The sequence below is a fragment of the Sorangium sp. So ce281 genome (assembly GCF_051527395.1).
Lineage (GTDB): Bacteria > Myxococcota_A > Polyangia > Polyangiales > Polyangiaceae > Sorangium > Sorangium cellulosum_B.
This window is the reverse complement of the sequence record NZ_CP150322.1, coordinates 5,767,025-5,824,695: the sequence shown is the minus strand read 5'-3', so window position 1 is coordinate 5,824,695 and position 57,671 is coordinate 5,767,025. Positions and strand designations below refer to the sequence as shown.

The 57,671-nt window shown below is 71.7% G+C and carries 43 protein-coding genes and 3 pseudogenes (2 of these 46 running past the window's edge); 22 read left to right on the top strand and 24 right to left on the bottom strand.

The genetic code is table 11. From position 1 onward, the window contains the following. On the bottom strand, positions 1-658 hold the 5' portion of the coding sequence (serC, locus tag WMF27_RS22070) for a 3-phosphoserine/phosphohydroxythreonine transaminase (protein ID WP_437766915.1). The gene continues 428 nt to the left of window position 1, outside the view; the window shows 658 of its 1,086 coding nt (coding positions 1-658); the start codon lies at positions 656-658; the stop codon falls past the left edge of the window. 201 nt (positions 659-859) lie between these two features. Here serC and WMF27_RS22065 point away from each other — a divergent pair, with 201 nt between their 5' ends. Continuing rightward, a complete protein-coding gene (locus WMF27_RS22065; protein ID WP_437766916.1) occupies positions 860-1,828 on the top strand; it encodes a ferritin-like domain-containing protein in 969 nt (322 codons plus the stop codon). 14 nt (positions 1,829-1,842) lie between these two features. After that, positions 1,843-3,009, top strand: a complete 1,167-nt coding sequence (locus WMF27_RS22060; protein WP_437766917.1) for a 1-aminocyclopropane-1-carboxylate deaminase/D-cysteine desulfhydrase — start codon at positions 1,843-1,845, stop codon at positions 3,007-3,009. A gap of 36 nt (positions 3,010-3,045) precedes the next feature. Here the strand turns inward: WMF27_RS22060 and WMF27_RS22055 are convergent, their stop codons facing one another. Continuing rightward, positions 3,046-3,678: a hypothetical protein gene (locus WMF27_RS22055; RefSeq protein WP_437766918.1), complete on the bottom strand. Its 633-nt coding sequence runs from the start codon at positions 3,676-3,678 to the stop codon at positions 3,046-3,048. Between the two features lie 158 nt (positions 3,679-3,836). Between WMF27_RS22055 and WMF27_RS22050 the strand changes: the two genes are divergently transcribed. Beyond that, positions 3,837-5,048 carry a hypothetical protein gene (locus tag WMF27_RS22050; RefSeq protein WP_437766919.1) on the top strand — a complete coding sequence of 404 codons (1,212 nt, stop codon included), beginning with the start codon at positions 3,837-3,839 and terminating at the stop codon, positions 5,046-5,048. A 63-nt stretch (positions 5,049-5,111) separates the two neighbouring features. On the opposite strand, the gene WMF27_RS22045 is transcribed toward WMF27_RS22050, so the two are convergent. Continuing rightward, complete coding sequence (locus WMF27_RS22045) at positions 5,112-6,164, bottom strand: rhomboid family intramembrane serine protease (RefSeq protein WP_437766920.1); 1,053 nt, start codon at positions 6,162-6,164, stop codon at positions 5,112-5,114. Positions 6,165-6,366: 202 nt separating this feature from the next. Here WMF27_RS22045 and apaG point away from each other — a divergent pair, with 202 nt between their 5' ends. Next, positions 6,367-6,750 (top strand): Co2+/Mg2+ efflux protein ApaG, encoded by a 384-nt coding sequence (gene apaG, locus WMF27_RS22040; protein ID WP_044965505.1) that lies wholly within the window; start codon positions 6,367-6,369, stop codon positions 6,748-6,750. Positions 6,751-7,001: 251 nt separating this feature from the next. Here apaG and clpA read toward each other — a convergent pair whose 3' ends face one another. The 4 genes from clpA to WMF27_RS22020 all read right to left on the bottom strand — a co-directional run bounded on the left by clpA (position 7,002) and on the right by WMF27_RS22020 (position 13,074). Further along, the gene (gene clpA / locus WMF27_RS22035; protein WP_437766921.1) at positions 7,002-9,317 is read right to left on the bottom strand and encodes an ATP-dependent Clp protease ATP-binding subunit ClpA; all 2,316 of its coding nucleotides are present in this window, start codon (positions 9,315-9,317) and stop codon (positions 7,002-7,004) included. Then, positions 9,314-9,637 (bottom strand): ATP-dependent Clp protease adapter ClpS, encoded by a 324-nt coding sequence (gene clpS / locus WMF27_RS22030; protein WP_272093285.1) that lies wholly within the window; start codon positions 9,635-9,637, stop codon positions 9,314-9,316. Before clpS ends, clpA begins: the two co-directional genes overlap by 4 nt. A 266-nt stretch (positions 9,638-9,903) precedes the next feature. Beyond that, the gene (locus tag WMF27_RS22025; RefSeq protein ID WP_437766922.1) at positions 9,904-12,480 is read right to left on the bottom strand and encodes a glycogen/starch/alpha-glucan phosphorylase; all 2,577 of its coding nucleotides are present in this window, start codon (positions 12,478-12,480) and stop codon (positions 9,904-9,906) included. A 282-nt stretch (positions 12,481-12,762) separates the two neighbouring features. After that, entirely contained in the window at positions 12,763-13,074 is a 312-nt protein-coding gene (locus WMF27_RS22020; RefSeq protein ID WP_437766923.1) for a hypothetical protein, read from the bottom strand. 125 nt (positions 13,075-13,199) lie between these two features. Here WMF27_RS22020 and WMF27_RS22015 point away from each other — a divergent pair, with 125 nt between their 5' ends. The 5 genes from WMF27_RS22015 (at position 13,200) to lspA (ending at position 18,361) form a co-directional block, all read left to right on the top strand. Further along, on the top strand, positions 13,200-13,553 hold the full coding sequence (locus tag WMF27_RS22015) for a hypothetical protein (protein WP_437766924.1): 354 nt from the start codon (positions 13,200-13,202) through the stop codon (positions 13,551-13,553). 25 nt (positions 13,554-13,578) lie between these two features. Then, positions 13,579-14,232, top strand: a complete 654-nt coding sequence (locus WMF27_RS22010; protein WP_437766925.1) for a Vgb family protein — start codon at positions 13,579-13,581, stop codon at positions 14,230-14,232. 452 nt (positions 14,233-14,684) lie between these two features. Next, positions 14,685-16,367 carry a DUF1588 domain-containing protein gene (locus WMF27_RS22005; protein WP_437766926.1) on the top strand — a complete coding sequence of 561 codons (1,683 nt, stop codon included), beginning with the start codon at positions 14,685-14,687 and terminating at the stop codon, positions 16,365-16,367. A gap of 22 nt (positions 16,368-16,389) precedes the next feature. Next, positions 16,390-17,775 (top strand): DUF1552 domain-containing protein, encoded by a 1,386-nt coding sequence (locus tag WMF27_RS22000; protein ID WP_437766927.1) that lies wholly within the window; start codon positions 16,390-16,392, stop codon positions 17,773-17,775. Positions 17,776-17,869: 94 nt separating this feature from the next. Then, the gene (lspA, locus tag WMF27_RS21995) at positions 17,870-18,361 is read left to right on the top strand and encodes a signal peptidase II (protein WP_437766928.1); all 492 of its coding nucleotides are present in this window, start codon (positions 17,870-17,872) and stop codon (positions 18,359-18,361) included. A gap of 159 nt (positions 18,362-18,520) precedes the next feature. Here the strand turns inward: lspA and WMF27_RS21990 are convergent, their stop codons facing one another. Then, on the bottom strand, positions 18,521-19,270 hold the full coding sequence (locus tag WMF27_RS21990) for a hypothetical protein (RefSeq protein WP_437766929.1): 750 nt from the start codon (positions 19,268-19,270) through the stop codon (positions 18,521-18,523). Positions 19,271-19,316: 46 nt separating this feature from the next. Continuing rightward, positions 19,317-19,781, bottom strand: a complete 465-nt coding sequence (locus WMF27_RS21985; RefSeq protein ID WP_437766930.1) for a DUF3565 domain-containing protein — start codon at positions 19,779-19,781, stop codon at positions 19,317-19,319. Positions 19,782-20,035: 254 nt separating this feature from the next. Between WMF27_RS21985 and WMF27_RS21980 the strand changes: the two genes are divergently transcribed. The 4 genes and pseudogenes from WMF27_RS21980 to WMF27_RS21965 form a co-directional block, all read left to right on the top strand. Continuing rightward, the gene (locus WMF27_RS21980) at positions 20,036-21,133 is read left to right on the top strand and encodes a Nif3-like dinuclear metal center hexameric protein (protein ID WP_437766931.1); all 1,098 of its coding nucleotides are present in this window, start codon (positions 20,036-20,038) and stop codon (positions 21,131-21,133) included. A 193-nt stretch (positions 21,134-21,326) separates the two neighbouring features. Next, entirely contained in the window at positions 21,327-23,879 is a 2,553-nt protein-coding gene (locus tag WMF27_RS21975; RefSeq protein WP_437766932.1) for a VWD domain-containing protein, read from the top strand. A 68-nt stretch (positions 23,880-23,947) separates the two neighbouring features. After that, positions 23,948-25,408: an MATE family efflux transporter gene (locus WMF27_RS21970; RefSeq protein ID WP_437766933.1), complete on the top strand. Its 1,461-nt coding sequence runs from the start codon at positions 23,948-23,950 to the stop codon at positions 25,406-25,408. 274 nt (positions 25,409-25,682) lie between these two features. After that, positions 25,683-26,042: pseudogene (locus WMF27_RS21965) on the top strand (type II toxin-antitoxin system VapC family toxin); the annotation flags it as partial. 86 nt (positions 26,043-26,128) lie between these two features. On the opposite strand, the gene nudC reads toward WMF27_RS21965, so the two are convergent. Further along, on the bottom strand, positions 26,129-26,974 hold the full coding sequence (nudC, locus tag WMF27_RS21960; protein ID WP_437766935.1) for an NAD(+) diphosphatase: 846 nt from the start codon (positions 26,972-26,974) through the stop codon (positions 26,129-26,131). A 166-nt stretch (positions 26,975-27,140) separates the two neighbouring features. Next, positions 27,141-29,882, bottom strand: coding sequence for an ATP-binding protein (locus WMF27_RS21955; RefSeq protein WP_437766936.1), 2,742 nt, complete (start codon positions 29,880-29,882; stop codon positions 27,141-27,143). 17 nt (positions 29,883-29,899) lie between these two features. Here WMF27_RS21955 and WMF27_RS21950 point away from each other — a divergent pair. After that, a pseudogene (locus WMF27_RS21950) lies at positions 29,900-31,135 on the top strand (serine/threonine-protein kinase); the annotation flags it as partial. On the opposite strand, the gene WMF27_RS21945 reads toward WMF27_RS21950, so the two are convergent. Then, positions 31,021-31,845 (bottom strand): hypothetical protein, encoded by an 825-nt coding sequence (locus tag WMF27_RS21945; protein WP_437944494.1) that lies wholly within the window; start codon positions 31,843-31,845, stop codon positions 31,021-31,023. The pseudogene WMF27_RS21950 and the gene WMF27_RS21945 sit on opposite strands and share 115 nt — an antisense overlap. 107 nt (positions 31,846-31,952) lie before the next feature. On the opposite strand from WMF27_RS21945, the gene WMF27_RS21940 reads away from it, so the two are divergent. Together WMF27_RS21940 and WMF27_RS21935 are read left to right on the top strand one after the other, a co-directional pair. Beyond that, positions 31,953-32,648 carry a hypothetical protein gene (locus WMF27_RS21940; RefSeq protein ID WP_437766938.1) on the top strand — a complete coding sequence of 232 codons (696 nt, stop codon included), beginning with the start codon at positions 31,953-31,955 and terminating at the stop codon, positions 32,646-32,648. Between the two features lie 64 nt (positions 32,649-32,712). Beyond that, the gene (locus WMF27_RS21935) at positions 32,713-33,036 is read left to right on the top strand and encodes a hypothetical protein (RefSeq protein WP_437766939.1); all 324 of its coding nucleotides are present in this window, start codon (positions 32,713-32,715) and stop codon (positions 33,034-33,036) included. A 16-nt stretch (positions 33,037-33,052) separates the two neighbouring features. On the opposite strand, the gene WMF27_RS21930 is transcribed toward WMF27_RS21935, so the two are convergent. Both WMF27_RS21930 and WMF27_RS21925 read right to left on the bottom strand, forming a co-directional pair. After that, positions 33,053-33,361 carry a rhodanese-like domain-containing protein gene (locus WMF27_RS21930; protein WP_437766940.1) on the bottom strand — a complete coding sequence of 103 codons (309 nt, stop codon included), beginning with the start codon at positions 33,359-33,361 and terminating at the stop codon, positions 33,053-33,055. 98 nt (positions 33,362-33,459) lie between these two features. Further along, positions 33,460-36,036 (bottom strand): hybrid sensor histidine kinase/response regulator, encoded by a 2,577-nt coding sequence (locus tag WMF27_RS21925; protein ID WP_437766941.1) that lies wholly within the window; start codon positions 36,034-36,036, stop codon positions 33,460-33,462. 321 nt (positions 36,037-36,357) lie between these two features. On the opposite strand from WMF27_RS21925, the gene WMF27_RS21920 reads away from it, so the two are divergent. The 3 genes from WMF27_RS21920 (at position 36,358) to WMF27_RS21910 (ending at position 42,177) form a co-directional block, all read left to right on the top strand. Continuing rightward, the gene (locus WMF27_RS21920; RefSeq protein WP_437766942.1) at positions 36,358-38,937 is read left to right on the top strand and encodes a DEAD/DEAH box helicase; all 2,580 of its coding nucleotides are present in this window, start codon (positions 36,358-36,360) and stop codon (positions 38,935-38,937) included. A 277-nt stretch (positions 38,938-39,214) separates the two neighbouring features. Next, on the top strand, positions 39,215-41,530 hold the full coding sequence (locus WMF27_RS21915; protein WP_437766943.1) for an alpha/beta fold hydrolase: 2,316 nt from the start codon (positions 39,215-39,217) through the stop codon (positions 41,528-41,530). Between the two features lie 98 nt (positions 41,531-41,628). Then, positions 41,629-42,177 (top strand): DUF892 family protein, encoded by a 549-nt coding sequence (locus tag WMF27_RS21910; RefSeq protein ID WP_437766944.1) that lies wholly within the window; start codon positions 41,629-41,631, stop codon positions 42,175-42,177. A 418-nt stretch (positions 42,178-42,595) separates the two neighbouring features. Here the strand turns inward: WMF27_RS21910 and WMF27_RS21905 are convergent. The 8 genes and pseudogenes from WMF27_RS21905 to WMF27_RS21870 form a co-directional block, all read right to left on the bottom strand. Continuing rightward, positions 42,596-43,243 (bottom strand): annotated as a pseudogene (locus WMF27_RS21905) (DNA alkylation repair protein); the annotation flags it as partial. Between the two features lie 9 nt (positions 43,244-43,252). After that, positions 43,253-43,450 carry a chemotaxis protein CheB gene (locus WMF27_RS21900; protein ID WP_437944539.1) on the bottom strand — a complete coding sequence of 66 codons (198 nt, stop codon included), beginning with the start codon at positions 43,448-43,450 and terminating at the stop codon, positions 43,253-43,255. 92 nt (positions 43,451-43,542) lie between these two features. Further along, positions 43,543-43,914, bottom strand: a complete 372-nt coding sequence (locus tag WMF27_RS21895; RefSeq protein ID WP_437766945.1) for a response regulator transcription factor — start codon at positions 43,912-43,914, stop codon at positions 43,543-43,545. 66 nt (positions 43,915-43,980) lie between these two features. Further along, positions 43,981-44,154: an ATP-binding protein gene (locus tag WMF27_RS21890; RefSeq protein ID WP_437944493.1), complete on the bottom strand. Its 174-nt coding sequence runs from the start codon at positions 44,152-44,154 to the stop codon at positions 43,981-43,983. 32 nt (positions 44,155-44,186) lie between these two features. Continuing rightward, entirely contained in the window at positions 44,187-44,996 is an 810-nt protein-coding gene (locus WMF27_RS21885; protein WP_437766946.1) for a lysophospholipid acyltransferase family protein, read from the bottom strand. After that, positions 44,993-48,823, bottom strand: coding sequence for a serine/threonine-protein kinase (locus WMF27_RS21880; protein ID WP_437766947.1), 3,831 nt, complete (start codon positions 48,821-48,823; stop codon positions 44,993-44,995). Before WMF27_RS21880 ends, WMF27_RS21885 begins: the two co-directional genes overlap by 4 nt. A 335-nt stretch (positions 48,824-49,158) precedes the next feature. Next, entirely contained in the window at positions 49,159-50,427 is a 1,269-nt protein-coding gene (locus WMF27_RS21875) for a hypothetical protein (protein WP_437766948.1), read from the bottom strand. 388 nt (positions 50,428-50,815) lie between these two features. After that, complete coding sequence (locus tag WMF27_RS21870; RefSeq protein WP_437766949.1) at positions 50,816-51,115, bottom strand: DUF433 domain-containing protein; 300 nt, start codon at positions 51,113-51,115, stop codon at positions 50,816-50,818. Between the two features lie 347 nt (positions 51,116-51,462). On the opposite strand from WMF27_RS21870, the gene zwf reads away from it, so the two are divergent. From zwf to pgl, 3 genes are read left to right on the top strand one after another with little or no spacing between them, the layout of a single operon-like run. Further along, entirely contained in the window at positions 51,463-53,052 is a 1,590-nt protein-coding gene (gene zwf, locus WMF27_RS21865; RefSeq protein WP_437766950.1) for a glucose-6-phosphate dehydrogenase, read from the top strand. Continuing rightward, positions 53,049-54,116 (top strand): glucose-6-phosphate dehydrogenase assembly protein OpcA, encoded by a 1,068-nt coding sequence (locus tag WMF27_RS21860; RefSeq protein ID WP_437766951.1) that lies wholly within the window; start codon positions 53,049-53,051, stop codon positions 54,114-54,116. Before zwf ends, WMF27_RS21860 begins: the two co-directional genes overlap by 4 nt. Before the next feature lie 23 nt (positions 54,117-54,139). Then, positions 54,140-54,865, top strand: a complete 726-nt coding sequence (gene pgl, locus WMF27_RS21855; protein ID WP_437766952.1) for a 6-phosphogluconolactonase — start codon at positions 54,140-54,142, stop codon at positions 54,863-54,865. A gap of 3 nt (positions 54,866-54,868) precedes the next feature. On the opposite strand, the gene thrS is transcribed toward pgl, so the two are convergent. Beyond that, positions 54,869-57,121: a threonine--tRNA ligase gene (gene thrS, locus WMF27_RS21850; protein ID WP_437766953.1), complete on the bottom strand. Its 2,253-nt coding sequence runs from the start codon at positions 57,119-57,121 to the stop codon at positions 54,869-54,871. Between the two features lie 339 nt (positions 57,122-57,460). Next, a protein-coding gene (locus WMF27_RS21845; protein ID WP_437766954.1) for a glucokinase crosses the window boundary here: on the bottom strand, positions 57,461-57,671 show its end. 833 nt of this gene lie beyond the right edge of the window; 211 of the gene's 1,044 nt are visible here — the last part of the coding sequence; its start codon lies off the right edge, out of view — the gene reads right to left on this strand; the stop codon is at positions 57,461-57,463.

The window sequence follows — 57,671 nt, the reverse complement described above, 5'->3', positions numbered from 1 at the left end:
CTTTTCGCGCGCTGTCAACGAGATCCTTGCGGGCGAGCACGACCGTGATCCCGCTCGGTCCGATGTTCTTCTGGGCGCCGGCGTAAACCAGGGCAAACCTGGAGATATCCATCTTCCGCCACAGGATGTCGGACGACATATCCGCGACGAGCGGCACGTCGCCCGTGTCGGGCAGCCAGTGCCACTGCGTGCCGAACAGCGTGTTGTTCGTCGTCATGTGGACGTAGGCGGCGTTCGGATCGAGCGAGAGCTCTCCCTGGTGGGGGATGCGGGTGTACCGCTTGTCGACGGCGGTGCTCCCGGCCACGCGCACCGTCCCGACGCGCTTCGCCTCCTCCAGGGCCTTCTCCGACCAGCCGCCGGTCAGGATGTAGTCGGCGCTCCTGCCGGGCGGCAGGAGGTTCATCGGCGCGACCGCGAACTGCATGGCCGCGCCGCCCTGCATGAACAGCACGTGATAGTCGTCCGACAGGCCGAGCAGCTGCCGGAGCAGCGAGATCGCCTCGTTGTGCACCGCCTCGAACGCCTTGCCGCGGTGGCTGTGCTCCATGATAGACATGCCCGTCCCCTCGAAATCGAGGAGCTCGCGCTGCGCGCGCTCGAGGGCGGGGAGGGGGAGCCCGGCAGGGCCGGCGTTGAAGTTGTGGACACGCGCCATGGTGCTTCTCCTGAGGTTCAAGTCGGCGGTTCCTGATGCCGCCGTGTCGGCCGTATACCACGGGGGGCGCCGCCTCCGCCGGACGGGCCGAACAGGAGCGCCGGCGCGGCGCGGATCGCGCCGCGCCGGGCCCTTCGCCTCGGACCTGCCGGCGGCCGCGATTTAAGCTAAATTCACTGCCCCGGAGGGCGAGTGATGCTGATGACCCGCGAAGAGATGGCGTTCGATTTCCAGGGCGCCAGGCTCGATCCCGTCAGGGACAAGGACGTGATCGTCTGGGCCGTGCAGCAGTTCCTCTACGGGGAGATCACCGGCGTCCAGATTGGGCACTGGCTCTACAACGCCCCCGACCTGGAGTCCGCGCGCTTCCTCGCGCGCCAGGCCGTCGAGGAGTTCCAGCACGTCGGCAACTTCCTCCGCATCCTCGAGATCCTGGGCGCGCCGCCGGACAAGGCCGCCTGGAGCGTGCGCTTCCTCGCGACCGGGCTGATGGGCGGGGACTGGGCCGAGCACGTCGCCCTCGAGATGGCCCTCGGCGAGGGCCTCGTCCTCCAGGCCTTCTACGCGATGATCGAGACCGTGGACGAGCCGGAGATCGTCGCCATCCTGAAGCGCGGCGTGCGGCAGGAAGAGCGGCACGTCGACTTCGGCGAGCAGCAGACGAGGAAGGCCATCGCGGGCAGGCCGGCGCTCCGGAGGCGGCTGCTCGGCCTCGCGCTGGTGTCGCTCTGGGGCGTGTCGCGGCTCGAGGCGTTCATGAAGAAGCGCCTGCCGATGGACCATCCGGCGCTCAAGCGCCTGCCCGATCTGGTGCGCCACACGGTGCGGATCGCGGAGCTCCGGCTCATGCGGATCGGCCTGACCGAGGCGCCGATCTCGTCGATGTCGGCCGGCCGCAAGCTCGCGCTGGTGGCGGAGGCGTACGGGGGCAAGCTCGCGCTCGGCCTCGCTTCGTGGGTGCTCTCGGTGCTGCTCTTCCCGCTCCGGCTGCTCGGCGTCGCAGGGCCGAAGCGGCTGACGGACACGTACCTGAGCGATCCCCTGGTCACGCGCGGCGGCCGCCTCGGCGCTGGCGCGGAAGCTGGCGCGGAAGACGACCCCGGCGACGCCGATCAGCAGACGGGCCCGGGCGGCACGCAGGCGGGGCACGGCGCGGCGGCGCGCGCCTGAACGCGAGGTGGAGCGTGGCTGACGGCGAGGACGAGGGGCGAGCCACCCGCGCCGGGGCGGCCGGCGCGGCGGGGCCTCCCGGGGCGCGCCCCGCCGCGTTGCCCGCGTTGCCCGCGTCGCGGGAGCTGCCGCTCTTCGCCGAGCTGCCCGAGCTCTCGGGGCAGGTCCCGTGGCGCCCCCTCGCGCACGCGCCGACGCCGGTCGTCCCGTGCGCCGCGATCGAGGGGTACCTCGGGCGCGGCGGCGTCTGGGTGAAGCGCGACGATCTGATCTCGCCGCTCTACGGCGGCAACAAGGTGCGTCGCTTCGAGTTCCTGCTCGCCGACGCGGAGCGGCGCGGCGCGAGGACGCTCGTCACCGTCGGCGGGCTGGCGTCGACGCAGGTCACCGCCACGGCCCTCTTCGGCCGCGCGCTCGGCTTCGCCGTCACCGCGGTCCTGTTCGATCAGCCGATCACCCGGTTCGGCCGCGGCGCGCTCCTCGCCGACGCGGCCAGCGGCGCCGAGCTCGTCCATGGCGGCGGGTACGCGACCACCGCGGTCCGGGCGATCCGGGCGCTGCGGCGGGCCGACCGGCCGTATTTCATCCTGCCAGGCGCCTCGTCCGCCCTCCCGTGCCTCGGCTACGTCGACGCGATGTTCGAGCTCGCGGAGCAGGTCCGGCGCGGCGAGGTCCCCCGGCCCGATCGCATCGTCGTCCCCTCGGGGACGGGCGGCACGCTGGCGGGGCTCACGCTGGGCGCCGCGGTGCTCGGCTGGCCGACCACGATCGTCGGTGTTCGCATCACCGAGCGCATCGCGTCGAACCGCGCCGTCGTCCGGTACGAGATCGGCAGCATGAAGCGCCTGCTCGCCCGGCGCGCGCCGCGCTTCACCCGGCGTCGGCTCCCGCCGGTCCGCTTCGAGATCGATCACCGCGCGATCGGCCCCGGCTACGGCATGCCGACCCCCGCGTCCGTCGCCGCGATCCCCGAGGTGGAGCGGCTGATCGGCGTGCCGGGGGAGGTCACGTACAGCGCCAAGGCGCTCGCCGCGCTGCGCGGGATCGCGCAGGAGCGCCCGCGGGAGACGATCCTCCTCTGGCAGACGCTCTCGAGCGCGCGACCGCCGCTCGCGGAGGGCGGCGCTGCGGCGCTCCCGCCGGCGTTCGCGCGGTTCTTCGACGGGGAGATCGCGTACTGAGGGCGCGGCGCGTGGTCGACGCGCCGCGCCGTGGCGTCACTTCACGCGCAGGCTGTTCACGAGCTTGTCGAAGTCGGCGCGCGCCCCGGTGACCGTCTTCTCGGGGCCGGTCATCTTGAAGAACCAGAGCCCGCCGGACGGCGTCTCGGCGATCGCGCCGAGGAGGGCATAGTTCGGCTTCGGATCCGAGGCGGGCATGCCGGGCATCCCGGAGCCGGCGAACGTCCCCTTCACCTCGACGATGGTGACCTTGAGATCGCCGGCCTTGAGGTCGGTGCGCTTGGGGGAATCCTCGCTCTTCTGGGAGAACTGGCCGGCCCAGCGCGTGATGTTCGCGTCCACGCTGCCGCCCGCCTGGCTCACGCTGAGCTCGGCGTCCTCGGTGTCACCGGCGGCGCGCTTGATCTTGTACGTGGCCTTGCGCATCGTGTTGGGGTTCGGCGCGCTCTCGAAGCTCGCCGGGGCGTCCCACGCGAGCTCGCCGCCGCCCGCCTGCTGGCCGCTGGCCGGCGCCGGCTTCGGAGCGGGCGCCGCCTCGGCAGGCGCGGCGGGCTTGCTGGTCGCGGGCGCCTCGGGCGCGGATGTGGCTGTCGGCTCGGGGGTCTTCGAGCACGCCGCGGCGAGCGCGGCGACGAGCGGCAAAACCATGGCGGAGCGGAGCTTGATCATCGTGGGAGGCCTCGGCGGGGTTCGCGGCGACTGTAGTCGCCGTGCCCGCGGCCTCAAGCCGGATCGGACCGCGGGGACCCCCGGCGCGCTCTTGCCGGAGGCGCCCGGCGGGCCGTTCAGCCGCGCGCGTTGCCGTGATACGACCAAAATACAAAACCATGGACCCCACCTTCCGGCGCGCGTTCAACGCTGCCTTCGGGCCGTCGACCTACGCGGACTACCTCGGCCGGCTCGAGCGGCGGCTCGGGTGCGCGATCCCGTTCCGCGTCGCCGAGACGCCGCTGTTCCTGCCCCACAGGCTGCGCGACGACCTCGAGCGCTCCGCGACGGAGATCGTGCGACAGATCTCGAGCCCCGCGCTCATCGCGCGGATGAAGCGCGCCATCCCTGCGCACCTCGACGTCCCGGGCATGGATCCGCTCCCCAACTGCGCGCAGGTCGACTTCGCGATCGTGCGCGGCCCGGACGGCGAGCTCACGGGCAAGGTGGTCGAGCTGCAGGCGTTCCCGTCGCTCTACGCGCTCATGCTCGTCCAGGTCGAGGTCATGGCCGAGGTGCTCGCCGGGATGCCGGGGCTCGACCGTCGCTGGTCGTGCTGCTTCGGGGGCCGGAGCTCCGCCGACGTCATCGCGCAGCTTCGCCGCGCGATCCTCGCGGGAGAGCCCGAAGAGTCGGTGGTCCTGCTCGACCTCGCGCCGGAGAAGCAGAAGACGTACCCCGACTTCGTGGCGACGAAGCTCCTCGTCGGCGTCGACGCCGTCTGCCCGACGGCGCTCGTCCGGGAGGGGGATCGGCTGTTCCGCCGCGTGGGCGGGCGGCTCGTCCAGGTCCGCCGGCTGTACAACCGCGTCGTGTTCGACGAGCTCGAGTCGAAGCGGGTCGAGCTCCCGTTCCGGTACGGCGAGCCGCTCGACGTCACGTGGTGCTCGCACCCGAACTGGTACTGGACCTGGTCGAAGTACACGCTGCCCTACATCGATCACCCCGCGCTCCCGCGAACGTGGACGCTGAGCGCGCTGGACGGCGCGCCGCTGGATCTCGAGCGCTGCGTGCTCAAGCCGCTGTTCTCCTTCGCGGGCTCCGGGGTGAAGGTGGATGTCACGCCCGAGGACATCGCCGCGATCCCGGAGGGGGAGCGATCGGGCTGGTTGCTCCAGGAGAAGGTCGCGTACGAGCCGGCGCTCGCGATGCCCGACGGGAACGGGGTGAAGGCCGAGGTGCGGATGATGTTCCTGCGCGCGCCGGACGAGCCCGAGCTCTCGCTCGTCCTCAACCTGGTGCGGCTCTCGCGCGGGAGGATGCTCGGCGTCGATCAGAACCGCGACCTGACCTGGGTCGGCGGCACCGTGGGGATCTGGCCTGTCGACTGAGGTCGCGCTCAGGCGATGAGCGCGCGCCGCGCGCCGAGGACGAGCGCCGCCGCGGTCGTGCGCTCAGGTGATGAGCGCGATCTGCCACGCGCCGAGGACGAGCGCCGCCGCGGTCGCGCCCAGCGCGACCTGGACGACGGGGCGCCGCGGCGCGGGCCGGTTGCGCAGCGAGAGGCCGGCGACGACCCCGATCGCGGCGCCGCTGAGCAACCCGAAGGCGTGCGCGCCGAGGTCGGAGCGTGGGCTCGCGCCGAGGGCGCCGAGGAGGGCGAGGCCTCCGACGAGCGGCGCGGCGAGGTGGAGGAGGTGGCGCTTCTCGCCGCTCTCCTTGTCGTGCGCGCGGTCGAGCATCAGCTGCGTGGCGGCGAGCAGCCCGATCGCGCCGAACACCGCGGTGGAGGCGCCGATCGAGGCGTGGTGCTGGCCCATGCTCTGGTGCCAGAGCGCGTTCGCGAAGTTCCCGATCGCGCCCGAGGCGACCACGGCGAGCGCGGCGCCGCCCGGCCCGAGGCGGCGCTGCACGGCGGACGCGAAGACCGTCCCGGAGATGACGTTGCCGAGCACGTGGGCCGAGTCGGCGTGCAGCGTGAGCGCGGTGATGGCGCGCCACGGCTCCGGTCCCACGACGAGGTTGGCGACGGAGGTGCCGCGCTGGAACCAGCGCCCGCCGCCGCTCGCGGGCCCGGTGACGAGGAAGAAGAAGAGGGCGAGCGCGGCGAACGCGACGCCCGCGACCATGGACGGAGGGTGGCGCAGCCGCTCGCGCGGGCGGATCGGGGGCCAGTTGCGGTTCTCCGCTTCGTACCGATCGATCGAACCCGCGGCGAGGGCGTAGTCCTCGTCGCGCACGAGGAGCACCCAGCCCGCCGGCGTGTACCGCACGGCGTGCCAAAGCTCGCTCGACTGGAGCACGAGCGCCCACTCGCGGATCTTGCGCTCCGGCATGACGGGGCCGATGGCTGTGAGCCCGAGGCCGTGATTTTCCGCCTCTCCGGACGTGGGTTCGCCGTTCTGGATCATCGCCGCCCTCTCGCCGCGCGCCGGCGGCAGGATCGCGATCGGGACGAACGGCTCGCCAGCTGCATCTCGAACACAGATACGGTTCTGTTCGCCCACGGCGGGTCCTCCACGGTTCGTCGACCCAAGGTTCATCGAAACGTGCGGATGAGCCCGGAAGCTGTCAACGCCGGGCCTCCGGGAGCCTGGCCGTCTTCGTCGTCACGCCGAGCCGCGGCGCTCCTTGCCGGTTGCCGGCTCTGTGCGCGCGCTGCGCGGCCGGGCCCTTGTGCGCGCGCCGCAGCGGTGGCAGTGCGTGGTTGTGTCGACGGCCATCACGCAGGGCATCCGGGTCACCGTCTCGACGGTCTACGTCCCCACGCAGTCATCCCCGACGGAGCACCGCTACGTCTTTGCTTACACCGTGCGGATCGCGAACGAAGGCACCGAGCCCGCCCAGCTGAGGACGCGGCACTGGATCATCACGCACGGCAGCGGGAAGGTGGAGGAGGTGCGCGGCCCTGGCGTCGTCGGCCAGCAGCCCTCGCTCAAGCCTGGCGAGCACTTCGAGTACACGAGCGGCTGTGTGCTCGAGACCCCGCGCGGCACGATGCGCGGCACCTACCAGATGCACCGCCCCGACGGCCGCGTCTTCGACGCCGAGATCGCGTCGTTCACCCTGGCGATGCCGCACTCCCTGAACTGACGCCGCCCCCCACCCCCGTTACCCCCTTACCCCCTTGGAACAGCCAGCGGGGAGGGGGGTGCCCGTGCGCGCGGGCGGCGGGGTAGGGCCCCACGAACCCGAGCGCCGGCCCGCATCGCAGCCTATCGCTCCCGACCCGCCACTCCCGCACCCACGGCAATCGCCTCCCAAAAGGCGCGAGTTCGTGGGAGGGGCCCCCGCCGCCCGCGCGCACGGGCACCCCCCTCCTCGCTGGCTCCGTCGCTGCCATCCTAGCCGACGGCCTCCGGCTCGAGCGCCGCCCCGTTCGCCTTCGCCTTCTCCGGCTCCCCCCCGCTCGCCGCCGAGAACGTGAACGTGAACTCCCCGCCTTCGAAGTCGACGGCGACGTTGCCCCCGTTCTCGAGGGCCCCGAAGAGCAGCTCGTCCCCGAGCCGCCGCTTGATGTCGTTCTCGATGACGCGCCCGAGCGGCCGCGCCCCGTTCGCCGGATCGTACCCTCGCGTCGCGAGCTCCGCCCGCGCCCGGTCCGTCACCTCGACCGTCACCGACCGATCCGCCAGCATCGCCGCGAGCTCGCCGACGAACTTGTCCACGATGCTGCCCATCACCGACGGATCCAGCGCCCGGAACATGATGCGCGCGTCCAGCCGGTTCCTGAACTCCGGGCTGAACGTGTTCTTGTAGGCCTTGTCGTCGTCGCCCGCCGTCCCTCGCTCGCCGAAGCCGACGCGCGCCTGCGCGAGCTCCCGCGCGCCCACGTTGCTCGTCATGATCAGCACCATGTGGCGGAAGTCGCTCTTCTTGCCGTTGTTGTCGGTCAGCGTGCCGTGGTCCATCACCTGGAGCAGGACCTGGAACACGTCCGGGTGCGCCTTCTCGATCTCGTCGAGCAGCAGCACCGCGTGCGGCGTCTTCGCCGCCGTCTCCGTGAGCAGGCCGCCGCGGTCGAAGCCGACGTAGCCGGGCGGCGCGCCGATGAGCCGGGAGACGGTGTGGCGCTCCTGGTACTCGCTCATGTCGAACCGCAGGAACCCGATGCCGAGCGCCTTGGCGAGCTGCTTCGCGAGCTCCGTCTTCCCGACGCCCGTCGGCCCCGAGAACAGGAACGAGCCGATCGGCTTCTCCGGCGCGCGCAGCCCCGCGCGCGACAGCTTGATCGCCGACGCGAGCTGCTTCACCGCCTCGTCCTGCCCGAAGATCACCGAGCGCAGCGACTGCTCGAGATCCTTGAGCTGCGCCTTGTCCGACGTCGACACCTGGCGCGGCGGGATCTGCGCCATCTTCGCGACGACGAGCTCGATGTCCGCCGCCTCGACCGTGTACCCGTCGCCGTGGCGGAGGCGCGCCGCCGCGCCTGCCTCGTCGAGCAGATCGATCGCCTTGTCGGGCAGCCGGCGATCTTGCAGGTACCGCGCCGCCAGCTTGGCCGCGGCCTCGATCGCCTCGGCCGTGTACGTGATCTTGTGGAACTCCTCGTAGCGCTTCTGCAGGCCCTTCAGGATCTGCGCCGTTTCGTCGACCGAGGGCTCCGGCACCTCGATGCGCTGGAACCGCCGCGCGAGCGCGCTGTCGCGCTCGAGGTGGCCGCGGTACTCCTGGAACGTCGTCGCGCCGATGCAGCGCAGGCGGCCCGAGGCCAGCGCGGGCTTGAGCAGGTTCGACGCGTCCATCGTCCCGCCGCTCGCGGCGCCGGCGCCGATGATCGTGTGGATCTCGTCGATGAAGAGGACCGAGCCCGCCTGCTTCTCGAGCGCGCGCAGCACCGCCTTGAGGCGGTTCTCGAAGTCGCCGCGGTACTTCGTGCCGGCGAGGAGCGCGCCCATGTCGAGCGCGTAGACGGTCGCGTCCTTGAGCGGCGCGGGCACGTCCTTCTTCTCGATCCGCTGCGCGAGCCCCTCCACGATCGCCGTCTTGCCGACCCCGGCGTCGCCGATGAGCAGGGGGTTGTTCTTGCGCCGCCGCGCGAGCACCTGGATCGTGCGGGCGACCTCGTTCTCGCGGCCGACCAGCGGGTCGATGCGGCCCTCGGCCGCCTCCTTGTTGAGGTTCGTCGTGAACGCCGCGAGCGGATCCTTGACCGGCTGCGCGGCGCCGGGCTCGCCGCCCTCCTCCGGCGGCTCCTCCCGGAGGCCGTCGTCCTGGCCCGTCTTCGAGATGCCGTGCGAGATGTAGTTCACGACGTCGAAGCGGCTGATGCCCTGCTCGCCGAGGAGCGTCACCGCCGGGCAGTCGCGCTCGGCGAACATCGCCACCAGCACGTTCGCCCCCTTGAGCTCCTTCTTGCCCGAGGACTGCACGTGCATCGCGGCGCGGCCGACCACGCGCTGGAACCCGAGCGAGAGCGTCGGGCTCGTGTCCGCGTCCTCCGGCAACACCTCGATCTCCTCGTCGAGGAAGCGCTCGAGCTTCTTCTTGAGCAGCGGGGTGTCGCCCCCCGCGTGCCGGAGGACCTCGGCCGTCTCCTCGTCGAAGAGCAGCGCGTAGAGCAGGTGCTCGATGGTCACGAACTCGTGCCGGCGGCGCGAGGCCTCCCGGGTGGCGAGCGAAAAGGCGATCTCAACTTCGGGGCTGATGCGCATGGTCATTCCGGCTCGGCGGTCAACCGAAGGGGCATCGCGTGCTCCTTGGCGAAGTCCTGGACTTGGGCGACCTTGGTCTCGGCGACATCCTTCGTGTACACGCCGGCGACCCCGTGGCCGCGATGGTGCACGCTCAGCATGATGTGCGTGGCCTCCGTCTCGGTGCGGTGGAAGAACTTCATGAGGACGAGCACGACGAACTCCATCGTCGTGTAGTCGTCGTTGTGGAACACGACCTTGTAGCGGCGGGCCTTCTCGACCTTCCGTTCGCGCTCGGTCGCGAGGTCGCCCTGCTTGTCTTCTCTTTCCTCAGGATCGTTCGGCATAAATCCGTCGGGAAGGATAGCAAGAGCCCCGCCCCGGCGAGCGGTCGACGAAGCTGGCTCGTGCCCCGGAAGCATGCTCCGCCGCGGCGCCCTTCGCCACGCGCGGGCCTGGATTTTCCGTCCGCCGTGGCGCTCGGCTCATGGAACCGGGCCGAGGGTGCTGCTGGGTTCGTTCGCGGGCGCCGGCCTGGTCCGGCTGCTGGCGGGCCCACGCCGCCCCGCCGCGGGCGCGCGAGCGGCCCGCGGCGGACGGCGCGCCGGCGTGATCACACGAGCGACATGGCCGCGGCGAGGTCGATCTCGACGGGCGTGAGGCCCCAGATGTCGCGCGCGTACTCGCGCACCGTGCGGTCCGAGGAGAACTCGCCCACGCGCGCGATGTTGAGCGCGGACTTGCGCAGCCAGCTCTGCCGGTCGGCGTAGGCCGCCTCCACCTCGCGCTGACAGGTGGAGTAGGCCTTGAAGTCGGCGAGCATCATGTACTCGTCCCGGCCGAGGAGCCGGTCGAGCAGGGGCTGGAAGAGCTCGCGGTACTCCGGGGAGAAGAAGCCCGACGAGATGAGCTCGATCACCTCGCGGAGCTCCGGGTCGGCGGCCACGGCGGTGCGCCCCTCGAAGTGCTCGCCGCGGCGGGCGATGACCTCGTCGGCGGTCAGCCCGAACAGGAAGAAGTTCTCCGGGCCCACCGCGTCGCGGATCTCGATGTTCGCGCCGTCGAGCGTGCCGACGGTGAGCGCGCCGTTCAGCGCGAGCTTCATGTTCCCGGTGCCCGACGCCTCCATGCCCGCGGTCGAGATCTGCTCGGAGACGTCGGCGGCGGGGATGATGCGCTCGGCCAGCGAGACGCGGTAGTTCGGCATGAACGCGACCCGGAGCCCGGTGTGGCGCCGGTCGCCGTTCACCACGTAGGCGACGGCGTGGATGAACTTGATGATGAGCTTCGCCTGCCGGTAACCGGGCGCCGCCTTGGCGCCGAAGATGAAGGTCCGCGGCACCACCGGCTCGCCGCGCTTCTGGCGCAGGTAGAGCGCGACGATGTGGAGCGCGTTGAGCAGCTGGCGCTTGTACTCGTGGAGGCGCTTGATCTGGACGTCGAAGATCGAGGAGGGGTCGACGTTGACGTCGAGCTCGTGCGCGATGACCTTCGCGAGCGCCACCTTGTTCGCGCGCTTCACCGCGGCGATCCGCTCGATGAACTCCGGGTCGTCGAGGTGGCGCTCGAGCTCGCGCAGCCGCTCGAACTCCGTCACCCACTTCGGGCCGACCTTCTCGGTGACGAGCGCGGCGAGCGCGGGGTTGCAGGCGAGCAGCCACCGCCTGAACGTGACGCCGTTCGTCTTGTTGTTGAACCGCTCGGGCCAGAGGTCGTAGAAGTCGCGGAGCAGGTCGCGCTTGACGAGCTCGGAGTGGAGCTTGGCCACGCCGTTCACCGAGTGCGAGCCGACGACCGCGAGGTGGGCCATGCGCACGTGGCGCTCGTGGCCTTCCTCGATGAGGGACATCCTCGCCACGCGGTCCTGGTCCTGCGGGTGGGCGTCCATGACCTCGCGCAAGAACCGCCGGTTGATCTCGTAGATGATCTCGAGGTGCCGCGGCAGGAGCCGCTCGAAGAGCGCGACGGGCCAGCGCTCGAGCGCCTCGGGCAGCAGGGTGTGGTTCGTGTACCCGAAGGCCCCGACCGTCTGCTTCCACGCGTCTTCCCAGGCGAGCAGGTGGTCGTCGATGAGGACGCGCATCAGCTCGGCGATCGCGATGGCGGGGTGGGTGTCGTTCAGCTGGATCGCGTTCTTCTCGGCGAAGCGCGAGAAGTCCGGGTGGACGCGGTTGTAGCGGTTCACGATGTCGGCGATGGAGCAGGCGACGAAGAAGTACTCCTGCCGGAGGCGCAGCTCCTTGCCCTTGTCGAAGTTGTCGTTCGGGTAGAGGACCTTGGAGATGACCTCCGACTGGTTCTTCTCGTGGACGGCGTGCACGTAGTCGCCGGCGTTGAAGAGCTCGAAGTCGAACTCCTCGCCCGCGCGGGCCGACCAGAGGCGGAGGGTGTTGACGGTGTTCGACTGGTAGCCCGCGATGGGCGTGTCGAACGGGACGCCGATGACCTGCTCGGACGGTCGCCAGACCACGCGGAAGCCGCCGCGCTTGTCGGGGACGCGCTCGGTGTAGCCGCCGAACGAGACCGGGACGGCGTGCTCGGGGCGCTCGACCTCCCAGGGGTTGCCGAAGCGGAGCCACTCGTCGGCGCGCTCGACCTGGTAGCCGTCGCGGATGACCTGCTCGAAGATGCCGAACTCGTACCGGATGCCGTACCCGTAGGTGGGCAGGCCGATCGTGGCCATGGAGTCGAGGAAGCAGGCGGCGAGCCGCCCGAGGCCGCCGTTGCCGAGCCCGGCGTCGGGCTCTTGCTCGACGAGCTCATCGAGGTCGAAGCCGAGCTCGCCGAGCACGGTCTTGTAGCTGTCGTAGATGTCGAGCGCCTGCAGGTTGGCGACGAGCGCCCGGCCGAGGAGGAACTCCGCGGAGAGGTAGTAGCCGCGCTTGACGTCCTGCTGGTAGTAGGTGTGCTGCGTCTTCGTCCACCGGTCGACGAGGCGGTCGCGCGCCGAGAGGGCGAGGGCGACGTACCGGTCGAACGACGTGGCGGACATGGACTCCCGGGCGCGCGAGTAGTGCAGGTGATCGGCGAAGGCGCGGCGCAACGCGATCGGGTGCATGCCGGTGCGGGCGTCCGGCGCCGGGTTGCCGCGGAAAAATGCGGCGGGGGTGTCGCGCTGCTGGGCGTTGCCGTCTCTCTGGGCGGGGGTTTCTCTCTGACGGTTGGGATCGGCGTCGATCGGGTTGGCCATGGCGGCGCACTTTAGACGGATCCGGCCCGCTCTGGTTGGCTGCGCGACGTGCTCGGATGAGGTTCCGTGTGGGCGGGGGTTGTCGAGGGTCCCCGGGTCAAATTATTGTAATAACGGAATCTAGCCCGGCGACCTGGTGCGGGGCGAGCGCCGTCAGCCGGCGCGGCGGGAGAGCGGCGGGATGGTCGACGGCGGGCGGGGCGCGGCGGCGGGCTCACGCTCGCTGACGCGGGCGGCCAGGTGCGTCGACCCGCTCCGGCGGTGAAGCCGGACGCGCTCGCCTCAGCGCGCGCAGCCGCCGAGCAGCGGCGCCCCGAGCAGATCGAGCTGCTCGACCGCCCGCTGCGGCCGGCGGCGCACACCCGCGCCAGCCCCCGGGGCGGCGCTCCAGGAGCTCGCCCGCAGGACGAGCTCCTCGCGGAGCGCCACGAGCTCCCGCGCCGGCAGGGTGCTCGTGTCCGTCACGAGCCGCGCCCCGTCACGGTAGCCGGTCCACACCGTGTAGCCGTCCCGCGTGACCTCGATCCCGAACCTGGGGCCATAGTCCATGATCTCGTAGCTGCGCCCCAGGGCCAGGAAGCTCCACTTCTTCATCGCGACCGTCTCGCCAGTGTCCGTCGACGCGGTCGGCTCGGCCAACAAACCGGGGCCGGGCTCCGCGCGCGGCGTTCGGCGTTCGCGCGGTCAACGAGTCCCACCGGCGGCGGCTGCGCGTCGAGGTGGGGCGCCTGCGCGCCGAGCTCGGCGGCGTCGGGGTCGTGCGCGCGCTCGGGAACGCGTACCGCTGGGAGCTCGGCGCGGGCGCGGAGGTGGTCGTTCTCGCGCCGCTCGAGCCGGGCGACGCGGGCGCCATCCGCGCGCTCCTCTCGGACGGCGCCGCGTGGAGCGCCTCGGCCATCGGCGCCGCGCTCGGCAAGAGCGCGCGCACGGTGCCGCGCGCGCTCGCGGAGCTCTCGCTCGCGCGCGCGGTCGAGGTCACCGGCAGCGGCCCCTCGCGGCGCTACGCGAGGCCCAGAGCGGCGCTGTCGATCGCGTCACAAATGTTGCTCCTCGGGCTCGCGCTCCCTGGTTGAGTGCGGGGCGAGGAAGGAGTGGCCCGTGAAAGCCCGGCAGGCCGAGATCATCGCGGAGCGCACGTTCGAAGGGGTGGAGTCGATTCACGGGGTCGCGTTCGACGGACAGGCGGTGTGGTTCGCGCACGGCGATCGCGGAGACCTCATGTCGGCCGAGCCCGAGAGCGGCCGCGTGCTGCGTCGCCTGAAGGCGCCCGCGAGCGCCGGGGTGGCGTTCGACGGGCGCCACCTGTGGGTCGTCGGGGGCGGCAGGATCCGGAAGATCGATCCCGCGAGCGGGGCCGCGGTCGGCGAGGTGCCGGGCTTCGACGCGACGCCCGTGAGCGGGCTCGCGTGGGCCGACGGCGCGCTCTATGCGGGCATCTACCGCGAGCGGAAGATCCTCAAGATCGATCCCGAGCGCGGGGCCGTCCTCCGCACGCTCGTCTCCGATCGGCTCGTCACCGGCGTCACGTGGACCGACGGCGATCTATGGCACGGCGTGATGTGCGAGGCGGAGGGCGCGCCGTCGGAGCTCCGCCGCGTCGATTCCCGGAGCGGCGAGGTCCTGGACCGGCTCGCGCTGCCGGAGAGCGTGCGCCTCTCCGGCGTCGAGGCGGACGCGAGCGACCGCCTGTGGTGCGGCGACCCGGCGACAGGCAGGCTCCGCGCGGTGAAGAAGCCGCGAAAAGCGGTCTGATTCACCCTGGGTTCGCCCTGCCGGCTGCGGTGGGCCAGGGGTTCGAGACAAACTTACAGCGTGAGTGGCACCGCGCCGATCGGAAACGGCAGGGCCGCTGCGCGCGGCGATGATCAAAACCGAAACCTTCGGGAATGTGAAGGCGCGCAAGGTGCGCGCGGATTTCTGCGTCGATACAATGCCCTCAGGAGAGGCGGTTCGAGAATGCGACGACATCGGGCGCCGCGAGTCGCCCGCCCGGGGCACGGCGGCCCCGCCGAGAGCAAAGTCAAAGAAGGCGCCGCGGGCGAGGGGAGCGAGGCCGCAGCGGGACCTTCGCCATCCACTGCAGCGCAACAATGACGCTGTATGGGCGGCTTCGGGCGGTTTGACGTACGGACAGCGTTTGGACTTCCAGCCTCCTCGACGGGAGCGGTCTCGATCGGCGCCGCGTACCCATGTGGAGATCCGATATGCATCTTCGATCGTTTGGCTGGATCTTCGTTCTGGGTTCTCTGGCGCCCGCGTGCACCGGGCAGCTCGGCGACCTGTCCTCGAGCGCGGCTGGCGGCGAGACCGGCAGCGACGTTCCCCCGCCTCAGGCCGACGGGAGCTTGCCGTACGCGGCGCCCACGCCCGCCTCCGCGGCGTTGCGCGCCCGCACATGGCTGCTCACGCCGGAGGAGTACGGCCGCTCCGTCCAGGGCTTGCTCGGCGTGTCGATCGACGTTTCGGACATGGATCCCGTGCCGGACAACGGCATCTATCCGAACATGTCCACCAGCGGGCTCGTCCGCGTGACCCTTGCCGAGCAGTATGCGGCCAAGGCCGAGGCCGCGGTGCTCGCGCTCAGCGATCGGCAGCTCAGCGCGCTGATTCCGTGCGGCAAGGTCGACGCGACGTGCAAGGCGGACTTCGTGCGCGCGGCGGTCAGCAAGGCGTTCCGGCGGCCCGCGACGGCGGAGGACCTGACCAATTATGGCGAAGTGTTCGATCTCGCCGCCGAGTCCGGGGATCCGGCGCTGCCGTTCCGCTGGGTGCTGAAGGGCGTGCTGAGCTCGCCCTATTTCTTGTACCGGACCGAGATCGGCGCGCCGAGCGACGAGGCGAAGGCCGCGTTCCGGCTGACTGACCACGAGATCGCGACCTTCCTTTCGTACAGCGTGCTCGGCGAGCCGCCCTCTGCGACGCTGGTCGCCGCCGCCGATCGCGGTGAGCTGGCCGATCCCGCGCTGCTTCCTGGTCACATCGACCAGCTGCTCTCGACGCCGGGCGCCGCCGACCAGCTCGGTCACTTCCTCGTCCAGTGGTTGCGGTTGCACACGTTCGAGGCCGAGGTGGAGAAGTTCGAGGACGTGTTCCCCGGCTTCGCCGATGTGAAGGGGGCGATGTTCGCCGAGACGCAGCGCTTCCTCCGCGCGAACGGGGGCATGGAGGGCTCGATCGCGAGCCTGCTCACGGCGCCTGTACCCGAGGCCGATCCAGCGCTCTCCGCGTTTTACCGCAGCGACGCCTCGGGCGCGACGGACACCGCGCGGAGCGGCCTGCTCTCCCTCGGCTCCGTGCTCTCCAAGACCGCCAAGCAATACCTCACGTCCCCGACGCTCCGCGGCCTGTTCATCCGCGATCAGCTGCTGTGCCAGCACATCACGTTGCCCGAGAGCTTCACGCCGCCGCCGATCGAGGAGAGCGAGCTGCGCATGACCCCGAAGACCACGCGCGAGCTGTACGAGACGCACAACGCGCAGGCGGTCTGCAAGAGCTGCCACGCGCTGATCGACAACGTCGGCTTCATGCTCGAGAATTTCGACGGCGCGGGCCGCCATCGGACGCTCGAGCAGTACAGGAGCCCGTCGCTCACCGCGCCCATGGCCGCGCCGCAGCCGATCAACGCGGTGGGGCGGCTGCTCAACACCGACGTCGACGGCGAGTACGACAGCGCCGCGGGGCTGGGAGAGGCGCTGTCGCGCAGCACCTGGGTCCGCGAGTGCGTGGCGCGGCAGGCGTTCCGCTTCTATTTCGGCCAGGTCGAGGCTGCGCGCGGTATTCCGCCGGTCGTGCAGGGCACGGCGGCGCTGGATCGCACTGGCCTCCTGCGCGACCTGCTCGTGGCGCTCCTGTCTTCGCCGAGCACGGTGGAGCGCGTGCGCGACTAGCTACGGCCATCGAGGATCGAACATGCCCAGGCGCTTCGACGTATCCAGACGAGACATCCTGAAGACGGCGGCCGGCGCGATCTTCCTCGGGCCGCTGCTGCGCCACCGCGAGGTCGAGGCGCAGACCGTCGTGCCCAAGCGGCTGGTGCTGATCTTCACGCCCGACTCGCATCCGCCCGAGTGGTGGCCGACCGGCAGCGGGTCGACGTTCCAGCTCCAGGAGCCGCTCGCCGATTTCCGCGGCCTCGAGAGCGACATGTTGTTCTTGCGCCGGCTCGACCATGCCTGGACGGTCGGGAATCACCACGAGGCCGGCATGGCGCAGCTGTTCACGGGCGCGCGCTTCATCGACGAGAGCTCACACCACGCGAACGGTCCGTCGCTCGATCAGATCCTGCTCAAGAGCTCCGACCTGCGCGGCGGCACGCCGCTCGCGAGCATCCACCTGTGCGTCGCCGATCGCGGCGGCGCCGACAAGCGCCATATCATCTCGTACAGCGGCCCCGGCCAGCCCATGACCCACACGGCCGACCCCGCGCGCGCGTTCAGCACGATCTTCAGCGGCGTCACCTTCGACGGCGCCGCGCCGGCGCCCACGCCCGGCGCCATGCCGGACGCGGTCGCGGCCGCGAAGCGCCGCGCCGACCAGCGGATCCTCCAGATCAACACGCGCGAGCTCAGGACCATCCAGGGCTTCCTCGGCCAGGCCGAGCGCCAGAAGCTCGAGCTCCACGTGGAAGCGCTGTTCGAGCTCGAGAAGCGCATCGCGGGCATGGGCGGCGGCACGTCGATCCCGGCCGGCGCGGCGTGCGAGCGCGCGGACACCTCCGGCTACAACGGCAGCACCAACAACGCGACGACGATCACGCGCTGGGCGCAGATCCAGGCCGACATCATCGTGAGCGCGTTCACGTGCGATCGCACGCGGGTCGCGGACTACCACTTCAGCTTCTCCGGCGGCCACCACGAAGGCCTCCTCGGCTTCGGCCAGAGCTGGCACGACGTGGTCGCGCACGTCAGCCGCACGAACGACAGCGTCAGCGTCGGTGGTCAGTCGATGACCACGCGCCAGGCCTTCATGCTGTTCGATCGTTTCTGGGCGAGCCACATCGCGTACCTGGCGAAGAGGCTCGCGGGCATCCGCGAGGGCAGCGGCACGATGCTGGACAACACGATCCTGCTCTGGGGCGTGGAGAGCGGCACGAACCACAGCCACAACCCGCGGGACATGCAGTACCTGGTCATCGGCGGGAAGAACCTGGGCGTGAACGTGGGCCAGTACATCAACAACACCACCGCGCAGAGCTCGAACAAGCTGCTCACGTCGGTGATGAACGCGCTCGGCCACGCCGCGACCGGCATCGGCATCGAGCCGAACTGCGGACCGCTGCCGGGCTTCCTCGCCTGACGCCTGATCGAGGCGGGGCGGCGCTGGCTCCGAACCGTCCTCTCTCGAGCGAGAGGCCGGGAACAAACCGCCAGGGCTCCCTGTTCGATCGCCCATGGCGCGACGTGTGATGGGCTGGGTCCTGATTCTGTTCACGCTGGCCCTGGTGGGGTGCGATCATGCGACCAAGGCGGTCGCGCAGGCCGCGCTCGAGCAGCGAGGTCCCCTGTCGATCGTGCCGGGGGTGCTCGATCTCCGCTACGCCGAGAACCGCGACATGGCCTTCAGCCTGCTCCGGGGCATTCAATCGCCGGCGAAGGTGGCGATCCTCCTGGTGTGCTCGATGATCGTCCTCGGCGTGGTGATCCTGGGCTGGTGGAGCAGCCGCCGCGCTTCGATCGCCGAGCAGGCCGGGTACGCGCTCATCGTCGCCGGCGCGGTCGGGAACGCGATCGATCGCGGCGTCCGCGGCTACGTCATCGACTTCATCCACCTTCATCGCTGGCCGGTGTTCAACGTCGCTGACATCGCCATCGTGGCGGGCGGGATCCTGCTCGGGATCGCGATGTTCCGGCGTGCGCGCCAGGAGCCGCGCGAGGTGTCCTGAGCTTCGCCTCGTGAGACCGTCTCGCCCGAGCATGCCGGCGCCACGAGCCGCTCGGCCAGCGGCGGCGAGACCTGGCGGAAGAGCATGCGTACCGCATGTCTTCCGGTCCGATGTCCGAGAGTTCTCGAGAAAATTGGCCGTCCGGTAGCCCCGCTGGGCTCAGGTACAGAGCAGCTTCTTGAGCTCATCCGCGGTCTTGGCCTTCGCGCCCGCCAGGGCGGCGGAGGCGATCTGCTGCGTCTCCTTTGCCCTGGAGCAATCGTCAGGCCGGTTGGGCGCCTGCTCCAGCAAGGGGCCGAGCTTCTCCGTGGGACCTTTCGCGTGCCTCTCGATGCAGAGCACGGGCTCGCCTTCGTGAAGATAGTACCGGCGCTGCGTGAGGCTGCTCGTCGTCGCCGGCTTGTCCGGCGTGCCCCTCGTCCCGTCGAAGGCCCAGGATCCATCGCCGTGCAGCGCGAAGACGAGCTTGCCCTGGTCGAAATAGAGCTGGTACGTCGACTCGCCGTGCCCCGCGTCGGCGGCCGCGATCTCCGCTTTCTGGATCGCGCCGTCCGCCTGGTACAGCCGCAGCTCGCCGCGTCCCTCGCCGCCGGCGCACTCGAAGCGGAGCTCGCTTCGCGTCAGGTCCTTGCGGGCCTGGATGTCCTGATACCGGGCCCTGATCTTCTGGATCCGCGGATCGTCGAGGCTCACCTTGGAGCCGCCGGCGGTGTCCGTGGCGGCCTGGGGGGCTGCCGCGGGCGCCGGGCTCTCTGCGGCGGAGGTGCCGGCCGGGGGCGTGGTCGCGCCGGGCGCCGGAGCTCGGCCTGGTTCTGCAGGGGCCGCGGAGACGCTCGCCGACGGGGTGGGAGAAGGCGAGCTACACCCGACGCCGACGGCGACCAGCAGGGCGATGGAGGACCGGCTCATGAGGACCCGGAACGCCTGGTGCGACCGTCCCATTCGGCGGGTCGGGTTACCCGCCCTTGTGTCGAAATTCCACGAAGAACCGCACCGGGCCGTCGGGGTCGACGTGGTGCAGCACCTCGGGGACGACGATCCCTGGGGTCTCCGGATCGAGAGAGAGCTCTCGACCGCCGAGCCCATCGATCCGGTAGCGGAGCCGCCCCGAGAGCACGTGGATCACCCCCCATACGCCGGACTTGGTGGAATGGTTCTTTCGCAGGCCGGAAGGGATCGTGACCTCGTCGAACTCGGCCGTCCGCTTGTACGCGACCAGCCCGTCGGGCATCTCGAGCCGATCGCAGCGCACGCAGTCGAGCTCGGTGCCGAGCATCGAGGCGCGGCCCTCGGACGTGACGACCCAGGGGCGCGAGAGGAACGGCGGCTTGTGCCGGACGTGCTGGCCATGCCCACAGCTCAGCTCGGCCACCCAATCGTTCGCATCGTCCTGGTGGTAGCCTGTGATCGATCGACGCATCGTCTCTATCTATTGACCGTTTTCTGGATGTTTTTCCACTCGATCGGCGTGCAGCGTGTCCGGAGCCAGCTGCGCCTGCGCATCGTCCACCTTCGTCGCCTGCGTCAGCGCCGCCACGTCCGGGTGCGCCGCGGGTCCCGGCGCGACGCGGCGTCTCCCGCTGCGCTCGGCGCCGCCGTCGCGCGGAGCTCGGCTCCGCAGTCGCCGCGTCGCCGCTGCGCCGAACCGCGGTCGCTGCTGGTATAGAGGCGCTCATGACCCTCCTCCGAGACGTCCTTTCAGCGCTCGAGTCGATCGCGCCGCTCCGGTTCGCGGAGTCCTGGGACAACGTCGGCTTGCTCGCGGGCGACCCGGCGCGGCCCTCGTCGGCGGCGCTCCTCGCCATCGACTACACCCCCGAGGTCGCCCGGGAGGCGCGCGATCTCGGCTGCGATCTCGTCGTCGCCTACCATCCGCCCCTCTTCGAGGCCGTGAAGCGCGTGGTCGCGCCGAGCCCGATCTTCGCGGCCATCCGCGACGGCATCGCGCTGTACTCGCCCCACACCGCGCTCGACGTCGCCGAGGGCGGCACCAACGATGTCCTCGCCGACGCGCTCGGGATCTCGGCGGACCGCGCGCCGCTCCGGCGGGCGCCAGCCAAGGCGTGGCAGCACAAGCTCGTCGTCTTCGTCCCCGAGGATCACGCCGACGCGGTAGCCGACGCCCTCGCCGAGGCGGGCGCGGGCCGGATCGGCCGGTATTCACGCTGCAGCTTCCGCACGCTGGGGACGGGCACGTTCTTCGGGGAGGAGGGCGCGAGCCCCACGGTCGGCGAGAAGGGCCGGCTCGAGCGCGTCGCCGAGGTGCGGCTGGAGATGGTCCTCCCCCGCGACCGGACCGCCGCGGTCGTGCAGGCGATGCGCGCAGCGCACCCCTACGAGGAGGTGGCGTTCGACCTCGTCGAGCTCGCCGCCGAGCCGCTCAGGGCCGGCATCGGGCGGATCGGGCCGCTCGCCGGCGCGGCGCCGGTCTCCGAGCTGCTCGGCCGCATCAAGGAGGGCCTCGGGGTCGACGCCTTGCTCGTGGCCGGCCCCGAGCAGCGCGCCGTCTCCCGCGCGGCCACGTGCGCCGGCGCGGGCGGCGCGCTCCTCGAAGACGCCATCGCACAGGGCGCCGAGCTCTACCTGACCGGTGAGCTGCGCCACCACGACGCCCTCCGCGCGGCGAGCGCGGGCGTCACCGTGGTGTGCGCGCTGCACTCGAACAGCGAGCGCGCCGCGCTGAAGCGCCTCGCCGAGCGCCTCCGCGCCGCGGTGCCGTCGCTGCGCATCGAGCTCAGCGCGCGCGACCGGGATCCGTTCTCGATCCGCTGACGCGCGGCTACCTTGACCTGGGTCGTATCGCCGCCCCACTGGGCGAAGAAGGCACATTCTGCATATGCGTACGGTGTTTGGACTCCTGCTTGTCGTTGCCGGGATCGCTACCGCTGCTTCTTGTGGATCGTCTCCCCCTGATCCGGGCCCATGCACGGATGCGCCTCTCATCGGGTTCGCCAACCAGGGAGCATTGTACCGGCACGATGAGTCTGTCAACGTCTTCACCGAGGGGGTGGAGCGTGCTCGCCAGCTCGGCGCGCGGGCAATTCACGTCTCGCTCCGTCCCGACAAGTCGACCCACGAAGGGACCGTCGACTCCGAAAGGTGGCTCTCGGTCAGCAGTCCCTTGGAGGCGGCGCAGCGGCCCTTCGTCACCCGCGCGCTCGGCGACCCCAGCCTCAGCCTCGTTGCGATGAGCGTCTCCGCCATGACCGGGCCGGGGAGGTACATCGAGAGCATGTACCACGGAGCCAGCACCGGTACGCCGGAGACGGTGCTGCAGCTCGAGAAGCGACAGCACTACGAGCTCGCTCGCTACCTCCTCGAAGAGTACAACGGAACGAAGAAGACGTTCATCATCAAGAACTGGGAGGGCGACTGGCTGTTTCTCCGCGCTCAGGCGAGCTGCTTACCCCAGCCGCCAGCGGCAGACGTGAAAAAGGCGATTGAGTGGTTTCGCGCGAAGCAGGAGGGGGTCGCGCAGGCTCGTGCCGCCGTGGCGTCGGACGTCAACGTCTACTTCGCGGTGGAGGTCAACCGCGTGCGCGAGGCGCTGGGACTCGAGTGCAACGGCGAGCAGCTGCGCCTGTCGCACCTCCTGCCGTTCATCGGGCCGGACATGGTGAGTTACTCGTCGTACGACTCCATGCTGCAGGGGGTGAACGACGCCCAGACGCAGATGGCCTTGACCCAGGCGCTCGACTTTCTCTATGCCGACGTGGCGCAACGTAACGCGTTCATTCGACTCGTGCCGGAGCTGGCCGATTTGCCGACCTTTCCGACGGATCCGATGGCTCTCGGCAACGGGCAGGTCATCATCTCCGAGTTCGGTCTGCCGGAGCTGGAATATCCAGAGGCCGAGGTGCGACGTCGCATCAACAATGTGCTGAACGTCGCACGGGGTGGGCGGCTGGCTGCAGCGTTCTACTGGCAGCTCTACGATAACGAAGGCCGGGGGTTCTATCTCTACAAGCCGGATGGGACGGAGTCGGTCGCGCTCGACGAGCTGAAGCGCAACGCGGGCTGGTGCCCTGGGGGAGATGGAAGTGGGGGCGGCGGGGCAGGGGGCGCCGGCGGCAACGATGCAGGCGGCAGCGGCGGGGCAGGGGGAGATGGCGGCGACGGTGCAGGCGGCAGCGGCGGAGCAGGTGCCGCCGGTGGGGCAGGGGGCGCCGGCGGCGACGGGGCAGGTGGCAGCGGTGCTGGCAGCAGCAGCGGGGCAGGTGGCGCCGGCAGCGGATCGGGCTCGGGCAGCGGGGCAGGAGGATCGAGCGGAGGGATGCCTGGCGCCTCCGATGTGGGTGACCCCCACATCGTCACGTTCGATGGATTGGCCTACGATTTTCAGGCGGTCGGCGAGTTCGTCGTCCTCGAATCCACCTCGGGAGCACCGCTCGCCGTTCAAGCCCGCCAGGGATCTCTGGGCACATCGCGTCGCGTCTCGGTCAACACGGCCGTGGCAACCGCGCTGGGCGCCGACCGCGTCGCGCTCTATGCGGGGAGATCGCCTCCGCTCTATTTGAATGGAACCGCGACAGCCCTCGCGGACGGCGCCGCCCTCACCCTGGCCGGTGGAGGCCAGGTGCTCCTGGAGAGCAGCAAGTACACGCTCAACTGGCCTTCGGCCGACGGCGAGCGAGCCGAGATCACGGTGGCCTCGGATCACCTCGATCTTCGGCTCCTGCTCCCTCCATCACGGCGAGGACAGGTTCGCGGGTTGTTCGGCAACTTCAACGACGATGGCTCCGACGACGTCGCCACGCGGACCGGCGCGGTCCTGATCTCGCCGACGTTCCAGGAGCTCTATGCCTCCTTCGCCGAGAGCTGGAGGGTCGCCCGGGAGGAGTCTCTGTTCGACTATGCCGAGGGAGAGAGCACCGACACCTTCACGGATCGGACGCTCCCCGAGCGGCCCGCTTTGCTCCGCGATGTGCCGGACGACCAGCGCGCGTCGGCGAGGCAGGTCTGCAGCGACCGGGGCGTCACGGACCCCACGCTCCTGGAGTGGTGCACCCTCGACGTCGCGCTGAGCGGTGATCCGAGCTATGCCGACAGCGTCGCGGCGGCCCAGCCTCCGAATTCGACCTTCGAGGTGCTCGTCAACCTCGCGGCCGCGAGGCCCGTCACGGCGGACGGAGCGCCGCGAGGAGATCTGCAGTTCGTCACCGATACGATGTTCGCGCCGGAAGGTCAGCCCTGGGATGATCCGATGTATTCCGTGGTCACCCCCGAGGGCACGTCGCTCGCGGTGGACCTGGGAGCGATCTACTCCCTCGCTCGCGTCGTGGTGCAGGCCGACAACAACGACGAGTACCTCGTCGAGTCGTCCACGGATGGGGTGACATGGGTCCCGCTGGCGGCTGTGCCCACGTTCGGGGGCGTCGGGACGCGCACGCGGCCGGCCTATGCGCTCCCGCGGAGGGTCGAGGCTCGCTACGCGAGGATCCGGGCGACCTCCGGAGACGCGTCGTACTCCGTCTCGGAACTCGAGCTCTATGGACCGGTGAATCCCGTCGGGCCGTGAGGTGACCCGCGCGCGGCCAGCGAAGCCGCTGGACGAAGCGGCCCGCAGCGATCAGCTTGCCGGCCCTCATGCGCGACCACGGCACGCCACCCGCCCCCGACCTGCGCGCGGACGCTCTTGCACCCTCGCCCGGCTCGCGCCGCGGCGCGGGCGTCTGGTCCACGCTCCGCGACGCGGTCCGCGGCGGCGAGCACGACTTCACCGCCGGCTCCATCGACCGGGCGATCGCCCTGCTCGCGATCCCGATGGTCATGGAGATGCTCATGGAGTCGCTCTTCGTCGTGGTCGACGTCTTCTGGGTCTCGCGCCTCGGGGCCGATGCCGTCGCCGCCGTCGGGCTCACGGAGTCGCTCCTCGCGCTCGTCTACGCCATCGCGATGGGCCTCGCGGTCGCCGCGTCCGCGACGGTCGCGCGGCGGGTCGGCGAGGGGCGCCACGAGGACGCGGCCGCCATGGCGGGGCAGGCGATCGTGCTCGGCCTGCTCATCTCGCTGCCCATCTCGGCGGTCGGCGCGCTGCTCGCCCCGCGGCTGCTCGCGGCGATGGGGGCGACGCCCGGGGTGATCGCGCTCGGCGCGCCGTTCGCCTCGATCATGCTGCTCGGCAACGCGACGATCCTGATGCTGTTCGTCATCAACGCGATCTTCCGCGGGGCGGGCGACGCGGCGCTGTCGATGCGGGTGCTCTGGCTCTCGAACGCGCTGAACATGGCGCTCGGCCCGTGCCTCATCTTCGGCCTCGGCCCGTTCCCGGAGCTCGGCGTGGCCGGCGCGGCGGTCGGGACGACCCTTGGCCGCGGGACCGGCGTCGCGCTGCAGGTCTTCTTCCTCACGCGCGGCAGCGGCCGGGTGAGGGTGCGAGCGCGGCACCTCGTCCCCGACCCGGGGGCGCTCGCGGCGCTGCTCCGGCTCTTCGCGAACGGCGCGCTGCAAAACGTCATCGGCATGGCGAGCTGGAGCGGCCTGGTGCGCCTCATCGCGCCCTTCGGGAGCGCGGCGCTCGCCGGGTACACGATCGGGATGCGCGTCATCGTGTTCGCCATCCTGCCGGCGCTCGGGCTCTCGAACGCCGCCGCGACCCTGGTCGGGCAGAACCTTGGCGCGGGGCGCCCCGACCGGGCCGAGGCCGCCGTGTACCGCGCGGGCATCTGGACCACCGTCATGCTCGGCGCGGTGGGCGTCGCCTTCGCGGTGGGCGCCCGCGCCATCGTCGGCGCGTTCACGGACGACGCCGAGGTGCTCCGGTTCGGCACGCAGACGCTGCGGATCCTCTCGTGCGGGTTCCTGTTCTACGGCTTCGGCCTGGTGTTCACGCAGGCGTTCAACGGCGCCGGCGACACCTGGACGCCCACGCTGCTGAACTTCGTCTGCTTCTGGCTCTGGGAGATCCCGCTCGCCTGGGGCCTCTCGGGCGCCGCGGGGCTCGGCCCGGCGGGCGTGTTCGTCGCGATCGCGGTGGCGTTCTCGACGTTTGCCGTGGCGGGCGGGCTCGTGTTCCGCCGCGGCGCGTGGAAGCTGCGGCGCGTCTGAGCCGCGCCGCGGCGAGCGGCCGCCGGGCCGAGCGGGGCGGCGCCAGGCTCGCCAGGCTATACTGAGCCATGGAAGCGCACCGCCTTGAGGCGACGGTTCGGTCGGATGGAACTCTGACGATCGAGGGGCTGCCGCTCGGCCCCGGGACGAGCGTGGAGGTGATCGTGCTCGTCAAGGAGCGCCCTCAGTCTTCGGCATACCCGCTGCAGGGAACGCCATACCGCTTTGACGATCCGTTCTCTCCGGCAGAGCCCGGAGGGTGGGAGGCGGAACGATGATCGTTCTGGATACCCACGTCTGGGTATGGTGGGTCCAGCGCGACGAGCGCCTCAGCTCTGCCTGGGCGGAGTTGATACGGCGGAGCGAAGCGAATGGCCTCGGGGTGAGCGCGATCTCCTGCTGGGAGGTGGCGAAGCTCGTCGAGCGTGGACGGCTCGCGCTCCCGTGCGACATCGACGCCTGGCTCAGAGCTGCGCTGGCGTATCCCGGCGTGCTGCTCCTACCGCTCGCGCCGAGCATCGCTGCTGAATCGACCCGGTTGCCCGGCGAGTTCCATAGCGATCCTGCGGACCAGAACATCGTGGCCACGGCTCGGATTCACGGCTGTCCTCTGCTCACCGCGGACGCGAAGATCCGGGCGTATCCGCATGTGAACCTCGCCGACGCATGCTATGCGTGCGTCGACATTGAATCGCACGTCGAAGCGGTCGCCCGGCGCCGTTACCGCGCTGGCCGCGCGAGCCAGGCCTCGATGAGCTTCCGGGCGATGCTGAGCGGCGGCGGCAGGAGCGGCAGCGCGTCGCGGTGGAACCAGCGCGCGTCCTCGAGCTCGCGCGTGTCGACGCGCAGCTCGCCGCCTGCGTAGCGCGCGGTGAAGCCGACCATGATCTGGTGGGGGAAGGGCCACGGCTGGCTGCCGAAATAGACGAGTTCGGCGACGTCGACGCCTGTCTCCTCGTGGACCTCGCGCGCGACGCACGTCTCCAGCGTCTCGCCCGGCTCGACGAACCCGGCGACGAGGCCGTACATGCCCGCAGGGAACCGCGCCTGGCGCGTCATCAGGACGCGCGGGCCGTCCTCGACGAGCACGATCGTCGCCGGCGTGATCCGGGGGAAGTAGTTGCTCGCGCAGCGGACGCAGCGCTTGACGCGCTCGTCCTGCCCGGTCTCGAGCGCAGTGCCGCACGCAGCGCAGTACTGGTGCGCCTTGTCCCAGTGCTGCACCTGGTACGCCGTGCCCGCGATCTCGAACAGCTCCGGATCGATGCGCCCGTGGAGGCGCCGCAGCGAGACGTAGGCATACCCCGCCGGCGCCGGCGCGCCCTGCGCGAGCTCGGCGGAGCGGCAGGCGCGCCCGTCGAGCTCGCCGAGCGGCTGCGCGCGCGTGACGATGACGCCGAGCTCGGCGAGATCGGCCGCGATCGGGATGTCGAAGCGATCGCCGCCGCCGTCTTCTGACGCTCGCGCGCGGACGAGGAGGTCGTCGCCGTGGAAGGCGAACCACGCGATCTCGGCGGGCGCCGCGCTCGGACGGCCGAGCCCGGCGCGGAAGCGGGAGGACGGCATGGCGTTACCGGGGGCAGAGCCGCGCGGGCTCCCCGTCGAGGCGTCGCTCAGGTGAGCCGATCGGCTGCATGCGGGGGAGCCTAGCGTCTCGATGGAGGCGGCGATACCGCGACGTCGCGGGAAGGAGGAGGTATGGGCGTCGCGTCGCGGCTCAAGCGCCGCGGGCTCACGCGGGGCCGGCGAGCGTCGCGGCCCAGGCGAGCGCGACGAACGCGACCTCGACGTCGTTCTTCCTGGGGACGAGGCGCTTCGTCTCGATGCCCTCGCCGGCGCGGAGGGGGAGCTGCTCCAGCGCCGCGAGCTCGGCGGCCTGCGCGGCGTGGAGGTCGCGGAGCGCGGCGTCCGCCTCGGTCCACTCCTGCCGCGCGCGCTCGAGCTTCGCGGCGGCCTTGTCGCGCTGGGTCCCGGCGCGCCGGGCGGTGTCCCGGCCGGCGACGAGCCCGAGGAGCGCGGCGCCCACCGCGCCGGGGAGCGCGGCCACCTCGGCCTCGGCCTGGCCGTACCGCGCCTTCGCGGCGGCGATGCGCTCGCCGAGGCGCGCGATCCTGGGCGCGAACCGGCCGACGACCTGCTGCTGCTCGGCGGCGGCGAGCCGGGCCGCGGCGGCGCGGCAGCGGGCGGCGAACGCCTCGAGGGGCTCGCCGTCGTCCTGCGCGAGCCCGAGCTCCTTGTGGACGGCCACGGCGGCGTCGGTCGTGCGGTAGGCGTGCTCCCGGAGCGCGCGCGCCGCGGCCTGCGCGGTGGCGCGCTTCGCGAGCGGGGCGGGCAGCTCGGCGAAGCGGGCGCCCGCGGCGGGCGATGTGGCGAGCAGCGAGGCGTCGAGCCGGGCGACGCGCGAGAGATCCGGCTTGCCGTCGGGCAGGAGCGGGGCGGCGAGGAGCTGGCTCCGGTTGAGGGCGACGCCGAGCTTCGCGTCGCGCAGGTGGGCGATCACGGAGGCAGCAACCCAGGGGATGTAACGGAAGCCCTCCGGCGCGGCGGCGGGGGCGTGCGCGTAGAGGCTCCGCCATCCATCGGGCGCCGGCGGGGGCGCCGTCGCTGCCCGGGGCGGCGGTGCGGGCGCGGGCGCGCCGGCGTCCGCACGAGCCGCCGCGCTGCGCCGCGCGGGCGGCGGGGCGGCGGGCGTGTGGCGCGGGTCGAGCACGACCGTCCCGCCCGGGCCCACGGGCGCGCGCGGGGCGGGGCTCGCCGGACCGGGCGAAGCGCACCTCGGATCAGGAGATGCAGGCCTGGGATCGAGAGAATCGACTCTGAGATCTGGATGTTTAGACCTTGAATCTAGAGAATAAGCTCTCGGATATGGATGTTTTGACCTTGAATCTAGAGAATCAACTCTTGGATTTGGATGTACAGACCTTGAATCGAGAGAATCGGCTCTGGGATCTGGATGTACAGACCCGGAATCGAGAGAATCGGCTCTGGGATCTGGATGTGCAGACCTGGAATCGAGAGAAGCGCGTGTCGGATCGGGCGCGGGCGGGGGAGGGGAGATGCTCCGGACGAGGCGGCCGACCTCGCGCCGGGTGACCGGGCCACGCAGCCACGACAGGCTGAAGCGCGTCTCGGCGAGGAACGACGGCGGCTGCATGTGGACGTCGCGCACGAAGAACGTGCGCGGGGGGAGCGCCTTCAGCGTGGCCGAGAGGGCCGCGGCCTCGACCCCGCCGGCGCCGCCGTCCGCGCCCGAGAGCCCCTCGACGACGCGCTCGCGGTCGGCGTCGGTCTGGAGCCGGCCCACGAACCACGCGCCGGCGTTCGAGAGCGCCTTGTAGTCGAGGTCCATCGGGTTCTGCGTGGCGAGGACGACGCCGACCCCGAAGGCGCGCGCCTGCTTCAGGAGCGCGAGCAGCGGCCGCTTCGTGGGCGGGTTCGCCGGGTGCGGGGGCAGGAAGCCGAAGACCTCGTCGAAGACCACCAGGGCGCGCAGGTCGCTCGTGCCCGGGAGGCCGCGCACCCACGAGAGCAGCTGATCGAACAGCAGCCCGAGGACGAGGAGCCGCTCGTCGTCGTCGAGGTGCGCGACGCTGACGATCACCGCCGGGGTCTTGCCGCCGCCGCTGCCCTCCTGCGGCGCGAGCCACGCCGCGACGTCGAGCGGCGCGCCCTTGCGCCAGGTGGCGAACGTGGGCGAGGCGAGCAGGGTGTTGAGCTCGCGGGCGAGCGCCTGGCGCTCCTTGGGGGCGAAGAACTCGTCGACGCCGAGGGCGCCCACGGCGGCGATCGGCGGATCGGCCAGGTCCGCGAGCAGCTCCTCGAGCCCAGCGGCCCGCCGCGCGCGCAGCCGCCGCTCGGCGAGGTGCGCGAGCAGCACGTGCTCGCGGCTCCGGGCCGGGTCCGGGTCGCGGCCGACGAGCCGGAGCAGGAGCGACAGCGAGGCCGAGAGCGCCTCGCGGGCGGCCTCCTCGTCCTCGTCCCAGAGCGAGGAGGGGGCCTCGAGCGACGACAGCACGTGGACCGGCTCGCCCGCCGTGGTGCCCGGCGTCAGCAGGCGCGGGGCCATGCGGGCGCGGAGCGCGGCGACGTCGCCCGGCCCGAGCCCCGACGAGGCGAGGCCGTCGCGCCAGCGCGCCGCGAGCCCCTCGGCGACGTCGGCCGTGGAGCGGCCGTCGCGCGCGGCCGCCGAGGGGTCGATCCACGGCTCGAACTCGGCCGCCGAGAGCTCCGGGAACGTGAAGAGCAGGTTGGGCAGGTCGCCCTTCACGTCGACCATGAGCACCGGCACGCCCGAGCGCAGCGCCTCCTCGACGAGGACCATGACGAGCCCTGTCTTGCCGCTGCCGGTCATGCCGACGACCACGCCGTGGGTCACGAGGTGGTGCGCCGGGAGCTCGAACGGGCGCGCGCCGGCGGCGCCGGGATCGCCCGAGAGCGGGCGGGAGCGGCCCAGGGTGAAGGGGCGGGTCGGCATGAGGGCGGGCTCGTGCCATGGCGAGAGGGCTGTCGCAATGCTGGAGGGGGGGACGCACGGCGAGCCTTGGCGAGCGTGCAGGGCGGGGAGCCTCCGGATCGACACGATCGATCCGGTGTTCCCATCGACCTGTCGATGGGGCGCGGCCATTCGAGGAAGACGCGGTTCGTCGCGCAGTTCCGACGGATCTGGGCGGTTTGCGCGCTCCGCTTCCAATGCCCGAGGATCTCGCGAGCGCGAGAGCGCGTGAGGACGTCTGCGCGTCCGCGAGCCGCGCGTGCCCGGCGGCGCCCATCATGGGAGTGATGGAAGGTGCGCGGCACGCCCACGCAGCCGCCCCGCCCACGCGGCCGCGGCGACCGCGTTCCGCTGCCCCCGCATTCGGTCGCCTCGGTCGCCCCCACCCCCGACGCCCCGCATCTTCGCGTCAAAAAAAGCGGGAGCGCGGCTATAGTGTGCGCATGGAGGTCGGGCCATCGGAACCGGATGCCCCCGCGTCGACGGCGGGCATCCCAGCGATAGGCGAGGTCTTCGCGCAGAAATACCGCCTCGAGCGCAGCCTCGGCCGGGGCGCCATGGGCGTCATCTTCGCCGCCGAGCATGTCTCGCTGCGCCAGCGCGTGGCCGTCAAGTTCCTCCTCCCCCGCGCGATGACGCTGCCCGGCGCGAGCGCCCGGTTCCTGCGCGAGGCGCGCGCCGCGGCGGCGATCCGCAGCGAGCACGTCGCCCGCGTCATCGACGTCGGCACGGCCGATCTCGGCGTCCCCTACCTCGTCATGGAGTACCTGCGCGGCCGCGATCTCCAGCGGGAGATCGAGGCGCGCGGCCCCTTGCCCGTGTCCGAGGCGGTCGATTACGTGATCCAGGGCTGCGAGGCCATCGCGGAGGCGCACGCGCGCGGCATCGTCCACCGGGACCTCAAGCCGGGGAACCTCTTCCTCACGACCGGCGCGACCGGCGCGCCCATCGTCAAGGTGCTCGATTTCGGCCTCTCCAAGTCGGCCGCCGCCGAGGACGACGGCAAGCTCACGGCGTCGGAGGTGATGCTCGGCTCCCCCTGCTACATGTCGCCCGAGCAGGTGCGGTGCTCGAAAGACGTCGACGCGCGCACCGACATCTGGTCGCTCGGCGTCATCCTCTACCAGCTCCTGACGGCGCGGTTTCCCTTCGAGGTGTCGAGGATCTCGGCGCTCTTCGTCGCCATCGCCATGCACGCGCCCACGCCGCCGCGGGTGCACCGGATGGATCTGCCGGCCCGGATCGAGGACATCATCCTGCGCTGCCTCGAGAAAGAGCCCGAGCTGCGCGTCCAGACCGTGGCGGAGCTGGCGCGAGAGCTCGCGCCCTTCGGCTCGGAGCACTCCGCCCGCGCCCTGGCGCAGATCGAGGCGATCGCCCGGGGCAAGGCCTTTCCGTCGTCTCGGCCCCTCGGGCCCTCGGGCGACGGCGTCGCGAGCACGCTCCCCGCCGCGGCCAACGACGGCCCGGGCGCGTCGTCGACCCTGCCGGACGCCGACAAGCGGGCGGGAGCCGGGGCAGGTCCCTGCTCGACGGCGCTCTCGCCCGGCGGCGACCACGTGACCACCCTGCCCAGCCAGGGCGCCGCGGCGGCGACCTCGTCCAGCGAGCGTCGCACGCTCCCCCACGTGGCCGTCGCGGAGCGGCCCACGCTGGCGCTGGCGCGGAGCAGCGGCCCCACGACCCCGGCGCAGGACAGCAGGCCCACGCTGAAGATGGTGCGGAACGACCGGTCCTCGCACGGGGGGAGCTCCGAGGACGGCCCCACGCTGACGATGTCCCGGAGCGACGGCCTCGCGCTGAAGATGGCGCAAGGCGGCGGTTCCGTGCTGGCGACAGCGCAGGGCAGCGGCGCCGCGCTGAAGATGGCGCAGGACGTTGGCCCCGCGCCGGCGACAGCGCAGGACAGCGGCGCCGCGCTGAAGACGGCGCAGGACAGCGGCATCGCGCTGAAGTCGGCTCCCGAAGACGGCCCCACGCTGACGATGGCGCGCGAGGACGCTCCGACGCCGACGCCGACGATGGCGCGCGAGGAAGGCCCCACGCCTGACGATGGCGCGCGAGGAAGGCCCCACGCTGACGATGGCGCGCGAGGAAGGCCCCACGCTGACGATGGCGCGCGACGACTCCCCCACGCTGACGATGGCGCGCAAGCGGGGGGCGCCGCCGCGGCGGCTCGGCGCGGGCAAGCAGGCGGTGCCGCTGGCCCAGCCGGACGGGAAGGAGATCGCCTGGAGCCCGCGCGAAGGGACCGAACGCCGCCGCGATCGGTGGCGCTCCGGCGCGTTCCGCTGGCACCGCAGCGCGGGCACGTGGATCGCGGCCGCCGCAACTCTCCTCGCCGCGGTAGCGCTCGGCGCGGCGCGCTGGACAGCGAGATCGAGCGCGCCGGTGGCCGCCAGGTCGCCGGCGGGCCAGGACGCGCCGATGGCCGTCGCGAGCACGGCCGGCCCTGCGCCGTTCGGCACGCCCGCGCCCTCCGGCGTCGCGCCGGCCCCGGAAGCGCCCTCGCAATCCGCGGATCCGGCCGGGGCCGACTCGCCCTCCGCGGTCGACGCCGCCGCCACGACGCCCGACCCCGCAGCGGTCCCCGAGCGCCGCCGGCAGGGGGGCCGGCCTCCCAAGGTGCGGCGGCCCGGCACCCTCGCGCCCTCGCGCTCGGGCGCCGTCTCGCCAGAGCGCGACGTGAACGGCGGAGGCGCCGACGACGTGTACGAGGGCCTGGAGTCGATCCGCGACAGGCGGTAGACCCGGCCTCGCGCTCCCCGCGCGGGCGGCGTCCCCGCGCCGGCGGGCCGCAGGGACAGGCATCATGGCGAAGAAGAAGCTCTCGGCCCGCGCCGCCCGGCGCGAAAGCGATCGCTCATCGGCGAAGCTCACCCGCGACATCGAGCGGCTCGCGCTGCTCGAGCCGGGCCACACCCCCGGGCGCGCCATCGCCCTCGACGCCGCCTCGCAGGTCGAGGTGGCCGCCCGGTCGATCCCGTGCCCGCGCTGCCGCGGCGCCTTCCGCGTGGAAGACCACACGGCCGAGACGCTCGACGGCGTCCGCCTCCGCGTCGCGAAGGTCGCCTGCAGCGCGTGCGGCGCAGGCCGATCGCTCTACTTCCGGCTCGGCGCCGCCTCGCTCAACTGAGCTCGTCGATGGGGGATCAGTACCGCGGGACGCTCTCGTCGATGTGGATCGACCACGCGTCGATGCCGCCCTGGAGCGAGGCGACGCGCTCGTGGCCGAGCTTCTCGAGGAGGGCGGCGGCCGAGAGGCTCCGGACGCCATGGTGGCAGTAGGCGACGACCAGCGCGCCCTCGCCGGGGGCGATCTCGTCGGCCCGCTCGACGAGCTCGTTCAGCGGGATCAGCGCGCTGCCCGGCAGCGCGGCGATCTCGTGCTCGCCGGGCGTGCGCACGTCGAGGAGGTACACGGGCTCGCCCGCCTTCAGCTTCAGAAAGAGGTCTTTCACGGAAATCTGTTGGACCATGACCGTGCTCGCCATCCCGCCGTGGAGGCGGCGTAAAGGCTTCTACCTAATCCAAGGAGCTCCCCCGGAGCAACCGCCGCTCATTGGCCCGTCCGATCGGTCGGATCCGTCGGGTCCGTCTGGCTGGTTTGGTTCGTCTGGCTGGTCTGGTTCGTCTGGTTCGCCCGATCCTTGGCCAGCGCCGCGATCACCCCGACGAGCTCTGCCGGATCCAGGGGCTTGGCGACGTGCGCCTGGTACCCGGCGCCGAGCGCCCGCGCCTTGTCCTCGACACGAGCCAGCGCGCTGAGCGCGACGGCCGGCGTCGCCCCGCCGCGCGCCTCGCCGAGGCCCCGCACCCTGCGGATGAGCTGGAAGCCGTCCTCGCCCGGCATCCCGAGGTCGCTGACGAGGACGTCGGGCCGATCCTGCGAAAGGATGGCCAGCGCCTCGGCGGCGGATCCCGCGGTCGTGACCGTCGCCTTGCACTCCTCCAGCACGCGCTGGGCGACCTCGCGCGCGTCGGGCTGGTCGTCGACCACCAGCACCCGCATGCCGGCGAGCGACGCGCCCGGGTAGTCGGCCAGCGCCTCGACGCGCGCCTCGCTGGGGCGCTCCGCCGCGCCGGGCGCCTCCTGCGAGACGCCGGCGAGCGGCAGCGTCACGGTGAAGGTCGCGCCCAGATGCTCGCCCTGGCTCGCGACCTCCACGGCGCCGCCGTGCAGCTCGACCAGGTGCTTGACGATCGACAGCCCGATGCCGAGCCCGCCGTGCTTCCTCGTCGAGGACGCGTCCGCCTGCCGGAAGCGCTCGAACAGGTGGGGGAGGAACTGCGGGGCGATGCCCATCCCGGTGTCGGTCACCGACAGCGCGGCGTGCGCGCCCGCGCGCCGCAGCGCGACGTCGATCCGCCCGCCCGGGGGCGTGAACTTCACGGCGTTCGACAGGAGGTTCCAGACGACCTGGTGGATCCGCGCGGGGTCCCCCCTCAGCGAGCTCGCTGAGGGGTCGATGCTCGAGGCGACCGCGATCCCCTTCGTCTCGGCCGCGAGCTGGATCGCCTCGAGCGCGCTCCGGATGACCGACGCCAGGTCGACCGGCTGCACGTCGAGCCGCAGCTTCCCCGAGACGATCCGGCTCATGTCGAGCAGCTCGGACACCATGTCGGCCTGGAGCCGCGCGTTGCGCTCGATGACCTCGAGCCCCCGCGCGAGCGTCGGCGGCTCGGGCACCCGGCCACGCAGGATGCGCGCCCAGCCCAGGATGGCGTTGATGGGCGAGCGCAGCTCGTGCGAGAGCGTCGCGACGAAGTCGTCCTTGACCCGGCTCACCCGCTCCGCCTCGTCGCGCGCGGCGCGCTCGCTGTCGAGGAGCTTCTGGCGCTCTTCCTCGGCCAGCCGCTCCGCGGTGACGTCCTCGGTGATCCCCATGAACGAGTCCACGGCGCCGCCCGGCCCGAGCTCGGGGATGACCCGGGCGCGGAATCTCCGCTCGCCGATGCCGAACTCCAGCCGCAGCGGCTTGGAGGTCGCGAGCACCTCGCGGCACACGGCCTCGCTCCTCTCGACCACGTCGGGCGGGAGCCCGTTCTCGCGGGGCGTCTTGCCGAGGTAGTGCTCCGGCGGGAACCCCATCACCGTCGCCGAGGTGGGCGACATGAAGGTGCAGCGCAGGTCGCGATCCAGGCGGTAGATCACGTCGGGCGAGTTCGCCATCAGCGACGCGAGCTCCCGCTCGCGAGCGCGGAGCTCGTCCTCCAGGCGCTCGCGCTCGGTGAGGACCCGCTGCGCCTCGTCGAGCGCCGCGAGGAGGCGGCCCTGGCTCTCGCGCAGCGCCTCCTCCGTGCGCTTGAGCCGGCTGATGTCCAGACAGATGCCGACCCAGGCGGTGATCTTGCCTCGCTCGTCGCGGACCGGGACGCCCCGGTTGAGGACGGGGTGGACGACGCCGCCGGGGCCGAGGTACCGGAGCTCCTCCTCGAACGGCTCACCCGTCTGAACGCACCGCTGGAAGATTGCCACCTTGTGCCGATCCTCGGGGTGGAGCGTCTCGACCCACCCGTGCTCCGAGCACTGCTCTTGCATCATCCCGGCCATCCTGAGGAACGCGTTGCTGGCATAGACGTTCCGCCCGTCGGCGTCGCTGACCCAGATGCCATAATCGATGGATTCCCCGATGGCGTGGAAGAACTGTTCGCACCTCCGGACCGCCGCCTCCGCCAGCGCCTGCTCCGCGGCCAGCGCCCGCTCCTCCGCGTTCCTCGGCTCGGTGATGTCCTCGACGAGCATCACCGCGCGATACGGCCTTTGCCGGAGGTCACGGACGAAGACGCCTGTCACGTGGAGCCAGCGGACGCCGCCGTCCTTGCAGCGGCAGCGCATCTCGAACGTGAGGTCCTCCTCGTCCGCTTCGAGGAGCGAGCGCCACGCCGCGAGCGAGCCTGTGCGGTCTTCCGGCAGGGCGAGCTCCGACAGCTTCTTCTGGCGCAGCTCGTCCTCCGAGTAGCCCAGCAGCAGGCAGAGCGAGCTGCTGACGCGCACGATCCGCCCGCTCGACGCGTCGATCTGCGCGGTCCCCCTGCTGGGCGATCGCGTCGCCCAGGCTGGCTGTCCGGCCGTCTCCCCCATCCCCGCCCGCCCCGATCCTCCATGCACCCGCCCGATCGGCCGTGTGTGCATGGCGCTCCCTCCCGCTGTTCGTCCGGCCACGCTATCACGATCGCGCGACGCTGCGGGCGGCATGGCGACCCGATCGCCTCCGTCCTCTGCGCGTCCGGATCGCCTGGACGGAGCCTGCTGCGTCCGCTTCGCCTCTTCGGTCTGCTGTGTCGGTCGCGCCGGCGCGTCAGCGGTGTCGGTCCCGCTCGCTGCGTCGGTTCCGCCCCCATCGCGCGTCGCAGGCGATCCGACCTGGACATGGAGGAGTTTGCTTGCATTCTCGCTGAAACCAGGCTTCTGCATGGTGGGCGCGCGCCCATGGGCGCGCGCCCGACAGCCGCCATGGATCAAGCCGCCGCACCGCTCCTCGCTCGCCTCCCGCCGTCGCCGCACGACTTCACGGCCGACGATCTCCTGAACGGCTTCCTCGACTACGTCGCCGAGCGGGGGCTCGAGCTCTACCCGGCGCAGGAGGAGGCCATCCTCGAGATCTTCGGCGGCAAGAACGTGATCCTCAACACGCCGACCGGCTCGGGCAAGTCGCTCGTCGCGGCCGCGATGCACTTCAAGGCGCTCGCCGAGGGGATGAAGTCGTACTACACGTGCCCGATCAAGGCGCTCGTCAGCGAGAAGTTCTTCTCGCTCTGCAACGACTTCGGCCCCGAGAACGTGGGCATGTTGACGGGCGACGCGGCCGTGAACCGCGACGCGCCCATCATCTGCTGCACCGCGGAGATCCTCGCGAACATCGCGCTCCGCGAGGGCGAGAAGGCGCTCTGCGACTACGTGATCATGGACGAGTTCCACTACTACTCGGATCGCGATCGCGGCGCGGCCTGGCAGATCCCGCTGCTCACGCTGCCGCAGGCGAGGTTCTTGCTCATGAGCGCCACGCTCGGAGGCACCGAGTTCTTCCAGGAGGAGCTCACGCGCCTGACGGGCGAGCAGACGGCCGTTGTCAAGTCGACCGTGCGCCCGGTGCCGCTCGACTTCGAGTACCGCGAGACGCCGCTCCACGAGACTGTCGCGACGCTCGTGAAGAGCGGCAAGGCGCCGATCTACATCGTGAGCTTCACGCAGCGGGGCTGCGCCGAGGAGGCGCAGAACCTGATGAGCCAGGACTACTGCACCAAGGAGGAGAAGCGGGCGATCACCGCCGCCCTCGCGGGCGCGGGGCCGGGGTCCGCGTTCGGGGGTCCGTTCAAGTTCTCGAGCCCCTACGGCCGCGAGGTGCAGCGCTTCGTCAGGCACGGGATCGGGCTCCACCACGCGGGGCTCCTGCCGAAATACCGGCTGCTCGTCGAGAAGCTGGCCCAGCAGGGGCACCTCAAGATCATCTGCGGCACGGACACGCTCGGCGTCGGCGTCAACATCCCGATCCGCACGGTGCTGTTCACGAAGCTCTGCAAGTTCGACGGCGAGAAGACGGCCATCCTGAGCGTGCGTGACTTCCAGCAGATCAGCGGCCGGGCCGGCCGGAAGGGGTTCGACAACCAGGGGAGCGTCGTCGCCCAGGCGCCGGAGCACGTCATCGAGAACATGAAGCTCGAGGCGAAGGCGGGGAACGACCCGGCCAAGCGGCGGAAGATCGTCAGGAAGAAGCCGCCGGAGAAGGGCTATGTGCACTGGGACCGGCAGACGTTCGAGCGGCTGATCCAGTCGCCGCCCGAGCCGCTCGTGTCCCGGTTCCAGGTCACGCACGGCATGCTCGTCAACGTGCTCGGGCGCGAGGAGGGCGGCTGTCAGGCGCTGAAGCGGCTCATCCGCGGCACCCACGATCGGCCGGCGGTCCGGCGCCAGCACGGCAGGACGGCGATGCTCCTCTTCCGCTCGCTCGTGGAGGCGCGCATCATCGAGTTCGTCCCCAGGGAAGACGGGCCGGGCAAGCGCCTCCGCATCAACGCGGATCTCCAGGAAGACTTCTCGCTGAACCACGCCCTCTCGCTCTACGTCCTCGAGACGGTGGGCAAGCTGGATCCCGACAGCGGCACCTATCCGCTCGATCTCTTGACGCTCGTGGAGTCGATCCTCGAGAACCCCGATCTCATCCTGCAGAAGCAGCTCGATCGGCTGAAGACCGAGAAGCTCGCGGAGCTGAAGGCGGCGGGCGTGGAGTACGAGCAGCGGATGGAGGAGCTCGAGAAGCTCGATTATCCGAGGCCGAACCGCGAGTTCATCTACGGGACCTTCAACGACTTCGCGCGGCGGCACCCCTGGGTGGGGCAGGAGAACATCCGTCCGAAGGGCGTCGCGCGCGAGATGTACGAGCAATACCTGTCGTTCAGCGAGTACATCCGGGAGTACAACCTGGAGCGGGCGGAGGGGCTGCTCCTCAGGTACGTCTCCGAGGTGTACAAGGCGCTCGTCCAGACGGTGCCCGAGTACGCGAAGGACAGCGACACCATCGACATGATCGCCTATTTCCGGGCGCTCATCCGCGGCGTGGACTCGAGCCTTCTCGACGAGTGGGAGCGGCTGCGCGACCCGTCGTTCCAGCCGCGCGCGGCGGCCCCGGGCGGCGCCGGGGAGCCGGCCGCGTTCGACGTCACGCGGAACGTCAAGGAGTTCACCGTGCTCGTGAGGAATGAGCTCTTCTTCTTCCTGCGCGCGCTGTCCCGCCGCGACTACGAGGTCGCCGCCGAGATGGTGGAGGGGGAGGAGGCGCCCTGGACGGCGGAGCGGCTGGACGAGGCGCTCCGAGGCTATTACGCGGAGCACGCGGCGATCCGCACCGATCCGGCGGCCCGGAGCCCGAGCAACACGATCGTCCACCCCGCCGAGGACGGCGGCTCCTGGGTGGTCCAGCAGATCATCGCCGATCCGGAGGACCACAACGACTGGATGCTCGACTGCAAGGTGGATATCGATCGCTCGCGCGAGGCGGGGCGGCCGGTCATCGTGCTCCGGCGCATCGCGAGCTGATCGGCCTCCATGGCGTGCGATGGAGATCGAGTGCTGAGAACGCGAGACGTAGAAGGAGAATTTTAACGCAAAGACGCAAAGACGCAAAAAAGAAGAGATGCATGGCAGGGTCCCGCTCTCTGCCGCTCCGATGATCCATTTGTGTCTTGAGACGTCTTCTTTTTTTTTGCGTCTTTGCGTCTTTGCGTCTTTGCGTTTTTTCTCTCCTCTCACCCTCTGGCCTCGCCGCGGCAGCCGACGTTTGACATCTCCCGCCGCGTCGAGCGAAATCGCGGCCATGCGAACTCCGCCGCGCCCCGCAATCTGGGGGTTGCTCCCCCTCCTCCTGGCCGCCGCCTGCGCCCCGCCCACCGGCTCGTCCCCGCCGAGGGCCGCCCCGCCGAGGGCCGCCCCGGCCGGGGCCGCCGCGGCGGTGAAGCAGGCCGCCTCGCCGGACAGGGCGCGCATCGCCGGGCCGGAGGCGAGCCGGATCACGTTCGCCCACCTCGGTAGGCAACCGCCGCTCGGAGCGCGGCTGCCCAGGGCGATCCAGTACGCGCCCGGCGGCAAGCTGATCACCTACCTCCAGCGGCAGGCGGACCGGCCGGAGCAGTCTCTCTTCGCCTTCGACACCGCATCGCGGGAGACTCGGCAGCTCGTCGCGTCGGGCGACCTGCTGAAGGACGCGAAGCCGCTGTCCCGCGAGGAGGAGCTCCGCCGCGAGCGACAGCGCATGTTCTCCAGGGGGATCACGGCCTATTCGTGGGCGAAGCGGGCAGAGGTCCTGCTCATCCCCTTCGGCGGCGACCTCTTCGTGCGCGACCCGAAAGGGGCGATCGCGCGGCTCACCGACACGCCCGAGCCGGAGATCGATCCGAAGGTGTGCGACGGCGGCGAGCGCGTGGTGTTCGTCCGCGGGCGCGAGCTCTTCATGATCGACGTCGCCTCGCGCCGCGAGACGGCGCTGACCCGGGGGGCGCCCGAGGGGGTCTCGCGCGGCCTGAGCGACTTCAACGGTCAGGAGGAGTTCGATGAGCCGAGCGGCTTCTGGATCTCCCCCGGCTGCGACCGGGTGGCTTACCTGGAGGTCGACGAGCGAGAGGTCGAGAAGGTGCCAGTCCTCGGCTTCCGCGACGGCAAGGAAGATCTCATGATGGCGCGTTACCCGCGCGTCGGCGGCAAGAACCCCCGCGTCAGGGCGGGCATCCTCGATCTCGCCACCAGGAAGACGACATGGCTCACGTGGAAGGGCGGCGATGGCGAAGACGAGCGCTACCTCGGCCGGTTCGCCTGGGCGGAAGACGGCAAGGCGCTCTGGTTCCAGACGCTCTCGCGCGACCAGAAGCGCCTCTCGCTCCTCCGCGCGAGGCCGCGCTCGGGCGAGGCCGCCGAGGTCGTCGTCGAGAGCTCGCCGACCTGGGTGGACTTCGCGGACATGCGGCTCCTCGAGCGCTCGCCGAGGTTCCTCTGGTCGACCGCCGAGGGCGGCCACCGCCACCTCGCGCTGCGGGACACCGGCTCGGGCGCCGAGCTCGCGAGGCTCACCGCGGGCGACTGGGACATCACCTCGCTCCTTCCGCCGGACGAGGAGCGCGGCCTCGCGCGCTTCGTGGCGACGAAGGATGGCCCGATCGAGCGCCACCTCTACACCGTGCCGCTCGCGGGTGGCGAGGTGAAGCGGCTCACGTCCGACCCGGGGATGCACCAGATCACCGTGGATCCGGGGGGGCCGGGGTACGTCGAGCTCCACGCGGCCCTGGATCGCCCGTGGAGAGGGGCGGTGAGGGGCGCGGACAACGCGGAGGTCGGCGCGCTGCCGGCGCCCGTGGACCGCGAGCTCGCGGAGCTCGAGCTGCGCGCCCCCGAGATCGTCGAGGTGCGCGCCGCGAGCGGCGACACGCTCTACGGCGCGCTGCTCGCGCCGCGGAGGATCGAGCCCGGCCGCCGCTATCCGGTCGTGGTGAGCGTGTACGGGGGGCCCGGCGTCCAGACGGTCTTCAACTCGTGGTCGCCGTGGCTCCTGTGGAATCACCTCGCGGACCGCGGGGTGGTGGTGTTTCAGCTCGACAACCGCGGCTCGGCGAACCGCGGGCGCGCGTTCGAGTCCGCCATTTACGGGCGCCTCGGCGAGGTCGAGCTCGCCGACCAGCTCGCGGGCCTCGATTTCCTGAAGACGCTGCCTTACGTCGACGCGGGCCGCGTCGGGATCTACGGCCACAGCTACGGCGGCAGGATGGCGCTGGAGGCGCTCCTCATGGCGCCGGACCGCTTCCACGTGGGCGTCGCGGGCTCACCGGTGAGCGATGATCGGCTGTACGATACGGGCTACACGGAGCGGTACATGGGTCTCCTCGCCAAGGAGGCCGCGCGGTACGAGGCGACCGATCTCACGAAGCGCGCGGGCAACCTGCGCGGCAAGCTGCTCCTCATGCATGGGCTCATGGATGAGAACGTGCACTTTGCGCACACGGCGAAGATGATCGAGGCGCTCATGGTCGCGGACAAGCGGTTCGACACCCTCGTGTTCCCGGGCGAGCGGCACGGTTACCGGTCGCCTGCCGCGAGCCATTACGCGAACCGCGCCATCGTCGAGTACCTGACAGAGCACCTCTGATCGCCGCGCGCCGCGCCCGGCCGGCCGGCCCTCTGCCCGCCTCGCAGGCGCGGCGCGCGGCGGCCTGCGAATCGCATGCGCCCCGGTCGGAGGCATCCATGAAGAAGCTTGCACAGACGAACCGGGACAAGGCCATCGACCTGCTCAGCGAGCGGCTGACCTTCGAGCGCGCAGGCGTCAAGCTCTACGACTCCATCGTGGAGAAGATCGGCCGCGCGGCCGATCCCCTCCTGATGGCCCGGCTCGGCCAGCTCAAGGAGCACCGGGACCAGGAGAAGGAGCACGAGGAGTGGCTCGAGGCGCAGATCCGCGCGCTGGGCGGGGACGCGCACGCCGAGACGGACATGTCGCGGCTCGTCACGATCGAGTCGCAGGGCATCGAGCAGATCGTGCTCGACGGGGACATGAACCCGACCCACCTCTTCCACGCGCTGCTCACCGCGGAGCTCGTCGACAACGCCGGCTGGCAGCTGCTGCTCGAGCTCGCCGACGAGGCGGACGACAGCGAGGCAAGGCAGGCGTTCCGGCGCCGTCTGCACGAGGAAGAAGATCACCTGATCTTCACGCGCAAGGTCGTCGAGCGGCTCACGCGCAAGGAGCTGCTCGGGCCGCCAGGCGAGCTGTTCACGACGGCGCACCCGGCGTGATCCAGCGCCGGACGGCGCGTGCCTTGGATCGGCGGCGGCACGTGGCGGGGGCGGGGGCGGCCTCGCGCTGCCGCGCGCCGTGGCTCCGCGTGTCACACATGCCGCCAGGGACCTGTCTCGCGAGTGAAGAGGATTTTTAACGCAAAGACGCAAAGGCGCAAAGACGCAAAAATACATAAGAATCTGTTCTTTTTTGCGCCTTTGCGCCTTTGCGACTTTGCGTTGAAATCTCTCCCCGATCCCCTGGCGGGTGGAACTAGCGGGTCCGCTTCGCGGCAGCAGCCTTGGCGGGCTTCGCAGCAGCCTTGGCGGGCTTCGCAACGGCCTTGGCGGGCTTCGCAGCGGCCTTGGCGGGCTTCGCAGCGGCCCTGGCAGGCTTCGCGGCTGGCGCGGCGGCCGGCTTCCTGGACCAGATCGCTTCGATGTAGGCGGTCGCGTCGGGCGTCTTGCAGTTCGTCTCGCCGTGATCGATCTCGACCTTGCCGATGCGCCGCGCCGCCGTGAGCGCTTTGCCGCGCAGGGGCTCGTTCCTCCCGCCGATGCTGATGAGCGCGCTGTTCATCCCCTCGCGGGCGCGGTTCCTGGCCCGGTGGATCGACGCCTCGATCACCGAGAGCCGCTCCTCGAACACGCTGTCGGGCAGCGAAGGGTCCTCGGTCGCGAGCAGGCCGAGGAGCGTCCAGCCCGCGCGGCCGAGCCACTCGTCGTTCGACGCGGTCCAGCGCGCCATCGCGTCCCGGGCGAACGGCGTCTTCAGCGCGACGCGCATCATGAGGAGGTCGATGAGCAGCGGAGAGCGCAGGCCGTCGAGCCACGCCTCGAGCTTGTCCCAGGTGAAGCGCTCCGGATCGGCGATCGCCACCGCCAGCGTCCTCGCGTCGGCGTTGCCCGTCGCCCAGAGCGCCTCGGCGAGCTCGTGGTCGCGCTTGATCCGCTTCTCCAGCGCGTTCATGTGGGCGAAGCTCACGCCGAAGAGCGGATCGGTCATGCCGTGGCGCCGGTACACCTTGCGGTTCTGCTCGGTGCCGAGCCGCTCCAGCTCGCCCATCACCTTGGCGAAATCCATGGGCCACACCTAGCCCTTCTGGCCATCGTGCGCCATGGCGCGAGCGCGCCGCCGCGCCCTCGGTCCGCTCCGCGCCGTCGGCGGAAGGTGGCGGACCACGAACAGAGACGCTGACAGATCGGCAGGCAGCCCCCCGAGGAGCACGATCAGCGCCTCCACGCCTCCTGCCGACGCCCCCGATCGTGAAGATGTCCGGTTCCGGCACAGTGCGCCTCGCTGAGGAGAGGCGGAGAAGCGAATCAGGCGAGAAGACGAGAAGACGAGAAGACGAGCGACGCGGCCCCGCGCGCAGGCGCCGCCTACGAAGAAGGCGGGCGGACCACCCGCGCCATGGTGGAGAGGAGCACGCCCATGCTCGCCGGCTTCTGGATCACGGCCGCCGCCGAGAGCTGCTCGCCCGCTGCCCGGAGATCCTCGGGCGTCCGCGCCGAGAAGAGCACGATGGGCGGCCGATCCGACACGCCCCGGAGCCGCTGGATCAGCTCCTCTGTCGTCGCGCCGGACACGGTCAGATCGAGCAACGCGGCGTCGTAGCGCCGCTCCGTCAACGCGCCGATCGCCTCGTCGGCGGTCTCGGCCGACTCGACAGCATAGTCGGCCATCTCCAGCAGCTCCCGGAGCATGTCGCTCGAATCCAGGTCGTCTTCCACCACCAAGATCGTCCCCTTCATGGGCCTCGTCCCTCCCCGCAGCGCCGCCCGGCCGGCCGCGTGCGAGCGCAGGAGAGCGGCGTCGATTCAGCGCATCAAGTCGTGTGCTCGTCGGTCCTCGATCCGGGGCAGCCTGACCGTGAAGGTCGCCCCCTTGCCTTCCGTGTTGCGCACAAAGATCTGGCTGCCGTGCGCCCTGACGATCTCCCTGCAAATGAAGAGCCCGAGGCCCATGCCCTCGCCGGAAGGGGGGAAGCTCAATCCGGCGGCTTCGGACTGCCGTCGTGCCCGCCTCAGCGGCGCGGTTCGGAGCGCTCCGGGCGAGCGGCCGCCTCGCCCCCCTCCCGGAGCGCCTCCGGCAACGCCGACGCCACGGCGGACCTGCACGCCTCCATCGAGGCGTGCAGCGCCTCGAGCGACGTTCCCGGCGGGTCGAGCGGCGGGTGCACCACGACCCGCACGACGCCGGGCGCGGCGGCATAACGTCCCTTCGGCTGGAGCGCGCCCGCGCCGTCGATGGTCACCGGCAGGACGCGCGCGCCCGCGGCCGAGGCGGTCCGGAACGCGCCGAGCCGGAAGGGCAGGAGCCGGCCCGTCGCGCTCCGCGTGCCCTCGGGGAAGAACATCGTCGACCACCGCTGCATCACGTTGCGCTGCGCCTCCCCGAGATCCGCGAGCGCGCCGCGGGCGCGCCGCCGGTCGACAGGCGTGTGGCCGTACAGGCGCATGCCCCAGCCCAGCACCGGCACGCGGAACAGCGCGCGCTTCGCCAGGAAGCGCATCGGCGTGCGCCCCTGCAGCACCACCAGGAGCGCGAGGATGTCGAGCGTGCTCTGGTGGTTCGCCGCGATCACGTACCGCTCGCCCGGCCGCACGTGCTGGACGCCCTCGGCCTCGACCCGCACGCCGACGAGCCAGAGCGCCCCGCGCGCCCAGACGACCGAGAGCCGGTCGTGCATCCGCTGCCGGGGATCGAAGGGAAAACAGAGCAGCCCGATAGGGAGCAGCACGACGAGGAACAGCATCGCCCAGGTGTGGGCGAGCGCCGTGCGCACGACCTCGACAGTGCCGGCCGGCGCCGGCCGCGCAGCCTCCGCCGTCACTTGGCGACCGGCGGGGCCTCCGGCCCGTCGAAGCGGGGGACGAAGCCCTCCACCGAGGCCAGCGTCTCCAGCAGCGTGACGTGGCGGAGGCGCGGGATCGCCACGATCGTCGGCCCGCCGAGCTCCTCCTCCGGGACCGCGATCGTCGCCGCCGCCGCGAGCTCCGCCACCGTCGCGCCCACGACCTGCGTCGTGCCGACGCCGCCCGGGTTCGCCGTCCGGACCTCGCGCGGCAGAGCGGCCCAGTACGCCCGCGGATGGCCCTGGAACGCCGCCTCGGCCGGGACGCGCGGCCAGAACGTCGGATCCGTCAGGCCGAGCTCCTCGACGAGCGCCGCGCGCTCGGCGCGGACGCCGCGCGCAGCCCCCCCGTCGCCCAGCGCGTCGAGCGCCTCGGCGTGACGCTCGAGCGCCGTCACCAGCAGCGTCCGGTTGCCCGACGCGCGGATGAGATCGAGCGTCTCCCGGCCATACGCGGCGAGCTCGCCGGCCTGGCAGGCGTCGCTGGCGTCGCCGGCGAGCAGCGCCCGCGCGTGCATCCGGCCGACCCGGCCGAGGCACACGGCGTACGCGTCGCCCGTCCCCGCCGAGCCGATCTCGATCGCCCGCTCGTAGGCGGCGAGCGCCTCGCGGAGCAGGCCCTGCACGAAGTACACGTCGCCCAGGTACCCCTCCGCCCAGCCGCGCCCCATGCCGATGCCCAGCACGCCGCTCAGGTTGACGGCGTTCGCGAGCAGCACGCGGGCCCGCGTGAGCTGGCCCATGTGGAACTGGTGCCGGCCCGCGTACATCGTCCCCATGTACAGGTAGAGCCCGCTCAGGCCGTGCTCCTCGGCGTACGAGAGCAGCTGCGCTGTCGACCGGACCCCGAGATCCCAGTCGAACCGGCCCTCCGCGAGCACCGCGTGGTAGAACCACGTGCCGAGCAGCCGCACCGGGTCGCGCAGGCGCTCGGCGAGGCGCGCGGCGTCCGCGGCGCTCTGCTCGGCCTCGGCGTAGAAGCCGGACTGGCTCAGCGCGACGCAGAGGATGCCGCGCGAGTGGCAGAGCTCGACGTACTCGCCCGCCGCCTCCGCGAGCTCGCAGCCGCGGCGGAGCGGCTCGGTCGCCGGGCCCACCTTGCCGGCCGCGCACAGCGCGCGCCCGAGGATGTTCGCCGGCAGGCACTGGTACGGGCGCAGCTCCGGGCTCGCGCCGATCGCCTCGAGCGCCTTGCGGCTGTGCGCCACCGCGTCGGCGAACTCGCCCCGCACGTAGTGCACGCGCGACAGCGCGCTGGAGAGGGCCGCCGTGACGAGCGGCGTCTCCGGCAGCGCCCCCTGCGTGCGGCGGAGCAGATCGAGCGGCTCCGCCGTGCTGCCGAGCAGGCACGCGACGCGCGCGAGCTCGTGCGCGCAGCGGGCCCTGAGCTCGATCCGCGCCGGATCGAGCGGCAGCCGCTCGAGCAGCGCGAGCGCCTGCTTCAGCCGGCGGCTGGCGCCGTGCGGATCCTGGAGCCGATCGGCCTCGCCCGCCGCGAGCAGGTACGTCGACGCGGCGCGGTCGAGCTCGCCGGCGCGCTCGACGTGGTGCGCGAGCGTCCCCGGATCGCCGCCGCGCAGCTCGATGCGCCGCGCGATGCGCCCGTGGTAGTCGGAGCGCTCCTTGGGCGGCACGCGGGCGGCGAGCTGCTCGCGCGCCGCGTCGTGCGAGAACGACGCGAGGCCTCCGTCCTCGCCGAGGCAGACGTAGTGCGCCGCGGCGTGGCGCAGGGCGCTGTCGACCTCCGCCGGGTCGAAGAGCCCGAGCTCGACCAGATCGTCGCGCAGGAACTGGCGGCCGATGAGCGCGGCGACGCCGAGGACCTGGACCGTCGTGGGATCGAGCGCGTCGATGCTGCGCGAGAGGACGTCCGAGACCGACGCGGGCGCGAGGTAATGCGCGTCGGCGCGGGAGATCTCGAGCGCGCCGCTCCGGCTGCGCTGCAGGAAGCCCTCGGTCTCCATGTTGCGGACGACCTGGATGTTGAAGAGCGGGTTGCCCGCGGCGAGCAGCGGGACGCGGCGCACGAGCTCCTGGACGAGGTCGTCGCCCGCGCCGCGGCCGAGCGCGGAGAGGAGCGCCCGGTTCGCCTCGGGCCGGAGCGGGCCGAGGTCGATGCGCTCGACGTCCTTCCACGCGAGCCACCCCGCCGCGCGCGGCGTCATCGGCGACGAGCCCGGCGGGCCGCGCAGCGCCGACGAGCCGGGCGAAGGCAGCAACGAGCCGGGCGAAGGCAGCGACGAGCCGGGCGGAGGCATCGACGAGCCGCGAGCGAAGGGCGGCCGCGCCGTGCCGAGCAGCAGCACCGGCATCTCGCCGAGCTGATCCGAGAGGCGCAGCAGCACCTCCTGCGTCGCCTCGTCGGCCCAGTGCACGTCCTCGATCGCGAGGACGACCGGGATCTCCTCGGAGATCGCGCCGAGCAGCCGCAGGATCAGATCGGCGATCCAGCGCGTTCCGCCCGGGCCGATGGCGCCGCCCTCGTCGGCGAGCCCGACCGCGCGCGTCAGCTCCGGCACGAGCCCCCGGAGGAGGGCAGCGTCGTCGGCGATCACGAGGCTCACCAGCCGGCGGATGCGCGCCGCCCGGCTGTCGCCGTGCCGCTCCAGCCAGAGCGCAATCTGCGTCAGCGCCTCGCGGATCGCGGAGTAGGGCACGAGCCCGGAGAGCTCCCTGCACCGGCCGTACGCGACGATCGCCGTGCCCGCCTGCTCGGCGCTCCGGAGCAGCTCGGCGACGAGGCGGCTCTTGCCGACGCCCGTGTCGCCGACCACCACGGCCGGCCGCGGCTCGCCGCGCACCGCGCCCTGGACGAGCTCGATGAGCCGCCCGAGCTCCTGCTCGCGGCCGACGAAGGGCGCGTCGTGCGCGTCGTCGAAGGTCTCCGGCGCGGCGGCGTCGCGCTCGTGCGCGTCGTCCTCGGCCCCGGCCGGGGGCTGCGAGGTGCCGTGGAGCGTGACGTAGTAGAGCTCCTTGAGCCGAGCGCAGAGCCGGGCCGCGCTGGAGAAGCGCCGCGCCGGGTCGCGCTCCAGGAGCTCCTCGACGAGCGCGACGACGGGCGCCGGCGTCTCGGGCGCCGCGTGGGCGAGCGGCACGAGCGTGCCGTAGACCTTCTGGTTGATGACGCTGTTGACGGTGCCGTCCGAGAACGGGAGCCGGCCGGCGAGCAGCTCGTAGAGCATGACGCCGACCGCGTAGAGGTCCATCCGGGGGCTCGGGCGCCCGAGCGCGCCCCGCTTCAGGCACTCGGGCGCCAGGTACGCGATGGTGCCCGCGCTGACGCGGGCGTGCTCGGGCTGGAAGCTCACGGTGAGCGTCGCCAGGCCGAAATCGAGGATCTTGAGCCGGGGCTCGTACGGATCGGTGAGGACGATGTTGCTCGGCTTGAGGTCGAGGTGGAGGACGTTGAGCGCGTGGCAGTGCGCGAGCGCCTCGGCCACGCGGCGCGCGATGCGCAGGGCCTCGATCGTGTCGAGCGAGCCCATCCGTGCGAGGTACCGGTCGAGCGTCTCGCCCTGCACGAGCTCCATCGCGAGGTAGAGGCCCACGCCGTCGAGGACGCCGTACGAGGAGAGCTTGACCAGCGAGGGGTGGCGCAGGCGGAGCAGCGCCTCGATCTCGTTCTGCTGGGCGAAGAGCTGCCCGGCGTTCTGGGCGCTCACGTCCTTGAAGATCTTGATGGCGGCGTCGTTGCCGGCGCCGTCACGGCCGCGGAACACGGCGCCGAAGCCGCCCTCGCCGAGGCGATCGTCGATCGTGTACTCGCCGATCCTGGCGCCGCGCTCGATCAAGGGATCGCCGACCATCGCTCCTGCCCTTCCGAGTGCCCCGTCATCGTTCGCCGACGCACCATGATACTCCGGACGAGCGCCGCGACAGCGCGCAATGGCCCGGCAGCCTCCCGGAAGCACGCCGCTTTGACGGCTTGCCGCATCGCGGCTGTCTGGCCAAGAAACCTGCCCGCAACGTCGGGCGGCGCATCCGGCGCCGATCTCGACCCTCGCGCCCGCGCGCCGCGACAGGAAAGGTGAGCTCGCATCCAATATGCGCCGCGAGCCTGGATTCGGCGCCTGAAATGACGACGGCGGCAGCCCCCAGGAGGGGACCGCCGCCGCGTCCGCGCTCAGGCCGCGCCGGGGGATCAGGTCCCGCCGCTGGCCGAACCGCTCGCCGAGCCGCTGACGCTCGCGCTCGCCTTGATGTTGACGTCGATCGACGCCGACGCGCTGGCCGACGCGTCGACCGCGGCCGCGACGCAGGCGACCGCCTTGCCGCCGGCCTTGAGCGCCACGTCCTTCACCTCGACGCCCGCCTTGCCGACGCCGGACACCGCCGCCGCCAGCTTCTTGCCGGAGCCGAGCTGCACCTTCGCGATCGCCGGGAGCGACGTCCGGAGCGCGGCGACGAGCTTCTGCGCGTCCGCGTTCACCTTGCCGTTCGCCACGATGCGGACGTTCGGCGGATCGCACTTCGCCTCGCCGGCGGTCTTCGCCGTGCACTGCATCTGGCAGCTCGGGTCGACGCTCGGGGGCTTGAACTCGCCCGAGCACTTCGGCTCCTTGATCTCGGCGCTGCAGCCGCCGGAGCAGGACCCGGAGCACTTCGCCGCGGCCTTGACCTCGCAGGAGCCGGAGCAGCTGCCCTCGCAGGTGCCCGAGCAGGACCCCTCGGCCTTGGCGTCGCACTTGCCCTCGCAGGAGCCGGCGCACGCCGCGCCCTTCGACTCCTTGCCGTCGCACTTGCCGTCGCACTTGCCGCCGCAGGTGCCCTTGAAGCCGACGTCGCACTTGCCCGAGCAGCTCGCGTTGCAGGTGCCGGTGCACGCCGCGCCGGCCTCGACGCTGCACTTGCCCTTGCACTCGGCGTCGCACTTGCCGCTGATCTCGCCGCCCTCACAGCTCGCCTCGAGCTTGCCCGGCTGCACCGGCGACCCGCACTCGCCGAGGCACGTCTGCATGGCCGTGATGTCGGCGTAGCACTTCGGGGGATCGATCTGGACGGTGATCTTCGCCTCGGCGTTCGCCTTCACGGCGGCGTTCACCTTGGCCGAGACCGCGCCGCAGACCTTCTCGGCGCCCTTGCCGCCGCCTGCGTCGGCCTTGAGCTCCGCGTCGCTCATGCCGAGGTCCTTGCCGAGCTTGCCGCACGAGGCGATGAGGTCCGCCTCCATGGAGGCGGTGAGCTTGTCGAGCGACGCAGCCGCGTCGAGGAAGCCCTTGATCTTGCCCTCGACCTCGGCGCCGCCGTCGAACTTGAGGTTCGCGATGCCGCCGTTCTTGAGCTCGTCGCAGCCGCTCGCGGCCGACGCCAGGTCACCGGCGGGGCCAGGAAGGCTGTCCGCACCGGGGAACCCCTTACCGCCGCAGTTCACGAGGAGAGGCGAGGCCAGGCCCAGAAGGGCCACGGGCATCGCAAACAACTTCCATCGATTGACGCTCATCTCAGAAACCCTCCGGCACCTCGATCGGTACCCCATGGAGCGCGGACCCTACACCAGCAGCCGCGACCTTGAAAGCTGGGACAGCCGCGATCCTGCGCGACGGTCCCTCGCAACGCTGAGCAGCCCCCGCACTGCGGGCTCCAGCGACGGACGGCCCTCATTGCCCCAAGTCAGGGTGGCTGTAAAGAATCAAGCTGAGCTCATCGCGCGGGGACGGCGGTTTGCATCGCAGGTGAGGCGAGGCGTTTCACCTGGTTATCGCCCGAGGGGCTTCGCATGGCGCGCGCGGCACGTCGCCCGCGGCGCGCCGCGCTTCGCGCGCCCCGTCCCTCGCCCGCCGCGCCCTCGCGGGCGCCGCTCACTCGTCGTCCTCGTCGAAGGGGAGGTTCAGCTGAGCGAGCGGGCGCGCGCCGACCGTGGGCCCGCCCTGCTTCTTGAAGAGCAGCTGCTCGCGCGCGATGTCGGCCTCGATGAGGTCCTGGTTGTCGTAGGCGAACGCGAGCGCGTCGAGCACGCGCGCGGGCCCGAGGTTCGGGTACCGCTTGAGCAGCGTCTCCACCGACGCGCCGCCGCGGTGCCACGCCCAGAGCCGCCGGACCGGGACGCGCGACCCGAGGACGTGGGGGCTCCCGGCGAGCACCTGGCTATCGCATCGCACGTGGGGGTGGGGGACGCGGATTCGCGGGAGCACCGGCGCGGCCATCGCGCGGATGAGCCTAGTACCGGTCGCGATCGGATGGAAGGGCGCCGCGAGCCGGCGGGCACGCTCGGCGCGGGCGCCGGGCTGCGCGGGCGCTGAGCTGCGTGGGCGCGCGGGCGACCGCGCGGGCGTGCGGGCGGTGCGCGCCCGCGCGCTCGTCCCCGCGTGGCGCCCGCGTCGCGGGATCTCCGGCATCGTTCTCGCATCGTTCCGCCCGCGCCCACGCGTGCGATCCGGACTACCCTACGCCGCGGAGGCGCGCGAGCATCGTGCCCGTCGTCGTCACCGACCGGAGCTCACCCACCATGACCCAAGCCGAGAAGAACCCGCTTCGCGAAGGGATGCCAGAGGAGCGCACCGCCTCGCCGGCCGCGCTCGTCATCTTTGGCGCCTCGGGCGACCTGACGCGGCGCAAGCTGCTGCCCGCGGTCTACAACCTGACGCTCAGCCGGCTCCTCACCGGGGGCTTCGCCGTCGTCGGCGTGGCGCGGCGCCCGAAGCCGGACTTCGCGAAGGAGATGCGCGAGGCCGTCGGGAAGCACTCGCGGCGCCCGCTCGAGGAGGCCACCTGGAGCGAGCTCGAGAAGGGCATCAGCTACGTCCAGGGGTCGTTCGACGAGGAGGAGACGTACACCCGGCTCGCCGCGGAGCTCGAGCGCCTCGACGCCGAGCGCGGCACCCGCAAGAACCGGGTCTTCTACCTGGCCGTCGCCCCCGACCAGTTCGCGCCCATCGTGCGCGGCCTGCGCGCGGCGAACCTCGTCGCGCCGCCGTCGCACGAGAAGGACGCGCCGTTCCAGCACGTCGTCGTCGAGAAGCCGTTCGGCGAGGATCTGGAGAGCGCCCGCGCCCTCAACCGCGACCTGCTCGCCCACCTCGCGGAGTCGCAGATCTACCGGATCGACCACTACCTCGGGAAGGAGACCGTCCAGAACCTCCTCGTCCTGCGGTTCGGCAACACGATCTTCGAGCCGCTCTGGTCGCGCCAGCACGTCGATCACGTGCAGATCACCGTGGCCGAGGACATCGGCGTCGAGGGCCGCGGCAAGTTCTACGAGAAGGTCGGCATCACGCGGGACATCGTGCAGAACCACGCGCTCCAGCTGCTCACGCTGGTCGCGATGGAGCCGCCGTCGTCGTGGGACGCGGACGCGGTGCGCGACGAGAAGGTGAAGGTGCTCCGCTCGCTCCGGCCGATCGCGGGCCCGGAAGCGCTGTCGTCGACGGTGCGCGGGCAGTATGCGCCCGGCATGGTGCGCGGCGAGAAGGTGCCCGGCTACACGGAGGAGCCGGACGTCGCGAAGGACTCGACGACGGAGACCTACGTCGCGATGAAGCTCCACCTGGACAGCTGGCGCTGGGGCGGGGTGCCGTTCTACCTGCGCGCCGGCAAGCGGCTGGCGAAGCGGGTGGCCGAGGTGGTGCTGCACTTCAAGCCGCTCCCGCACGGCCTGTTCAAGGGCGCCCCCGGCGCCACCGAGGAGCCGAACGCGCTCGTGATGCGCCTCCAGCCCGACGAGGGCATCTCGCTCCGCTTCGCGGCGAAGATCCCGGGCGGCGGCATCGCGATCCGCGGCGTCACGATGGATTTCCGGTACGGCGCCGCGTTCGGCTCCAGCACGCCCGAGGCGTACGAGCGGCTCCTGCTCGACGCGTTGCGCGGCGACGCCACGCTGTTCACGCGCGCCGACGAGGTCGAGGCGCAGTGGGGCTTCGTCGATCCGATCTTCGAGGGGTGGCGGACGCAGAGCGCGCCGATCGCGCGCTACGCCGCGGGCAGCTGGGGCCCGCCGGAGGCCGACGCCCTCGTGGAGCCGTCGTCGGAGGACGTACGCGCGGTGTGCGGTGCGGGCGACGGGGGGAAGGCCCCGGAGCGGGCGTGGAGGCGGCCGTGAGCCGCGTCGCCGACGTCATCAAGCGGGTCGAGTCGGAGCTCGCCGAGTTCTGGTCGGCGCCCGACGAGTCGCGGGCGGAGCCGGCCCCGAAGACGCGCGCGTCGACCCTCAATTTCGTGGCGCTGGGGAGCCGCGCCGAGGTCGAGCGCCTGAAGGAGCAGGCCGAGGACCTCGCCGAGACGCACGCGGGCCGCACCCTGCTCATCACGCTCGACGACCGGCTCGACCCGCTGAGCGTCCAGGCCGACTGGTCGGCCACGTGCCGCCGCGCGGGCGAGGTGCCGATCTGCTACGACCGGGTGGAGATCACGTTCGGGGTGGCCGCGGCCGAGCGCGTCGCCTCGGTCGTGAGCGCGCTCACGATCTCGGACGTGGCCGTGATCGTCGAGCTCGCGCCTGGCGCGCCGAACGTGCTCGGCGACGCGCTCGCGCCGATCTGCGATCGGCTGGTGTTCGACTCGGCCGAGACGTGCATCGAGCGCATCGCGGAGGTCGCGCGCGAGACGAGGGCGCCGCTCGCGGACCGGGCGTTCGTGCGGACGTTCTCGTTCCGCGAGCTCGTGGCCCGGTTCTTCGACGACATGCCGGAGGCGTGCCGGGCGATCCGGCGGGTGGAGATCGCGCGCAGCGCGGGGGCGAAGCCGGATCCGGCGGCGCTGTTCCTCGGCTGGATGGGCTCGCGGCTCGGCTGGACGTTCGAGTCGCGGGGGCCCGCGCCGTCCAGCGGCGGCGTGGTCGGCCGCGCCCGCGGCGCGGACGGCGCGCCGATCGAGATCGCGCTGGTCGACGGGCCGCCGGCGGACGCGCAGGCGTGGCGGCGGCTCGACGGCGTGCGCCTGTGGACGTCGCTGCGCGGCGAGCCGCTGACGCTCGGCTGCGTGCGGCTCGACAAGGCGCCCGGCACGGTGCGGTGGACCATGGAGGGGGCGCGGTCGGCAGAGCACCTGCACCCGCTCGGCTACCGGGACGAGACGTGGGTGCTGGCGAAGACGATCGACTCGCTGGAGGGCGATCGGCTGCTGCGCGAGGCGGTGCTCGCCGCGGCGAAGTGGAGCGCCCTTTGACGAGGGCCGAGAGGAGGACCGAGATGAACGGTGGTGAGGAGACCCTCGTCGCGGCGGACGCGGCGGAGCTGTCGCGGCTCGGGGCGGAGCTCATCGCGCGCGCCATCGCGGCGGCGGTCGACGCGCGCGGCGTCGCGCGCATCGCGCTGTCGGGCGGGAGCACGCCGTCGGAGGCGTACCAGCGGCTCGCGGCGCTGTCGCTCCCGTGGGCGCAGACCGAGTGGTTCTGGGTGGACGAGCGCGCGGTCGCGCCCGATCACCCCCGCTCGAACTACGGCGCCGCGCGCCGGGATCTGGCGGCGGCCCCCATCCCGGAGGAGCGCTTCTTCCGCATGGAGGGCGAGTCGCCGGACCTCGCCGGGGCGGCAGCGGGGTACGAGCGGCTCCTGCGGGCGCGGTTCGGGGTCGCGTCGGCCGTCTCCTTCGACGTGATGACGCTCGGGATCGGCGACGACGCGCACACGGCCTCGCTGTTCCCCGGGACGGGGGCGGCGGGCATCGAGGACCGCCTGGTCGCCGCGATCCCGGCGCAGCCGGACAAGGGGCTGGAGCCGCGGCTCACGCTGACGGCGCCGGTGATCCAGGAGGCGCGGCTGAAGCTGCTCCTGGCCCGCGGGGCGGGAAAGCGCGGGGTCGTGGCGCAGGCGAAGCGGCCCGGCCCGGCCGACGAGGTGCCGGCGCGGGTCGTGCGCGGCGGGCCCGGGCGGCTCGTCTGGCTGCTCGACGCCGCCGCGGCGCAGGCCGGGTGAACGTCACGTCACGACGGGGATCGCGCACTGCGCGCGCAGGAACTCGGCGAGCGCCTCGGTCTTCATGAAGCCGCGGTCGCTCCCGTCACGCAGCCGGACGGTGGCGCCCTTCGCCTCCACCTCCTTGTCCCCGATGACCAGCATATGGGGGATCTTCTCGACCTGCGCTTCGCGGATCTTCGCGCCGAGCTTCTCCGAGCTCCGGACGAAGCTCGCCCGGATGCCGTGGGCGCGCAGCGCCTGGGTGACCTGCTCGGCGTGATCGTTGTGCTTGTCCGACACCGTGACGACGCGCGCCTGCTCCGGTGAGAGCCACGCCGGCAGGGCGCCCGCGTGGTGCTCCAGGAGCACGCCGATGAACCGCTCGATCGAGCCGAGGAGCGCCCGGTGGAGCATGATCGGCTGCTCGAGCTCTCCCTTGGCGTTCACGAAGCCGAGCGTGAAGCGCTCGGGGTTGTTGAAGTCGTACTGGAGCGTCGAGCACTGCCACCTGCGGTCGAGCGCATCGACCAGCTTGATGTCGATCTTCGGCCCGTAGAACGCGCCGCCGCCGGGGTCCACCTGGTACTCGAGGCCGAGGGCCTTTAGGGCCCCCGCGAGGGTGCTTTCGGCCTTGGCCCAGTCCTCCAGGCCGCCGACGTACTTCTCCGGCCGCGTCGAGAGGTTGATGTCGAACTGCTCGAACCCGAACGTGCGGAGCATCTTCAGGATGAAGCGAAGCACGCGGTGGATCTCCTGCTCGACCTGGTCCGCGCGGCAGAACAGGTGCGCGTCGTCCTGGGTGAACCCTCGCACGCGCATCAGGCCGTGCATGACGCCCGCGGCCTCGTACCGGTACACGGTCCCGAGCTCCGCGAGGCGCATCGGGAACTCGCGGTAGCTCCGCGTCCGGCTCTTGACCATGAGGATGTGAAACGGGCAATTCATCGGCTTGCAGCAGTAGTCTTGGCCGTCGACCGACATGGGGGAGAACATCCCCTCCCGGTAGAAGTCCCAGTGGCCCGAGGTCTTCCACAGGTCCGCCTTGGCGATGTGCGGCGAGTAGACGATGTCGTAGCCCTCCTCGAGGTGCATCTTGCGCCACTGGTCCTCGATGATGGTGCGCAGGAGCCCGCCCTTCGGGAGCCACATGACGAGGCCGGCCCCGATCTCCTCGACGTAGTGCGGCTCGAAGTGCACCTCGACGTCGGCGTCCTTCCGGGCGCTCACGGCGGCCCTGAAGGCGCTCTTCGACTCCTGCGCCGCCGCGCCGCGGAGCCGGACGTGCAGGCGCGGGCGCGCCTCGTCGTCACCCGCGGACGCCTTCGGCGCCTCGCCGAACTTCACCGTTCGCCGGAGGGTCCGCCCGGGGAACGCCGAGGCCGCGGCGCCGAGGGTGTGCTCCACGAGCGCGCGGTCGAGGGGCGCCTCCGCGTCCACGCCGACGTAGAGGTCGATCTCGTCCTTCTCGGAGTACGCGTGGGTGTCGTAGCGCTCGGAGACGAGGTAGAGCTCGAGATCCCGCCCGAGCGTCCTGTGGTCGCGCTTCTTCGCCTCCTCCAGGCGGCGCACGTACTTGTCGAGGTCGTCCTTGTTGGGGAAGGCCACGCCGCGCACGCGCTGGAGCGACTGCTTCGTGGCGTCGGCGCGCCAGTAGGCCGCCGAGGACGACGTGATCTTGAGCCCCTTGATGAACCCCGCGTGGGGCAGGTGCGGGCCGCGGCAGAAATCCACGAACTCGCCGCAGCGGTAGATCGACACGCTGTCCTCGGGGATCCAGGAGAGGATCTCCGTCTTGTATTCGTTCTTCTGCCCGAGCCCCTCGAAGACGCCCAGTGCGTCCTTCTTGGGGACGAGCTGCCACTCGAACTTGATCTTCTGCTCGATGAGCTTCTTCACCTCGGCCTCGATCATCTCGAGGTCGGAAGGGGTGAAGGTCCGGCCGGCAACGTCGAAGTCGTAATAGAACTCGTCACCATGGTTCTTCGGGCCCATCGTGACCTTGGCGCCCGGGAACAGCCGCAGCACGGCTGTCGCCAGGAGGTGCTCGGCCGAGTGGTTGATCGTGTCCCTGCCCTCGGGCGTATCGACCTTCAGCAACTCCAGCTTCGCGCCGTCCCGGAGGGGCACGCGGAGGTCCTGGATCTCCCCGTCGACGCGCGCGACGACGACGGCCTCGGCGAGCCTCGGCGAGATGGCCCGGGCGGCGTCGAACGCCGTGTTGCCATCCTCGAGCGCGAGGACCTTCCCATCAGGTAGAACGACCGAAGTTGCCATGACGTGACCTTCTTTTCTCTTTCCCCCGACTGTACGAGCGTCAGGTGTGTCGGTCTTAAAGCACCATGGCACCAACGTGTCAACGCCGCGAGGCCGCGCGCGGCCGCTCGATTCAAGCCTGAGGCCAAGCCAGAGGCCGAGCGTGAGGAGCTCGTCCGCTCCTGCTCGGAGCCTGCCTGCCACGACACGGGGCCGCGCGATACGGCCGCTTGTCACCTCTCGCCACCTCGGGGCGAACTGGCGCTCATCCGCCATGGACCGCCGGCGCCGACTCGATAGGAGGCATCGCGTCGCGCGCGCGACTCCAGCCCTCCGTCGTGGGCACGAGGACGCGGGGCGTCAGGACCTCCGGGCCGCCGCGCGGGCCCGGGGCTGCTCCGCGGCGGCGAGCTCTCTGGCGACGGCGAGCGCGCCCCGCACGCCGACCAGGGGATCGGTGATCACGGCGACGGGCACCCCCTCGAGGAGCGGCGTGAGGCGCCCCTTCTTCACGAAGGACTTCATGAACAGCTCGCGCCGCTGGGGGACGAGGTTCCTCGCGATGTTCCCG

Bases quoted from the DNA above. Each gene is read 5' to 3' on its own strand.
- WMF27_RS21985 (WP_437766930.1), bottom strand. From the start codon at position 19,781: ATGCGTCGATCGATCACAGGCTACCACCAGGACGATGCGAACGATTGG.
- WMF27_RS22050 (WP_437766919.1), top strand. From the start codon at position 3,837: ATGGACCCCACCTTCCGGCGCGCGTTCAACGCTGCCTTCGGGCCGTCG.
- WMF27_RS21910 (WP_437766944.1), top strand. From the start codon at position 41,629: ATGAAGAAGCTTGCACAGACGAACCGGGACAAGGCCATCGACCTGCTC.
- thrS (WP_437766953.1), bottom strand. From the start codon at position 57,121: ATGGCAACTTCGGTCGTTCTACCTGATGGGAAGGTCCTCGCGCTCGAG.
- WMF27_RS21875 (WP_437766948.1), bottom strand. From the start codon at position 50,427: ATGCCCGTGGCCCTTCTGGGCCTGGCCTCGCCTCTCCTCGTGAACTGC.
- WMF27_RS22000 (WP_437766927.1), top strand. From the start codon at position 16,390: ATGCCCAGGCGCTTCGACGTATCCAGACGAGACATCCTGAAGACGGCG.
- nudC (WP_437766935.1), bottom strand. From the start codon at position 26,974: ATGCCGTCCTCCCGCTTCCGCGCCGGGCTCGGCCGTCCGAGCGCGGCG.
- WMF27_RS22005 (WP_437766926.1), top strand. From the start codon at position 14,685: ATGCATCTTCGATCGTTTGGCTGGATCTTCGTTCTGGGTTCTCTGGCG.
- WMF27_RS21915 (WP_437766943.1), top strand. From the start codon at position 39,215: ATGCGAACTCCGCCGCGCCCCGCAATCTGGGGGTTGCTCCCCCTCCTC.
- lspA (WP_437766928.1), top strand. From the start codon at position 17,870: ATGGCGCGACGTGTGATGGGCTGGGTCCTGATTCTGTTCACGCTGGCC.
- clpS (WP_272093285.1), bottom strand. From the start codon at position 9,637: ATGCCGAACGATCCTGAGGAAAGAGAAGACAAGCAGGGCGACCTCGCG.
- WMF27_RS21980 (WP_437766931.1), top strand. From the start codon at position 20,036: ATGACCCTCCTCCGAGACGTCCTTTCAGCGCTCGAGTCGATCGCGCCG.
- WMF27_RS21940 (WP_437766938.1), top strand. From the start codon at position 31,953: ATGGCGCGCGAGGAAGGCCCCACGCTGACGATGGCGCGCGAGGAAGGC.
- WMF27_RS22025 (WP_437766922.1), bottom strand. From the start codon at position 12,480: ATGGCCAACCCGATCGACGCCGATCCCAACCGTCAGAGAGAAACCCCC.
- WMF27_RS21925 (WP_437766941.1), bottom strand. From the start codon at position 36,036: ATGCACACACGGCCGATCGGGCGGGTGCATGGAGGATCGGGGCGGGCG.
- clpA (WP_437766921.1), bottom strand. From the start codon at position 9,317: ATGACCATGCGCATCAGCCCCGAAGTTGAGATCGCCTTTTCGCTCGCC.
- zwf (WP_437766950.1), top strand. From the start codon at position 51,463: ATGACCCAAGCCGAGAAGAACCCGCTTCGCGAAGGGATGCCAGAGGAG.
- WMF27_RS21895 (WP_437766945.1), bottom strand. From the start codon at position 43,914: ATGAAGGGGACGATCTTGGTGGTGGAAGACGACCTGGATTCGAGCGAC.
- WMF27_RS22020 (WP_437766923.1), bottom strand. From the start codon at position 13,074: ATGAAGAAGTGGAGCTTCCTGGCCCTGGGGCGCAGCTACGAGATCATG.
- WMF27_RS21990 (WP_437766929.1), bottom strand. From the start codon at position 19,270: ATGAGCCGGTCCTCCATCGCCCTGCTGGTCGCCGTCGGCGTCGGGTGT.
- WMF27_RS21970 (WP_437766933.1), top strand. From the start codon at position 23,948: ATGCGCGACCACGGCACGCCACCCGCCCCCGACCTGCGCGCGGACGCT.
- WMF27_RS21945 (WP_437944494.1), bottom strand. From the start codon at position 31,845: ATGCCGCTGTCCTGCGCCGTCTTCAGCGCGGCGCCGCTGTCCTGCGCT.
- pgl (WP_437766952.1), top strand. From the start codon at position 54,140: ATGAACGGTGGTGAGGAGACCCTCGTCGCGGCGGACGCGGCGGAGCTG.
- WMF27_RS22055 (WP_437766918.1), bottom strand. From the start codon at position 3,678: ATGATCAAGCTCCGCTCCGCCATGGTTTTGCCGCTCGTCGCCGCGCTC.
- WMF27_RS22065 (WP_437766916.1), top strand. From the start codon at position 860: ATGACCCGCGAAGAGATGGCGTTCGATTTCCAGGGCGCCAGGCTCGAT.
- WMF27_RS21880 (WP_437766947.1), bottom strand. From the start codon at position 48,823: ATGGTCGGCGATCCCTTGATCGAGCGCGGCGCCAGGATCGGCGAGTAC.
- WMF27_RS21920 (WP_437766942.1), top strand. From the start codon at position 36,358: ATGGATCAAGCCGCCGCACCGCTCCTCGCTCGCCTCCCGCCGTCGCCG.
- WMF27_RS21955 (WP_437766936.1), bottom strand. From the start codon at position 29,882: ATGCCGACCCGCCCCTTCACCCTGGGCCGCTCCCGCCCGCTCTCGGGC.
- WMF27_RS21935 (WP_437766939.1), top strand. From the start codon at position 32,713: ATGGCGAAGAAGAAGCTCTCGGCCCGCGCCGCCCGGCGCGAAAGCGAT.